The sequence below is a fragment of the Rummeliibacillus stabekisii genome (genome assembly GCF_007988965.1).
GTDB classification, from domain to species: Bacteria; Bacillota; Bacilli; order Bacillales_A; family Planococcaceae; genus Rummeliibacillus; species Rummeliibacillus stabekisii.
In genome coordinates this window covers 115,343-173,013 of sequence record NZ_BJVD01000004.1, presented here as the reverse complement: position 1 = coordinate 173,013, position 57,671 = coordinate 115,343, and the positions used below count along the sequence as shown (strand labels likewise).

Sequence of the window (57,671 nt, the reverse complement as noted above, 5' to 3'; positions counted from 1 at the left end):
TGCCTTCACCATCCTGCCGCTTTCTTCAAAAATCCGCAGCCATGGACGTTCTGGATTGTCCTTATATTGCTTGCAGACAATGCCTCTTCTGCCGTCTGACAAAAGTAGAACTGTGCCGTTTGGATAATAGGAGACCGACCGCCGAAAAGCCTCGACCACCTGTTCATCATACAATGTGCCACTGCCTTTTTTAATAATCTCTACACCATGCGATGGCATCATCTTTTCTCGATAAACCCGGTTGGAGGTCACTGCATCAAAGACATCTGCTACAGCTATTATTTTTGCGTAGGGATGGATTTCAAAATTTAATAAGCCACGAGGATAGCCACTACCATCCAATCTCTCGTGATGCTGAAATGCACAATGCGCTGATAATAGGGAAATCGTATGTAAGTTTCGAAGCAAGTCAAACCCAAATTGGGCATGCTGCTTCATTGTTTCATATTCTTGATCTGACAGCCTGTCCGGTTTTGAAAGTATGGCCTGTGGAATCATCATCTTTCCAACGTCATGCAAAATGGCCCCAATGCCAATTTGGCGTAATTCTGTTGCACTGTAATTCATCTCTTTTGCAATAGCGATTGAATAGATCGCAACTTGCATAGAGTGCTGATAAATATAATGATCATAGAGGAAAGCATCACTTAATACAGTAAGAACCTCGCGGCTTTTCATGATATTATCAAGCAAATCATCAATAATGCCCGCAAAGTGCTTCGATTCCTGGTCTAAGCAATAGGTCATTTCCTTCCCTTTTACATTTTTCAATTTATTAAATGAGGAGGAGATTTGGGTGACTGCTTTTAAACGCATATCAATAGGAATAGCTTCTTCTATTTCAATATTGGAGGAAATCTCATCATCAATATAGACATAGTGAATATTCAACTGTTGCAGCCGCTTAATCATAGGTTCAGAAACCTTTGCTCCTTTTTGCAATAGTGGTCTATTCGCCTCATTCCAAATTGTTCTGCCAATAATCATACCTGCTTTTAAAACTGTAGTTGTTATCAACCGCATGGCTTTTTCCCCATTCTTTCAAAGTCAATCTAATTAAAATAATACTTATTTGACTACTTTTTTTCCATATAAAATCAGAATATCACGTAAGAATTGTGGTAACAAGTATGTTTTAGGCAACTTTTTGAACTCTGGAAAGAAAAATCCAAATGTAAACATATCCAACGTTGCCAGCTTGTATACCTTATGATCAGCGGCTTTTTCTCCATTTATATATAATTGGCCATTTTGCAGGGAACATCCGTATGTTAACATTTTGCCAAGAACTACTCCTCGAAACCCTAGGCCTTTTAACTCATTATAGGGCCATTGGATAGATTGATCTATCAGCTCTAAGGATTGTTTTAATTCATTCCCGCTAATTTCAATCACACAAGCGTTGATGGGATGTGGCAAACATTGATGTACTTCAAATGCAGTTACCTCACCCTTAGGCAAATCACGTAGAAAAATCCCAGCGTTAAACAAAGCACAATCTGCTTGTGAGAATTCTAATAAAGCTTCTGCAAAATAACGGGATAGCGCAGAATGATGGAACCATTCCTTGTTTAAATATTTTTCTGCTATAAAGACAGGATAATTCAACAAGCTCTTTCCTTCTTCTATCAGCTTTGTATTAAATGATTTCTCATCTTTTACAGCTGGCATCTCGGTTGTAGGCTGAAGTTCAGTTTCTTTTCTCTCCACTTTTTGATGGCTTTGATTATAAGTAATTACTGTATGACCTACATAAGTTCCATACTTTCCGCCGCCCGTTAACAATGTTTTGCCCACTACTTTTCCTTGTTGAAGAACATGGTGGGTGTGTGAGCCAAAAATAACATCGATTTTAGGGCATAGCACTGCAAGCTGTTCATCCATATGAATGCCTAAGTGAGACATGCAAAGAACGAGATCCACTTCTGAATGAATCGCCTCAACCGTATCTTGCAAGGATTTCAATGGCTCATCTATTGACCATCCAAGCGGCTCATAATACGTTTTAAATTCAGCTGTAGCAGCTACTACTCCTATTTTTGTACCCTGTGCTGTTTGATAGATGGTATATGGCTTTGCCCAGCTAGGTGTCTGACCATCAAGTTTCAAATTGCCCACAATAACATCGAATTGAGCATTTTTATATAAACTATTTAATCCATCCTTTGAGAGAGTTATGCCTTCATTATTTCCAATTGTTACTGCATCATAATGAGCATTATTTAACAGTTTGACATTCCCTTGGCCCAATGTAGCTTCAGTATAAATATGCGAACGATCAATAAAATCGCCGATATCTAAGATAAAGCAGCTCTCCCCTTTTTCCTCATGTAGCTTCTTTTGTTTTGTTAAAAATGCTTCCGTTCTTGGCCAATAATCCAGATGGCTATGCACATCATTTGTATGGTATATATGAATAGTCTCTAACATGCAAGCACCTCTCTAATTCCCGACAATTCCTTCATAAATTGAATGAACTCCGAGAAGTAATAATATAATTCTTAATAATACAACAAGCATTTTTGAATTAATTTTTTTATTTAATGCTGCTCCTATTTTCGCCCCTATATAGGCACCCGGAACGACTGGCAGCACGTAAAGCCAAGGTACATGACCAAGGTAAATATGGCTGGCAGAGTTAATGATTGATGAAAGAAATACCATAAACATGGAAGTCGCAATCGCAACATGTGGCGGGAACAAAAATAAAATAATCATTGCTGGAACAATCATCGAACCGCCTCCGATGCCAAATAGCCCAGAAGCAAAGCCAATAAGAAACGTTAAGGAAACAGCAAACCATAATGGATAGCCATACTCATAGCTTTTACCATCAACCTCATCTACAAAAATCCGCTTCTCGCCATGTTGTACAAACCATTGAACAGGCTTCATATAGTCTCGAAAAAGAAGAATAGCTGCTAAAACAATTAACAATATACCAAAGTAGAAATTAAAAGACGGCAGATTGATTCCTTTATTGACATACGCTCCTAGTATAGTACCGGGCGCACTTCCTATAAAAAATATTAACCCACTTTTATAATCCACCGTTTTTGATTTCATATACGACAAAGTAGAAGATAATCCAGTCGCAATCATCATTACCACAGAAAGACCAACCACTTTTTGCGGTGTCAAATCGGAAAGCATTCCAGTTGCGGAACTGATGAATAAGGCAGCTGGCACCAAAATAGCACCACCGCCAAGTCCTACAAGCGCACCAATGATTCCTGAACAAACACCAATGACTGCCAATAATACATATGCCATTCGTTACTCTCCTTCAAAAAGATCCAATTGTTTTGGAGATAGATCTTCAAATTCGATGCCTAGCATCTCTTTTAATGTATGCGCATTTTTCGCTGCATGATGGCCTGAGTTGTTATTAAATAATACATACACTTCTTTGCATTGCTGCTGCAAATCTTCCACAGCTTCTTTCAATTGAAGCAATTCCTCTTGATTGTAATCATAAAGAAAGCGCACTTTTCTCCACTGCTCACTATTGCCAGGATTTCTCCAGCCATAAATGTTCCTGCCGTGTATGCGCAGCAATACCTTATCGGCTGTTGCGACAGGAACGAGAGGAACAGAGCCTACGCCTGCTTGCGGCTCATCACACACTGTATGGCAAAGATCTTCCAGTTTTAAAAATTGAAGCGTATTATCCCGCCATTTTTCGCTATACCATGTCTGATTTCGAAATTCGATGGCTATGGGAAAGTCCTTCAGCTGCTGTTTCACATAGCGGATATAGTCAACATTGCTCTTTTTACAATCAAACCATGGTGGAAATTGAACTAAAACTAGCGCCAATTTTCCTGCCTCTTGAAAGGTTTGCGCTGCCTCTTTAAAAGCACTGAACATCTCTTCCTTGCTTTCAAAAGGTATGTCGTCACGCAAATGCCCCGTCATCCCTTGATATGCCTTCACCACAAATTGAAAATGCTCCGGTGTCTCCGCAATCCATTTTTCGATATTATGTTTAGAAGGAATCGCATAAAAAGAAGTGTCTACTTCAACAATGGGAAAATGGCTGCTATAATCATATAATTTATCCTTGGAAGAACCTTTAGAACGATACAAACTTGGGTGGTCTCCCCAACCAGTTAAACCAATTTTAATCATATTTCCCCTCCTAAACTTTCTTTATCTATCATATCATAGGGCTGTTTACGAATTATATTAATTCAACCAGTAACCCCAATTTCTCTTCGAAGTAATCTAGCATACTCCATCTTGCTCCTCACCTCTTCGTAGTTTTTAAGAATTTACCCTTTTCTCCAAAGTGATAAAATGATCAGCATTAAATAACTTCAATTTTGTTTACATTTTATTATTTAAGGTATGTAAGAAGTAGAGGTTTTCCGTCCGAAAAAAATAAGAGGAGCGATTCATCTAATGAACAATTGGTACACAGCATTAAAAGATTATTTTCCTGAAAGTGAATTAAAGTCGAAAGAACACTTTGATAAGCTTTTAGCTGATAAAGGAAAGTTTTACAAAGTTGAAGAAGGTCCTAATTTCGTTCTCGTATACTTTGAAAAAGAGGATTTCGTATTTGTCGATTTCATCTTGGTATACAGTGGAGGTAGAAGCAAGGGAACCGGAAGTAAGGTACTAAATCACCTAAAGCAGAAAAAGAAACCTATTATCCTCGAAGTAGAACCAGTTTCAGCCGACTCCCCCGATACTAGGAAACGTGTCCGCTTTTACGAGAAATCTGGATTTAGAAGAATGAATGATGTTGAATATACACGGATCCATCCAGTCACAAAAGAGGTAATTGATTTGGACCTATTCTACTGGTCTCCAACAATAAAATCACCGCGTTGGGCTATCGACACAATGGAAACTGTTTACAAAGAGATTCACAGCTATGATTCTGAGGAAATATACGATGCACCCCCTCAAGCTGTTGAAGATATTCTCTCATTAAAAGAAGATAACTATCGTCAAGCGAAATAACATATTTCATATTTAAAAGAAATAGAGTCACCTAGCATAACTTTTAATGAAGTAGAGCAGCCCTAGAAATTAATTCCAATTATAAAATTTTCGTCTTAATTTTTGTTTAAAAGTGTTTTAAAGATTTCGGGAGTAAAAAATTCGACTTGTGCGAATATACACTGAGTCCGAGGTGGAAGAAAAACATTTCAGTCACTGCAGGATGGAATTGGAATCTAAAAATTATTATAAAAAGAACACCTTGTATGCTGTTAAAAACTAGGTGTTCTTTTTGATTATATTTTATTTTTAATAGATAGTCCCGAATTCTATTTTATCATTATGATTTTTAAATAGTTCTCCAATTGTCATTCCGTCGACTTGTGCTATTTTAATAAATTTATTGATATCATGTGTGTAATCACATAATTCTTCTGAATCTAATATTAATGATCGACCGTCCTGAAAGTTTGAAATAAAGTATTCCTTATTTTTATAAGTAAATTCAATTTCATGTCCAATTTCTAGGAGTTGCATAAGTGTTTCGAATGTAGCGTTTTCTAAATCGTATTTTTGTTCTTCTTTCATTTGATCGCCTCCTATTAGCCTGAATGTATTCCATTTTGTTTTAGGTTTTGACCTAGGCTTTAGAGTAGTAGGTTTAGGTTTGAATTAACCACCTAGCCTTTATATTTGCTTTTCAAAAGCAAAGTGAGATGTATTACGTAAAATAATAAAAAATAAACTAAGTGCTAACATAATACCTATACTTGAAAAAATTAAAGCCACTGCCTGTACTGACCACCATTCGGCAAACAAGCCTATACAAAAGGTAAATGTGATCTGAAGTATACTTTGGCCAAGGCTTAACGTGCTGCTAAAGCGCCCCATCAGATTTGTCGGTATAGTTTTTTGAAAGAATGTATCATACCCTGTATTGCTGAATGCCATACAAAAGCCAAGTAGCATAAGGCTAATCACAGCAAAACGGATGGAGTGTGATGCGTAAAAAGAAAAATAACTAAAGAGAGTCAGGGTCAGGCCGCAACCAATATACAAGCTGTAAGAAAAGCATTTTGCAGCAGCTGTTGCCATCACTCCTCCTAAAATAGCTCCGACGCCCGCCATCGTTACTGTGATGCCATACAGGCTATCAGATGCTAACAAGTACTGTTTAATAAATGTCATTTCCTGCGAATCTAAAGCGAAAGCTATCATCAATGCAAGAGAATAAAATATAAAAAGTAGAAGATAGGGCAACTTTTCTTTACAATATTCCCCTACGTGCTTAAAATCTTCCCGTATCAAATGCACTGTTATTCTTTCGTATTTTTCATCTGTCACTAGTACATTGATAGGTAATAAAAAGATAAGCCATGCACAAGCAAAAAATGATAAGCCATTTACCCACATGGCAACTGATGTATTTGTCGCACCTATGATGAAACCTGCGAGCGCTGGTCCCAGCATAAAAGAGCCAGAACCGATAGTACTATTAATCGCATTGAAGCGTTGTTTATCCTGATCATTGACTAATTTTGCAATGAGGACTGTACTGCTAGGAGCAAAAAAACAACTTGCAATATTAGCAATCCCAATGAACAGATAGATCAACCAAACGGATTGTGCAAAAGGCATTAGACAAACAATGATACCTCGCACAATATCACTCCAGATGATGATACGTCTTTTATTATGACGGTCAATAAATGTCCCAGCGAAAAAATTACACAAGATACGGGCTACAGGACCTACAATAAAGAGTCCTGACACAGCTGCTGGTGAATGAGTTAGATGCCATACTGATAAGTTTAAAGCAATTAAATAAATCCAGTTGCCTAAATTAGAAATCCCAAATCCGGTTAAGAGTAGTAAATAGTTTCTGTTTAACACCATTGCCTCTCCCCCTTAATGACTCAATAAACTTCGAGACTTTTCACTTGCTTTAAAAGCTCTACGATAACAAGCACTTGCAGGTTTATACTTGCAGACGCTCATAAAATGTTGCCCAAAGGGGGACATAAAACAGTATTAGCTCTAAATGATTCTGTTCATCAAAATAAATGAAGGCACGTCGTTCGATATCTTGCAGTTGTTCCAAAGTATGATCTTCTGGATGCAATGCCATAGATAGTAACTCCCATTGATAGAGATGATGGCCAATTGAAAAACGCTCTTGTGGATAGCAATCGAATAGCAAGCTAAGCGTCTCAAAATCATTTGCTCTATAACTCGCTCGCATCCAATTGATAACAGTATGTAAATCTTCTAGATAGTCATTGGCTTTCTGGTAATGTTGCTGGGCACGCTCATAATCTCCCTGACTTTCAAAACTAAATGCAATATTATTCATTAATGAGCTGTATTGTCGTGCTGTCTGAATTTCTTGTACATGGCTCAACAAATTCATACCAGCCTCAAATTCTCTCATTGCTTCGCCATATCGGCCAAGTGCATTCAAGATTACACCTTTCATGGAATACAGCTTTAATTGAAAGAGTGGCTTGTAAAAATGAGTAAATGATTGATTTGCTCTTTCAATATACGTTAAAGCTTGTTGAAAGGCATAAGCTCGGTGTGCGGCGAATGCTAAATGGTAATCATAATTAGCTAATTCAAATTGGTTTGTGGTAAGCAATAAATGACGTAAATGCAGCTTATCTTCTCGTTCTAAAATCGCGGTATAGTTCATAGTCGATAAATAAAAGTATGTAGAAGTTCCAATATACATTTGGGTTTCCCTATCCTGTTGCCAGGAAATAAATATTTCGATCTTTTGCAATTGGTCCTTAGCTTCTTTTAAATAATCTATTGAAAGGAGATAACGAATATAGACAAGTTTAGCGCGTAATTGCAACGTTCGATGCAATTCATTCGACTGCCAGGATACTAAGTCATTCAACTCTTGGTCGTTTAATGTTTGATTTGAAAGAAGCTGTTCATAAAAATTCTCTAGTTGCATATTCACCTGTTTTACTTGTTTTTGCTCTGTTATAAAATTAATGCCAAGACGCTCAAATAACATGGTATAAACATTCTCGTCAGCCATCACAACTTCATTTTCTATTCGGCTCAAATAAGAAGCTGTACAAATCCCAATTGCTAAATCATCTTGCTTTAGCCCTTGCATTTGCCTGTGATATTTAATGAGTTTCCCCCAATATTTCTCTTTCTCCATTCGTTGTCACCCCTTATAATATAGTGTAACAAAAAGAGATGTTTAAATATTGTGTAAATGAAGATTACAATCGATACTTAAGCATAAAAGCTGGGCCCACTTACACAATCGTAATAGAAAATAAAAAAGGCCACATATTGATGTGGTCCCTGATCGTTTAATATTCTGTAAGGCTTTGATCCTCCCAAAAGAACTCGCCTGTTTTTTTAATCACATTTTCTATAAAAGAAACAAATGATTCTTCTGTTTCTTCTGGCAGGATATGGCCCACATAGATTGCACCTTGTGAAGAATATTTCGTAACTAATGCGTCACTTATCATAATATAGCCAACATCCGGGTACTCCCCAATAGGATAATCCTTAGTAGGTTCAAGATCTTCTTCTTTAAAATCCTTTTGTACAATCAAAAAATTTGTGCGGATTTCATCTAAACTAAAAAAAGTATAACTAGTAAGGTAAGAACTAAACAATGTCATGCCATTATGAAGTAGTAAAAAATCTCGATAGTCAATAGGCATTGTAATACCCAATTCCTTTTCTACTAAATTAATCTCATCTTCTGTTGCAGCCTCATTAAATGTACATACCTCACGCAGAATTTCTTTGTCATCTATGTCCAATATTCCAGTAGGTTCAAGTCTTGTAAAATTCTCGTCTAACTGACTTTTTAGTTCATCTAAAACGTCTTTAATTTTAGTAATGTTAAACCCTCCTTTTCTTTTAAATGTTGGTAATGCAAGTGTCTTATCTGTAGTTGAACTTTATATTATAGCAAACGACTCATAAGTACAATTTTACGTTTTGCATGGAACATTCTACAATGATAAGAAAAGACCATTTGAAAGGAAGAGAAAAATGATCAGAGAAGCCACTGAAAAAGATTTAGTCGACATTTTGCATATTTATAATGACGCCATACTCCATACAACAGCTGTTTACTCCTATACCCCCCAAACACTTGAAAGCAGGGAAGCTTGGTTTGAACAAAAGAGAGCAGAAGGTTATCCAATAGTCGTATGTGAAGAAGACGATAAAGTAGTTGGTTTTGCGACATTCGGCCCTTTTAGAGCCTGGCCCGCCTATAAATATTCTATTGAACATTCTGTTTATGTAGATACACAGTACAGGAAAAAAGGAATTGGATCCTCTTTATTGAAGGAAATTATTGCAATTGCTAAAGAACAGGAGTATATGACCCTCATCGCTGGTATTGATGCAACGAATGAAAAAAGTATTGCGATGCATAAAAACTTTGGCTTTGTGTATTCAGGTACCATACAAAAAGCGGGTTTTAAATTCAACAAGTGGCTTGATTTAGCCTTTTATCAATTAGAACTGAATGGACCCAGCAATCCTACAGAGGAATAAATTCGAATTTGGATTAAAAAAGGAGACGAACTATCATGGTTCGTCTCCTTGTTGAAATTCAAATCTTCCGATGTTCCAGTTTTACATTCTTGATTTAATCATTAGATAAATTTCAGGCCAGCTTCACGCGCTGCCTCAAAACTTCTTTTAGCAAACTCAAATGGATCCATTCCAACGTTTTCCCAATGCATATACATTAACCTTGGCTCTTCAAACAGCCAATGGTTATGAAATGCAGTTACTTTCAGCCCTCTTTTTCGTAATGCATCAAGCATCGGATTAACTTCTCTTTCAAGAAGTACACTTTCACCTAGATTAAGACCATTTTTTTCAAAGGATAACATAAATGGCAATGCTAATGGTGAAAGAGTGCGACGACCTAAAATCGTTGCCCGAATATCTCGAAGATGCATAACTACACAAGGGTTTGATTGTACGACTTCACCACCGATAATATCTGCTAGTTTTTGGCAAGTAGACAAATTCAGCCCTCCTTTCTATCTTGTCTACTACAGCATATGAAGCTTGTTTAAGTTTTGCATAGGCAACGCTACTATAGATATTAATAAGTTCGGTTTTTAGGTGAAATACTCTCTAAAATAAAAGAAGAATCCGTATAAAAATATACAGATTCAATGATGTTCTTCATATGTTTGGTGGTATATCGCAAAAAAGGAGACGAACTTTTATAGTTCGTCTCCTTTAGTATTGGCTAATATAAATTAACCGATAGAACCTTCCATTTCGAATTTGATTAGACGGTTCATTTCAACCGCATATTCCATCGGAAGTTCTTTTGTGAATGGTTCGATGAAGCCCATTACGATCATTTCTGTTGCTTCTTGTTCAGAAACACCACGGCTCATCAAGTAGAATAATTGTTCTTCTGATACTTTTGATACTTTCGCTTCGTGTTCTAGAGCGATTTGATCATTCATCACTTCATTGTAAGGAATTGTATCTGAAGTTGATTCGTTGTCCATAATTAATGTATCACATTCGATATTGGCACGAGCATTTGTTGCGCGTTTACCGAATTTTACTTGTCCACGGTATGTTACGTTACCACCGTGTTTTGAGATGGATTTAGAAACAATTGTTGATGATGTGTTTGGTGCTAAGTGAATCATTTTAGCGCCTGTATCTTGGTTTTGGCCGCGTCCAGCAATCGCAATAGATAAAGTCATACCACGTGCGCCTTCGCCTTTTAGGATACATGCTGGGTATTTCATTGTAAGTTTAGAACCGATATTACCATCGATCCATTCCATTGTTGCATTTTCTTCACATGTTGCACGTTTTGTTACCAAGTTGTACACGTTGTTTGCCCAGTTTTGGATTGTTGTATAACGGCAGTATGCATCTTTTTTGATGAAGATTTCTACAACCGCACTGTGCAATGAACTTGTTGTATAAACAGGTGCTGTACATCCTTCTACATAGTGCACGCTTGCGCCTTCATCCACGATGATTAAAGTACGCTCGAATTGACCCATGTTTTCAGAGTTGATACGGAAATAAGCTTGAAGTGGTGTTTCAAGTTCAACGCCTTTTGGTACATAGATGAATGAACCACCTGACCATACAGCTGAATTCAATGCTGCAAACTTGTTGTCATTTGGCGGGATTGCTTTACCGAAGTATTCTTTGAAAAGATCTTCGTTTTCACGAAGAGCTGAGTCTGTATCTTTGAAGACAACGCCTAAATTTTCAAGCTCTTCTTTCATGTTGTGGTATACCACTTCTGATTCGTATTGTGCAGATACACCGGCAAGATATTTTTGCTCTGCTTCAGGGATACCTAGTTTATCAAATGTTGCTTTGATTTCAGCAGGTACTTCATCCCATGATTTCTGAGTTGCTTCAGATGGTTTTACGTAGTACGTAATTTCATCGAAGTTTAAACCGGATAAGTCGCCGCCCCATTGAGGCATTGGTTTTGAATAGAAAATGTCTAATGATTTCAAGCGGAAGTCAAGCATCCACTCTGGCTCATCTTTCATTTTTGAGATCTCTTTTACGATTTCAGGAGTTAGCCCACGTTCTGTACGGAAAATGGATACGTCTTTGTCATGGAAGCCGTACTCGTAATCGCCAATTTCAGGCATTTGTTTAGCCATTATTTCTCCTCCTCTTATTATCCCTAACTTGCACTGCAAGTTACTTTAGATGTAGTGTAAATGTTCCGCTTCAGACGACGCTTTCCACGGGCTTGACTTCAATCTCCTCATCACTACGTTCCTGCGGGGCTTTCAGTTCAAGCATTTTCCGTTGGAGTCGTCATCTTCCGCTTCCCAAATGGAATTATGATTCTAATTCTTTAATACCCTTTTCCATCGCTTTCCAAGAAAGTGTTGCGCATTTGATTCGAGCTGGGAATTGAGAGACACCGGATAGTGCTTCTACATCGCCAAGGTCCAATGATTCGTCATGCTCATGGCCAAGCATCATTTCAGAGAAGACATGTGCTAGTTCTACTGCTTCTTCCGTTGTTTTCCCGATGATAGTTTGAGTCATCATGGAAGCGGAAGACATTGAAATTGAACAGCCTTCTCCGTCAAATTTCGCATCTTTTACGATGTTATCTTCAACTTGTAGTGACAAATGGATACGGTCACCACATGTAGGGTTATTCATATCGATAGAAATGTTTGAGTCATCGATCACGCCTTTGTTGCGTGGCTTTTTATAGTGATCCATAATGACAGAACGATAAAGTTGATCAAGTTTATTCATTGACATCAGCAAAATACTCCTTTGCATTACGCAACCCTTCAACAAGTCGGTCAATATCCTCTTCATTATTATAAATATAGAAGCTTGCACGGGCTGTTGCTGCACAGGAGAGCCATCTCATCAATGGTTGTGCACAGTGATGGCCAGCACGTACTGCAATGCCTTCCATATCTAGCGCTGTCGCTAAATCATGTGGGTGTACGCCTTCTAGGTTGAATGTTATCAGCCCTGAACGTTTTGCAGGATCTGTTGGGCCATAAATTGAAATGCCCTCAATCTTTGCCATTTGTTCAAATGCATATTGAGTTAATCTACGTTCATGTTCCACGATTCTGTCCATGCCGATTTCTTCAAGGAAATCAATCGCAGCACCAAGTCCAATCGCACCGGCGATGTTTGGTGTGCCGCCTTCAAATTTCCAAGGAAGGTCTGCCCATGTAGATTCATACAAATCAACTGTGCTGATCATTTCGCCCCCGAAGGATATTGGCGTCATGTTTTCTAGGTGCTCTTTTTTACCATATAATACACCAATACCAGTTGGGCCGCACATTTTATGGCCGGAGAATGCTAGAAAATCACAATCTAAGTCTTGTACATCTGTTTTAAAATGAGGTACACCTTGTGCCCCATCTACCACCATAACTGCGCCATGTGAATGAGCAACAGCTGTGATTTCTTTGATCGGGTTGATTGTGCCCAGTACATTAGATGCTGAAGACATCGCAACGATTTTAGTACGATCTGTAATTGCTTCTTTGACTGTATCCATTGAAATGGTACCATCAGGATTCAACTCGACGTATTTAAGTGTTGCATTTTTTTCTTTAGCAAGCTGTTGCCAAGGAATCAAGTTGGAGTGGTGCTCCATGTAGGTGATGACAATTTCATCGCCCTCACCTACATTTTCGCGGCCATAACTTGCTGCAATCATATTTAAGCTTTCAGTAGTACCACGCGTAAAGATGATTTCTTCCGTTGACTTAGCATTGATAAATTTGCGGACTTTCTCGCGCGCTCCTTCATAGGAGTCTGTTGCACGATTGCCCAATGTATGAACGCCACGGTGGACGTTTGAGTTTTCGTATTCATAGTAGCGCTTCACAGCCTCAAGCACTTGAATAGGCTTTTGAGTTGTAGCAGCACTATCTAAATAGACTAGAGGATGACCATTTACTTCTTGGTTTAATACTGGAAAATAGCTTCGAATATCTTCATTAATCATTAGCGAACTTTCCTTTCAATGACCTCCGTCAATTGTTTTTTAACGCCTTCGATTGGCAATTTGTTAACGACAGGGGCTAAGAATCCATGAATTACTAAACGTTCTGCTTCTGTTTTTGAAATGCCTCGGCTCATTAGGTAGTACAACTGAACTGGGTCAACGCGGCCAACTGAAGCTGCGTGTCCAGCAGTTACATCATCTTCCTCAATCAATAGGATTGGATTAGCGTCGCCTCGAGCATCTTTGCTTAACATAAGAACGCGTGATTCTTGTTCTGCATCCGCTTTTGTTGCGCCATGCTCGATTTTGCCGATACCGTTAAAAATAGCGCGAGCCGCATCTTTCATTACAGCATGAGTCAAAATATAACCGTTAGATGCTTTGCCCCAATGTCTTACTTCTGTAGTAAAGTTTTGGCTTTGTTCGCCGCGACCTACAACCACTGATTTAGCATCTGCATGTGAACCATCACCTTTTAGGTATGTGATGTTTTCAGAAATCGTATCGCTGTCATTCATCAAGCCAAGTGCCCAATCAATTGTCGCGTCACGATGTAAAATGCCTCGGCGGTTCACGTAAGTTGTCAAACCTTTTGCAAGCACATCTACAGCGCCATACGTAACTTTTGCATTATCGTTTACGATTACTTCTGAGATAATGTTAGCTTGTCCTTTTGCTTCTTCCATAGTAGAAAGATAGTTTTCCACATAAGTGACAGAGCTGTTTGCTTCTGCTACAACCAATACATGGTTGAATAATGAAGCATCTTCATTGTCATGAAGGAAAATGGCTTGGATTGGTTCTTCTACTACCACATTCTTTGGTACATAGACAAACACACCACCATTAACTAAAGCTGCGTGCAAAGATGTCAGTTTGTGCTGATTCACTTCTACGCCTTCAGTCATGAAGTACTTTTGTACAAGCTCGCTATGTTCGCGTGCTGCTGTATGGATATCTGTAAGAATAACGCCTTGAGCTGCTAGATCTTCTGATAATTGCAAGAAAGCTGGCGTGTTATTGCGTTGAATATAAATGTTTTGTTGACCTTCAATGTCTACGATTGCCTTTACTTCTGCTGGCAAATCTTCCAAAGAAGCAAATGGAGCGCTCTCCACTAAAAGTGATGGGAATTCAGTGAAGTTCCATTTTTCGATATTTGTTTTATCTGGTTTTGCCATTGGCAAGTTCTCTACATCCGCTAGTGCACGTTCACGAAGCTCAGTCAACCAGCTAGGTTCGCTTTGGGCTTCAGAGAAAGAGCGTACATCTTCGGCGGTTACTGTTAATTTTGTTTCAACCGTCATGTTGGCTCATCCTCCCTCTTATGCTTCTTGTCCTGTAGTTTCTTCTTCGTCTTCGATTCCTAATTCTTGTTTAACCCAGTCATAGCCTTCAGCTTCTAGTCTTTGAGCTAACTCTTCGCCACCAGATTTAACTACGCGACCTTGCATCATTACGTGTACATGATCAGGTGTGATGTAGTTTAATAGGCGTTGATAGTGGGTAATCATTAAGCAACCAAAACCTTCGCCGCGCATTGCATTGATTCCTTTAGATACAACTTTTAATGCATCGATATCTAAACCAGAGTCGATTTCATCTAAGATACCGAATTTAGGTTTTAACATCATTAACTGAAGAATTTCATTACGTTTTTTCTCCCCGCCAGAGAATCCTTCATTTAAATAACGTTGACCCATTTCTTCAGGCATTTCTAGGTAGTCCATTTTTTCATCTAATTCGCGGATGAATTTCATAAGTGAAATTTCGTTGCCTTCGCCGCGTTTTGCGTTGATTGCAGAACGCATAAAGTCTGCGTTAGTAACACCGCTGATTTCTGAAGGATATTGCATTGCTAGGAATAGACCTGCTTTTGCGCGTTCGTCTACTTCCATAGCTAGTACATCTTCGCCATCTAAAGTAATAGAACCAGATGTTACTTCATATTTTGGATGGCCCATAATAGCAGAAGCTAACGTAGATTTACCTGTACCGTTTGGACCCATGATTGCATGTACTTCGTTTGTATTGAGTGATAAATTAACACCCTTTAAAATCTCTTTGCCTTCAATTTCGACGTGAAGATCTTTAATGACTAAAGTTGACATTGTATTACCCCCATTTATTTTCAATGAAATGTTTGCTGTCATTTCTAATTTAATATCATTCTAATTTTATCTCAAAAAAAAGCCCTTTGCAAATCATTTGAAAATGTTTCTCATCCTAATCAAAGATAGTTGGTATACATTATTTCAAAACATTTTGGGCTCACTATCTATCAGCTTAAATGAAAATCAAATGATTTTCAATAGAAGGATTCTAATTGAGAATTGATTTCACTATGAAAACTGTGTTAACCCCTTTACTATTCTAGTTTCATCCACATCTCCTCTCCCATTCTGACACGCATTTCTTTTAAAACAATCAAAATAAGATCTTTCGCTTTCATAGAATCACCTCGCCCTATTCTACCCAGATTCATGATTCACTATTAAGGCAATGTGTTCTTTTTTTATGGGAAACTGGCTTTCCATTTTAAAAAACATCCAAAACATATATAATTCAATTAGAATTAATCGAAAAATTAGATAGAAAGGAGTGAGTGTCGGTTTGGAATTACGCCAATTACGATATTTTGTCGCTGTAGCAGAAAGAGAGCATATTTCGATTGCTGCTGAAAGACTGCAAGTGGCACAATCAGCAGTCAGCAGGCAAATCGCCAATTTAGAGGATGAACTAGGTGTTAAACTATTTGAACGCATTGGTCGAAATGTGAAGCTTACGCCTATAGGCAAAGTATTTTATGAACACACACTGGAATCATTGAAAGCCATCGACTTTGCACAAAAACAGATTGAAGAATACTTGAACCCTGAAGAAGGAACGATTAAAATCGGCTTCCCTACAAGCCTGGCTAGTTTTTTGCTGCCCACCATCATATCAGCCTTCAAGAAAGAACATCCGACGGTTTCCTTTCAATTACGCCAAGGGTCTTATCGCTATCTGATCCAGGCTGTAAAGGATCGTGAATTAAACTTAGCTTTCTTAGGGCCTGTTCCAGCAAATGAAGAATCGATTGATACAAAAATACTTTTTACTGAAAACATCGCTGCTTTGGTCCCTGAAAACCATCGCCTGGCAAATAAAAAAGAAATCCAATTGGCCGACCTTCATAAAGATCCTTTTGTTGTGTTTCCGAGAGATTACATATTACATCAGGTTGCTGTAGAAGCTTGCAAATCCGTCGGGTTTACTCCACATATCACAACGATGGGTGAAGATTTAGATGCTTTAAAGGGCTTGGTTGCCGCAGGAATCGGCGTAAGCCTACTACCGGAAAGTGCATTTTACGATGCTACACCTCGTCGTACAGCTAAGTTGACGCTCACCAATCCTCCATTCACACGAAATGTTGGGGTTATCTATCCACGCAATCGTGACCTGGCCCCTTCTGAAAAAATCTTTTTAGACTTTGTATGCCAACTATTCTCACGGCTGTCGCAATTTAAATTATAAAAAAGGTGTAAGCATTAAATGCTTACACCTTTTTGTTTTATTTAGAAACCGGTACAACTGACCCTTTCCATTCTTTCGTAATGAAGTCTTGGATTTCTTTTGAATGAAGGGCATCTACTAGTTTTTTCACTGCTTTGTTGTCTTTATTTTTCTTCTTCACTGCTACTACGTTTACATATGGTGAATCAGAGCTTTCAATAGCAATAGCATCTTTTGTTGGGACTAAACCAGCATCAATGGCGAAATTAGAGTTGATGACAACTGCATCGCCTTCCCCGTTTTTGTACATTTGCACTAACATTTCAGGTGCAGTGCCGCCATCGATTTTTAAGTGTTTCGGATTTTCATCAATATCTTTAATGACTGCTTTAGTAGGATCTACACCTTTTTTAAGCGTAATCAACTTGTTTGCTTGAAGCAATTGAAGTGTACGACCTTGGTCAGTCACAGAGTTGGAGATTAGAATAGTCGCTCCATCTGGCAACTTATCAAGTGATTTATATTTTTGTGAATAGACGCCGATTGGTTCGATGTGAATCTTGCCGGCAATCGCAAAATCATAGTTATTGTCTTTCATTTGTTCTTCAAGATACGGAATGTGCTGGAAGTAGTTGGCATCAATTTCATCGGAATCTAAATCTTTGTTTGGTAATACATAGTCTTGATATTTTTCAATCTTCAAATCAATGCCTTCTTTTTTAAGAATAGGCTTCGCTTTTTCCAAAATGATAGCATGTGGTGTATTAGATGCACCCACTACCAATTCTTTGTCTGATCCTGCTTTGTCTTTGTTTCCGCATGCTGCTAGGCTAAGTGCCAACGATGCGGTAAGAATTCCTGCTACAAGTTTCTTCATTTTTCATAACTCCCTTTCGTTTTATGTGAACGTCTGAACGGTTCAACCAAATTATCGTTTATCAAGCCTTGCTGTAATAAAGTCACCCACTATTTGGATAACAAACACGATGACTAATATAAACACAGTGGCAACAAATACGACGTCGGTACGGCTACGCTGGAATCCATCTAAAAAGGCTAAGTCGCCTAGGCCTCCTGCTCCAATGATGCCCGCCATTGCTGTATAGCCGACTAATGCTACAGCTGTCACTGTAATGCCAGAGATTAAAGCTGGCCATGATTCTGGGATTAAGACTTTCCAAATCAATGTGCTTGTTTTAGCGCCCATAGATCTGACTGCCTCGATCACCCCTTTATCAATCTCCCGGAAAGAAATCAATACTAGTCTCGCGTAGAAAGGTGCAGCGCCGATAATTAATGCCGGCAATGCTGCGTTCGCTCCTCGAATCGTTCCCAATAGCATGTTAGTAAATGGGATAAGGAGGATGACCAGGATAATAAATGGAATAGAGCGGAAAATATTCACGACTGATCCTGTCAGCCAATTGACTAGCTTATTTGCCCATAATTGATTGGGACTGCTCAAAAATAGGATAATCCCTAATAAAAGTCCAATGACAAAGGTGAACACAGTTGAGACTACTGTCATATAAATAGTTTCCTGTGTTGCTTCCCACATTGCTAGCCAATCCACATTTGGAAATAACTTAGTTAGCATGTTGGATCACCTCCGATTTAACATCTTCCCCATCTAAGTATTGAATGGCTCTATTTATATTTTCTTCATTGCCCGCAATGCGAACGATCAGTGTGCCGTATGGGCCGCTTTTGGTAGCGGAAATATTTCCGTGCACAATATTTACATCCACATCGAATGTGCGAATCAAATGCGAAATCACTGGCTGCTCAGCTTTCTTGCCGACAAATGTCAGCTGAATTAATTGGCTGTTTGGATCATCCAGCATTTGCGAAATCGATTCTTTATGTTCTGCTGATTCTGTTACCTGAGAAACGAATTTTTTTGTAATTTCTGCTTTTGGTGATTGGAACACCTCTAGAACATTGCCTTGCTCAACGATTTGCCCAGCCTCCATCACTGCCACTCGATGACAGATTTTGCGGATAACATGCATTTCGTGTGTGATAAGCACAACTGTAATACCCAGCTTTTCATTAATGTCTAAAAGCAAATCTAGGATAGCATCTGTTGTTTCCGGATCGAGCGCTGAGGTTGCTTCGTCACAAAGCAACACTTCTGGATTATTGGCTAATGCTCTTGCAATACCTACGCGCTGTTTTTGCCCACCTGACAATTGGGATGGATAGGCTTTCTCTCTTCCCTTTAAGCCAACCATTTCAACTAATTCGCTTACTCGCTTTTGGCTTGCCTCTTTTCCAACGCCCGCTATTTCAAGAGGAAAGGCGATATTTTCTTCCACAGTCCGCGACCATAGCAGGTTGAAATGCTGGAATATCATGCTGATCTTCTGTCTTGCCTGTCTCAGCTCTTTTCCCTTAATGGTGGATATATCGTACCCGCTCACTTGTACGGTGCCTGAAGTCGGTTTTTCCAACCCGTTTAACAAACGAATCATTGTACTCTTACCAGCACCGCTGTAACCGATAATTCCAAATATTTCACCTTTTCTGATCGTCAAATTGGCATCTTGGACAGCTGTAAGGGATCCACTTGCTGTTTTATATTTTTTTAGTACATTCTTTAAGAGAATCATAGCCAAACCCCTTTCATCAAAAAAAATAAGGCCTTTCTGTTAAAGATAAACAGAAAGGCCTTACGTATTGTATTTATACGAAAACCGTTCTCTCATCTTCCAAAGTTTACACTTTGCGTGAATTGGCACCATATCACAAACTGTGACGGTTGCCGGGCTTCATAGGGCACTTCCCTCCACCTCTCTTAATAAGAGCAACGCAATATTTAATTAGGTTATGCTAGTTACTTTACCATGCTGAATTTTGTTCGTCAATCCTTTTTTTGAAACTTTTCAAACAAATATGACACAGACTGAAAAGCGTATATTTTGTCATGCACTTCGCCATCTTCAGCGATTAACAGGCAAGGAACACTTTCCACCTGATATTCATATGCCAGTTCTTCAGCATAATTCAAATTGATTTTACCCATTGGGATTTGTGGGAATGTTTGTTGGATGACCTCCATCATTTTAGAGGCAACCATGCATGTACCACACATGGGCGTATAGAGATAAAAAGCGCACAATTGGCCGCTTTTTTTCGTGTTTTCCCATTCTTCAATTGACCATTCTTGCATCGATTGGATCATCCCTATTCTATAAAATAAGCAGGGTCAATTTCGAAATCTGCTGCTAACAAGACCCTTGCCAAATATTTTCTTGGAGTCGTTTCTACCTGTCTATATAAGGAGAGTGTACGCAAATGATATGCCTCTGGATACTCTTTTTTCATCAGTGCCCGCAAGCGGTCGCCTGAGTAATCTTCATCGAATAATGTGTATAAATCGTATTGTTCGTAAGGGGTTAGCAACTCTTCTAGCTTGCTTGCGCTAATCGTTCCATTGGTGCATATAATTGGAATGCTTTCTGTCAATAGAGGTGCTATTTGAAGCTTATCCTGCCTTCCCTCTACTATAAGCACTTTATCAGGCAATGCCCGCACCTCCTCATTGGATAGTCAGACGATACTCTCATTTGATATAAAAAGCGCCAACACAGAATAGTGAGGCGCTTGAATAAGATTATTCTTCGATTAATTCGCCGTATTGTTCAGCAGATAATAGCGCATCGATTTGAGATGAATCTGAAGGTTCTACAACAACCATCCATGCTTTTTCATATGGTGATTCGTTAACGAATTCAGGGCTGTCTTCTAACTCTCCATTGATTTCAACTACTTTACCTGAGATTGGCGCGTATAATTCTGAAACTGTTTTAACAGATTCAACACTACCGAATGGTTCGTCTGCTACGATTTCGTCGCCTACTTCTGGAAGTTCTACGAATACGATATCGCCAAGTTCAGATTGTGCGAACTCTGTAATGCCGATGCGTACTTTACCGTCTTCTGTTTTCACCCATTCATGCTCTTCTGAATAACGCAAACTTGCTGGAATATTACTCATTTCTACCCCTCCAAATATGTATTTATATTCATATTAATTTTGACATAATCCTTATCTAAAAACAAGCAATTCTATAAGCTACTTCCATGTATTTTCAAAATCTTCTTCTTTAAAACCTAAGGTGATTTTTTGACCATCTGTAACGATAGGTCTCTTTAGAAGCATACCGTCTGACGCAAGCAATGCAAGCTGATCTTCCTCGCTCATATCCTTTAGACGATCTTTCAGCTCAAGTTCACGATATTTCTTCCCAGAGGTGTTAAAGAACTTTTTCAGCGGCAAGCCACTAAGCTTCCAAAACGATTTAATTTCTTCCGCAGAAGGCGTACTTTCAACAATGTGACGCTCCGTAAATGGAATATTGTGATTCAGCAGCCAAGCTTTCGCTTTTTTGCAGGTTGTACAGTTAGGATATTGTATTAAATTGATTGGCATAAACATTCCTTCTTTCCTCTACAAATACTCCTACTATTGTAGAGCGACACTTATTTATACGCAAGGAATCCGGCCACATGATTAGTATGACCGGATTTCAAAGGTTTATTTACTTACGATTAGACTGTATATTTTTCAGCTGAGATTAATTTAACAGATGCATGGCGTTTTTTAGAAATCAGGTTGTAAGGTGTATAGCGAGTCAATTTGCGCAATGCAGATAATAGCATGCGTGATTCATCACCTTCCACTGATGCCAAAATAGTTTCTTTTGCTTCTTTTTCAATTTCAGCAAATGCTTCTTGGCAGAAGATTTCTGTATACAAAACTTTTTGTGCCGCTTTATCAAACCCATCACGGTTAAGCGCTTTTTCAGAACGTAATACAACAGATTCCATTGCAAATAGCTGGTTCGCGATATTGGCAATATTCACAAGGACTTCTTGTTCTTGCTCTAATTTTGCACCAAAGCGTTGTACTGCTGTACCTGCAGCCAATAGTGCAATCTTCTTCGCCATTTTTACAAGGTGTTTTTCTTGTGCTAATGGCTCATCACCGATTTCTTCTGGCATCATTGACAACAATTCAGCTTGCAGGCTTTGTGCTTGTTGCAATAAAGGTAGTTCGCCTTTCATTGCTTTTTTCACAAATGTGCCTGGTACAATCAATCTGTTAATCTCATTCGTACCTTCAAAGATACGGTTGATACGTGAGTCACGGTAGATGCGTTCTACTTCGTATTCTTGCATATAACCATAACCTCCATGCAATTGTACAGCTTCATCCGCGATATAATCTAATGTTTCAGAACCAAATACTTTATTGATTGAACATTCGATTGCATATTCTGCGATTGCTGCAGCTACTTTTTTGCCGTCTTTTTGTTCTTCGGGGCTTAAGTGGCTCATGCGTTCTTCAAAGTAACCAACTGTACGGTAAATTAGCGATTCTGATGCATACAATCTTGAAGCCATTGTCGATAATTTTTCTTTTGTTAAGTTAAAGGAAGAGATTGGTGTGCCGAATTGTTGGCGTTGATTTAAAGCATTATAAGGATTTCGCCCATTACTTGAACTATGTGTATATTATTAATGATGAAAAACAGCTCATTGGCGTTATCTCCTACCGTGATCTCCTTTTAGCGCAGCCAGACGAATGTATTGCAGATGTGATGGAGACATCCATCGCCAAGGTGCTTGATACAACAACTCAAGCGGAGGTTGCTAGAATGATCGGCCGCTATGATTTCGTCTCACTGCCAGTGGTAAATGAGGACAATATATTAGTAGGCATCATTCGTGCAGATGAAGTGTTTGATATTGTAGTGAGTGAAGCTAATCGAGATATTGAAATGCTGTTTGCTTCTGGGAAAGAAATTGACTTTCGCACGAAACCATTTGTCGCTACTTACCGACGACTTCCATGGCTCATATTGCTATTATTCATTGGTTTAGTTTCAGGAAGTATCATTTCTCGTTTCGAAGCAACACTTGAAGCAGTTGTAGCTCTCGCTTTTTTCATGCCACTTATCGCGGGCATGACGGGCAATACGGGGACACAGTCGCTCGCCGTAGTAGTTCGCGGACTTGCTTCTGAGGATATAACATTTAGGGCCGCATTAAAGCTTATTCTCCGAGAATTAATTGTTGGGGTGAGCCTTGGCATTATTTGCGGAGTAGTCATATCTGTCATCGCGTTTATTTGGCAAGGAAGTATGATCCTTGGACTTGTTGTCGGCTCCTCACTCTTATGTACTTTAATCATCGGCACAATAGCGGGTACAGTAATTCCACTTATCTTGAATAAATTTAAGGTAGATCCCGCAGTGGCATCAGGACCTCTGATTACGACAATCAACGATATCTTGTCGCTGCTTATTTATTTTGGCATTGCTACAATGTTTCTTTCCAAGTTAACGTAAAAATAGGCTGTCATTCGTTTAGTAAGCCTCCAGCGTTTATCACTTTGCTATAACGGGAATTTAGCCATCAGGAGGTGTTTTATATGCCATGGACCAAAAAGGATTATCCCGCTTCCATGAAAAATTTAGAAACAGATGTCCGAAACAAAGCGATTGAGATCGCCAATGCCCTGCTGGATGAAGGTTATGAAGAAGGACGTGCGATTGCCATTGCAACTGCAAAAGCACATGAATATGTGGAAGGAAGCAGCAATGAGCGCCCTCGCTTCGAAGCAAAGCCCAGCGACCATGATTGGGTCTTGAAAAAATCAGACAGTGCGCATGCCATTTTTACAGAAAGCTCCAAAGAAGATTTGCTTGCTAAAGGGAAGCCTTATGTAAATAAACATGACGGTATACTTGATGTCTATTATGCTGATGGGAAACTTGAACATACGTTATACGAATAAGACTAGCCGCCTTTATTTAAGATAATGGCGGCTTTTTTTATTGAAGGAAAACCCTGCACCTCACGCAATTCTTTTGCGAAACAGGTAATTACCTGTATACGAGCATTTTGTGATAACATACTAGATATAAATGAGACTTTTCCTTTTGGCTTACTCAAATGGCAAAGAGTTTATATAATAAAGACTATGAGGTGTAAATAATGCAACCAATTACAACAGCAGAACAATTTAACGAAATCATTTCATCCGCTCAACCCGTTGTGGTGAAATTCTTTGCAGGCTGGTGCCCAGATTGCACACGCATGAATATGTTTATTGATCCAATAATCTCAGACTACAACCAATATACATGGTATGAAATCAATCGTGATGATTTCCCTGAGCTTGCTGAAAAATATCAAGTAATGGGCATTCCAAGCCTATTGATTTTCAAAGACGGCGAAAAATTAGCTCACTTGCACTCAGCAAATGCAAAAACGCCAACTGATGTAATGGCATTCTTAGACGCACAACAAGCTTAAGACACAAAAAAGGCCTACTTCTAACAGTAGGCCTTTTTTTCAATCGTTCTCTAATTATTTTAATGGAGGTAAAAAAATGCGAATACAGTTGCCCCTAGTTGGCCAATCACAATATGCACCATCCATCCTTGAGAAGTACCGGAACTCCGCATACGGACCTACTACCGTATTTGTGATTCTTCGCTACCTTTCACTTCAAGAAGAACAAAAAAGCATCAACGAACTCTACCAATTGCTAGGATGCACACCGATTGGCTTGTTCTCCCATCGCTTGACCCGAAACTTACGGAAGTTGCTGAGCCCATCCTATGACGTGCGCAAATGTAGTGTTGATGATGCTTTAAATGAAATAAATGAAGGACGTCCTGTAATTCTGAAATTTGATCGCTACTTTACCCTTCATTTTTATACGAAGGGCGATTTTGATTATCATTATGTGCCAATGATAGGTTTTGAAAAGAAAAGGGATGATTTAATTTTAATCATCCATGATAATGGCAGCCCTCATCGTGATAGCCAAATCCGTGAGATCTCTTATCATAAGAACCACGCTATTCTTCGTTTCTTTAAGCTAATTCCACTAAAACATGAGGGAGCGAGCATGACGGGAAATGAGTGAGTACCCTTCCATTGTAAGCTGCTCTAATTTTGAGTGATCCCAGATCGGCAGTTCACAATCATCAAGTGTTCCCTCAATCGGTACATTTTTATTAATTCGTGCTAGTTGTAGCGATAGTTTTAGTATTTCTTCATGTTCCTGAATTTTCGAGCGTTGCGCTGGTTTCAAGTCATCAATTGACGCTAATACACCATCAACAGAACCGTATGTTTGAATCAGCTTCAATGCAGTTTTTGGACCAATTCCTTTCACACCTGGATACCCATCGCTCGTATCTCCCATGAATGCTTTAACATCCGCAAAAAGTGGTGGATCAATAGCATACTCTTCCATAAATCGTTCTTCATTATAAATGTTATATTCTGTATAGCCCTTTTTAGTTAATGCAATAGTAGTAGAAGGATTCAATAATTGAAGTAAATCCTTATCCCCGCTTATGACTGTGATTCTCGCTTTGTCGCTCCATTGGTCGATAATCGACCCTATCGTATCATCCGCTTCCATGCCGACAATACCGAAGTTTTGCCAACCGATCATCTCGGATACATCCTTTGCCATATCAAACTGCGGCTTAAGTTCATCCGGAGGAGCTGGGCGATTCGCTTTATATCCATCAAACAATTCATTACGGAATGTATGAACCCCCATGTCCCAGCAAACAGCAATATGTGTTGGCCGCATAATTGACTGTGCACTTAGCACATGCCTAGCAAATCCTTGGACACCATTAGTCGGCGTGCCATCACTTTTTCTAAAAAATTGATGCATGGGTGCTGTCGCAAAGAACGAACGAAACAATAGCGCCATTCCATCAATGAGCAATAAATGTGGTTGCTTATCCAAAATAAAAATCTCCATTCTAAATACAAGTATACTATGATTATAACAAAAATCGTTTTGAACGTTTGTCTTTTAGTCCCCCGATAATCAGAGCGAACACAACTATTCTATTGAGGAAATAACAGCATAACAAGGATTTTGGAAATATTTGTAGAATAAAGATAGAAAGAAAGTAGAGTTGATAATTACAGTTTTTGGGGGAGCTTTATGTTTAATAGTTTTAGGGCAATTTGGTTAAGTAGTGCGACCTCTGAATTAGGAGGAGCTTTTTTTACTTTTTGTAATTCAATTTTAATTTATAATTTGACAGGCTCTGCGAGTGCATTAGGTTTAGTATGGCTTATCTATTATGTACCATCGTTTTTTATGCAATTATTTATTGGTCCCTATATTGACAGATGGAGCAGAAAAAACACAATGATAAGATGCCAAGGTATTCGTGCAATATTGGTACTATTATTAGTCATACTACTCTTTTCAAATGCATTAAGTACCATTGTCATTTATATTATTCAAATTATTTTTGGTTTAATAATGCCTATATTTACGCCTGCTAATCAAGCTATTTTACCGACAATTATAAAGAAGGATAAATTAGCAAAAGCAAATGCTTCATTAGATAGTATCCGTCAAATCATGGCTGTTATGGGACCTATTTTGGCAGGTATTTTTGTAGATTTATTTAAGATACATTGGATATTAATGATTGTTGCCATAGCATTTATTTTTAGTTCAATCACCCTTGTCTTTGTAAAAGAACCCAAAATAAATGGTAACGAACGTAGACAATGGATAGCGGAATTTAAAGAAGGCTTTCAAACCTACATTTCGAATTCTTTAATTGTTTGGTTAGGCGTTTTCTTTGGCTTTGTTCAATTTGGCGTTGGCGTAACAATCGTCACAACTCTTCCATATATTACGACAATCTTAAATCAACCTTATTCTGCATATGGGATATTTATGGCTGGCTTTCCTATTGGATATACAGTTGGGGCACTGTTGACTTCCAAAATAAAAATAATTAATGAAATTGCGATTCTGTTCGGAGCTTTGTTTATTGGTGGATGTACATATGTAAGTTTAGCATTTACTCCTTGGTACTCTTTAGCTTTAGTTACAGAATGTATAGCGGGAATTGTAATAGCTATATTTAACATATATAATATTACGCTTATCCAACAAGTTATCCCCAATCATTTAATGGGCAAAGTAACTTCTATTCGCTTGTTAATTATGCGATCAATGCTTCCTACAGGTATTTTGATTGCTACGATTGGGGTAAATTTTGTATCTATTCGAAACTTGTATTTAATGATAGGCCTTATTATATGTATGACATCAACATGTGGGTTTTTTATTTTAAAAGTAAAAAGAAAAATCATTAGGATTTAACCTAATTAATTTGAAGAGCATAAATTGTTTATAAACAATTTACGCTCTCGTTGGTTTATCTAAATTGTTAATAACACTACTACCCTTTATTTTTTAAACCTATTTCCCGTATTAGCGTAAATGAGCATAAATGCTACAACACCAATGAATAAAACGATTCCTACGGTGAATAGCCAATCTGATGCATACACCTCGCTGAGAAGCCAGAACAACATACAGAATGATAATACAAACATCATTTTCCCCATAAACTTGCAAAGTGCAACCGTATCGTAATTTTCTTTTTCTTCAGGTGACATTGTATTGAAGCCTGCAATCAAAGAGGAACCTTTGCCATTGATGAATATAATACCGATCCCTATGAATAATGCGATGACAATTATCATTACAATCATATTTATCCCTCACTTTAAAAGTAAGCTTTTATTACCTTTAAAACCTTTTATTATTATTGAGAAACAAGCATAAGTTAATTTCCATCAGCTTTTTTACGTCTTCTAATACTAATTATTATGTATACGATAAGGAATAGAACAATGTAAGAAGTTAAAATAATGCCTATCCCCATCCAGATACCATCTTCAAAGAGCATTGTAAACCCATCCCAGGGCGGAATCAGTCTGAAAACTAACTTAATAATAATTAACCCTAAAGCTATACTTAAAGCATCCTTAATATTCTTCATTGCTACACCGCCTTGCTGTACCGCCATAAAACTAAGAAACTTTCTGTACACATCAATTCATTAATTCACTTTATTAATACAATTTGTACAAAAAATCATACTTTCTTTTTTTAAATAAGATTTAATTTCGACCATAATCGAATGCTTCGGAGCTTTCATCTTCGCGTAAATTTCTTCTCCATCACGAACTTCTCGGTTGCAAATAGAGCAATATAGCGTACGTTTAAACATTTACAAAACCTCCTCATTCAGGATATTTCTTCATTTGTCATCGCTATGTAATTTATTATTTTTCATTTTCTATATTATTGCACTTTAACCAAAGGACAATTGGATATAATTAGTTTCTTCTACCATACTTTTACTCTATCCTACATACTTTTGATGGATAACGTCAAGATTATCACTCAATATAGGTGATATTTCAATTCAATTGGGTATTTCAATAAACATAAACAAAGAGACGGCTTGCATAACACATATGCAAAATCGTCTCTTCTCTAAAACTAACACCTTATATTATTGTACAGTAATACGTCCCAAATAACTCGCAACACTTTCAATGTCTACGCTGAAGTTACGGTCTCTATTAAAACTAGACACAACATTTCGCACGTCTTGCCATTTGCCACCCAATTTTGGTGACATCATTTCAACGCCTCTATATTCAACTGCTTGCGCTGCACAGATGGCTTCGATTGCTAGTACGCGACGGCTGTTTTGAATAATTTGGTATGCGTGTCTTGATCCAATTGTTCCCATACTTACATGATCTTCTTGGTTGCCTGATGATGGAATAGAGTCCACTGAAGCCGGATGTGCCAATGTTTTATTTTCAGAAACAAGGCTGGCTGCTGCATATTGCATAATCATCGCACCTGATTGCATACCTGGCTGTGGGCTTAAGAAAGGTGGTAAACCATCATTTAGATGCGGATTTACAAGTCTTTCGATTCTTCTTTCTGATACATTCGCTAATTCAGCAATGCCTATTTTCAAGAAATCCATCGCAAACGCAACTGGTTGTCCATGGAAGTTACCACCTGAGATAACTGTTTCTCCATCATCAAAGATAAGCGGGTTATCTGTCGCTGCATTCATTTCAATTTCTAATTTTTCTTTAACATAGTTTAGTACTTGCCAGCTTGCACCATGGATCTGCGGGATGCAGCGTAGTGAATATGCATCTTGTACGCGCATTTCACCTTGCACGGTTGTTAGCTTGCTGTCTTTTAACCACTCTAGCATTCTTTCTGCTACTTCGATCTGCTCTTTATAGCCTCTTGCTTCATGGATCGCTGGATGGAAAGCATCAGTAATACCGCGCAAAGCTTCGACAGTCATAGCAGCAATCCACTCTGCATCGTAAGCAAGCTTTTCTGCCTCAATATAACCGACTACCCCTTGAGCTGTCATTGCTTGCGTACCATTGATTAACGCCAAGCCTTCTTTTGCTTCTAGCTCTATTGGCAATAGAAGCTCATCGCGCCATACTTCTGCAGACGGCACATGTCTTCCGCTTTGGAATACTAGGCCTTCTCCTACTAGCACAAGCGCAAGGTGTGACAATGGCGCCAAATCGCCAGATGCCCCAAGAGAACCTTGCTGTGGGATGACTGGGTGGATGCGATGGTTAACCATGTAAGCTAAGCGCTCTAGTACTTCTAAACGAATACCTGAGAACCCTTTTAATAATGCGTTCAATCGAAGCACGACCATAGCACGCGATACTACTTCGCTGAATGGTTCACCAACACCACATGCATGCGAACGGATTAAGTGAAGCTGTAAAAGTCTCGTATCCTCTTCTGCTATACTCACATCGCTGAACTTACCAAACCCTGTGTTAATGCCATAAACCGTTTTATTTTGTTGTACAATTTGATCTACAGCCGTTCTACTTTTGATTACGGCTTCTCGAGCAGATTCAGCGATTTCAACGCCTTCATTCTCAAAAAGAATAGCTTTCATTTGTTCAATTGTTAATTGGCTGCCGTTTAATACTACCATTGCTCCTTGCTCCCTTCATGTCTACCTCTGATGATCTATGAATCTTGTATCAGCCAATGAGAATTGCTTTAAAACTGCAAAGTGTTGCGAGATTATAGCAGTGATTCTAGGTCTGATTCAGAATCAGAGGAGATGCTCTACATCTCCTCCTGAAATAATTATCCTACTACCTGTATGCCTTTTTTCCATACTTGTTCTACGTGGTTTACACCAAATAGGTATTGTAATTTTTGATAATTTTCTACGTCCCAAAGTACGATATCCGCTTGTTTGCCTACTTCAATCGAACCGACTTTATCTTCCATGCCAATAGCGCAGGCTGCGTTATAAGTAGCAGCACAAAGACTTTCTGCAGGCGTCATGCGCATTGATATACAAGCTAGGTTCATGACTAAAGGCATTGAAGTCGTTGGAGAAGAGCCTGGATTACAATCTGTTGAAATGGCCACAGGCACTCCACGGTCTACCATTACTCTGCCACGAGCGGCTTCTTCTCGTAAATAAAGAGCTGTTGCAGGTAGCAAGCATGCGATGACTCCTGCTTCAGCCATCTTTTCGATTCCTTCGTCAGATGCTTTTAACAAGTGTTCTGCTGAAATTGCGCCCACTTCTGCTGCCAATTCAGCGCCACCATATGGTTTAATTTCATCTGCATGAATTTTCGGAGTAAGTCCAAGCTCCTTGCCAGCTTCTAAGATTCTTTTTGATTGTTCTGGTGTAAATACATCTACTTCACAGAACACATCGTTGAATACAGCCAACTTTTCCTCCGCTACTTTTGGTAGCATCATTTCAATGATGAGGTTGACATACTCTTCCTCTTTGCCCTTATATTCTGCCGGGACTGCGTGTGCACCCATGAATGTAGGAACCAAGTCGATAGCATGATGCTCTTGCAAATATTTCATAACGCGCAATTGCTTCATTTCTGTTTCTAAATCCAGGCCATAGCCGCTTTTCCCTTCGACTGTTGTGACACCGTGCGCTAGGAATGAATCAAGACGTTTTGAAGTTTGCTCAATCAATTCTTCTTCACTTGCTTCTCTTGTCATTCTTGTTGTGGCATGAATACCGCCGCCAGCATTCATAATATCCATGTACGTAGCGCCTTCTAAACGCATTTCAAATTCACGTTCACGGCTGCCGCCAAATGCCACATGTGTATGCGGGTCCACAAGTCCTGGTGTAATAAGGTGTCCTGTTGCATCTACAATCTCTGCTTCTTGTGCTCTAGATTCATAGAATTCTTTCAATTCTGATGTCGTACCGACTGCTTGAATAACTCCATCTTCAAGCCATACGGAGCCATCTTCTATCAAGCCCAACTCAGACATATCCCCTTTAGTCCGTGGTCCGACATGCTCCGGCAAATGCATCGTCACTAGCTGTGCTGCGTGTTGAATCCAAACTGCTTTAGACATTTAAACCCTTCCTATTCATCATTGGTATTTTGATATTTTTTTCTTTCGCTGTTTTTTCTGCTAATTCATAGCCAGCATCCACATGTCTTACAACACCCATACCCGGGTCTGTTGTTAATACACGTTGGATACGTTCTTCAGCTTCTTTTGTTCCATCTGCTACGATTACCATGCCCGCATGCAATGAATAGCCCATGCCGACACCGCCGCCATGATGGACAGATACCCAAGTCGCACCGCCAACGGCATTGATTAGTGCATTTAGAATTGGCCAGTCTGCTACCACATCAGAGCCGTCTTTCATTGCTTCTGTTTCGCGGTTCGGTGAAGCAACAGATCCAGAGTCTAAATGATCGCGGCCAATAACGATTGGCGCTGAGATTTCTCCTGATGCCACCATATCATTGATAATGCGACCAAATTTCGCGCGGTCTCCGTATCCTAACCAGCAGATACGTGATGGTAGGCCTTGGAATTCGATTTTTTCGCGTGCCATACGAATCCAATTGCACAAATGCTCGTTATCGCTGAATTCACGTAATAAGACTTCATCTAATTTGTAAATATCTTCTGGGTCTCCTGATAAGGCAGCCCAGCGGAATGGCCCTTTTCCTTCGCAGAACTGCGGACGGATATACGCCGGTACAAAGCCTGGGAAGTCGAATGCTCTTTCAAATCCTTCATCAAAAGCAACCTGACGAATGTTGTTACCATAGTCAAATGTGATAGAACCAAGGTCCATCATGTTAACCATAGCTTCTACATGTTTTTTCATTGAGTCTTTTGACTTCTTCACGTATTCATCTGGATTTTCTTTACGCAATTTACTTGCTTCTTCCTGTGTATAGCCTACAGGTGTATAGCCATTTAATGGGTCATGCGCAGAAGTTTGGTCTGTTAACACGTCCGGTTTGAAGCCGCGTGCAATCATTTCTGGCAGAATTTCAGCAGCATTTCCTAGCAAACCAATTGAAAGCGCTTTACCTTCTGCTTTTGCTTTTTCAGCCATTTCAATAGCTTCATCTAATGTTTTGACTTTCACATCTGTGTAACGTGTTTCGATACGACGGTCAATTCTTGTTTCGTCGACATCAATTGCGATACATACCCCGCCATTCATTGTGACTGCAAGTGGTTGTGCTCCACCCATTCCGCCAAGGCCTGCTGTTACTGTAATCGTATGTGCAAGCGAGCCGTTGAAGTGTTGTTTTGCCAGCTCTGCGAATGTTTCGTATGTGCCTTGTACAATTCCTTGTGAGCCGATGTAAATCCAGCTTCCCGCAGTCATTTGGCCATACATCATCAAGCCTTTTTTGTCTAGCTCGTGGAATGTTTCCCAGTTCGCATAAGCTGGCACGATGTTTGAATTGGCGATTAAAACGCGCGGTGCATTTTCGTGTGATTTGAAAATGGCTACTGGCTTGCCTGATTGTACAAGTAGTGTTTCATCGTTTTCTAGTTCTTTCAGTGATTTGACGATAGCGTCGAATGCTTCCCAGTTACGAGCGGCTTTCCCAATGCCCCCGTAGACAACTAGCTCGTCTGGATGCTCTGCTACTTCATGATCTAGGTTGTTCATGAGCATGCGAAGTGCTGCTTCTTGTAGCCATCCTTTTGTATGTAGTTCTTTCCCTCTGTAACGAATTACTTTTTCATCTGATATTCCCATAACAGTACCCCCTTTGTATTGTTAACCCTATCATTACACAAATTTTCTGCTTTTTCTATGGAAATAGGCAAAATTTGTCGCATGCTAGCAGACTGCTTTTTTAATGTGTTAAAGGGGTGAAATGGAGAATTTTGAAGGGTTTGTTGGTTATGTCATGTTGATTTCCGCTACAGGCGGTCGCTTTCCGCGGGCGAGCGTTAAGCCTCCTCGCTATCCCGCAGGAGTCTTCGTTGTTTCCACTTCAATTCATTTCCAAATGATAAATGCTAATTCGCGGCTTTCAATCACAAAAATAGCATGGCTCATCACGAAGAATGGCCATGCTATATTTTCGTTTTATTTAATTGCTGTTATTGTTCTACCTCTATCGTAACTTCCAATGCCAATTCTACGTTTCCTTGGATGGCTTTGCTGATCATGCAGGTTTTTTCTGCTTTTTCTGCTAGTTTTACGATATGGCGCTCTTCTTTTGCTGTGTAGGAGCTTGGGATGATGATTTTGGGTTTGTGGGTGATTCTTTTATAGGTGAATACGCCATTTGTGACGTCCACCACACCATCTGATTCCATGGTGAGCGAGATGGTTTTGAGGTTTGCTCGTTCAATCATGGCTGCTAGTGAGATGATATAACATGTAGCAGCAGCACCCAGTAGCATTTCGTCTGGATTGGTACCAATGCCAGGCCCATCCATTTCTGGCGGGATTGAGATTTGGGTTTTCAGTTGTCCCGCTTCAATCTCGCCTACCTCGTTTCGTCCTCCTGGCCAGTTTGCCTTTAATTTAAATAGATGTTCTGCCATTAGATGTTCCCCTCTCTAATCTAATCCGTAATGGAAAAGTACTTTTCTGTTGTCGGGTTAAAGGCAAAGCGTTTCAATTTGCCGTCTTTCTTCAATGCAATAATGTATACTTCTTCGCCTGCGTAATTCAACATGGTTTGTCCCAGCTCTCGGTCTTTCACTACGCGTCCACCTTCTGTACGTAGAATGATTTGCTCAGCATCCTCCACTTTGAAGTGCGGGAGATGATTTTTATAGACAAACGGAGCGATCACTAATAATACATAGGCAATCCCGATCAATATATACTTTTTACGGAAGTTGCTCACTTCCACTAATAAAAAGTAACTCACCGCAAAGAATATACCGCCTGCCACCACATAGGCAATCATATTATCTAAACCATTGATAAACAGATAGTCTCTGCCAATAAAATAAAAACTTAAAATCTCTATAATTGCTATCACTAAAATACCTTGTAATAATCGTTTTCTTTTTTCCACATTTCCACCTCTTACAACTAGTTAACTTTATTATGCCATAAGGAGTACCTTGGGGCTATTCAGACAGAAGTTTAGCTATTTCTATAAGACGCTGTGATCTCCCCATTGTTCCAACTAAATGACTTACCCTATGTGAATATGGGCATACTGAAAGAAAAGAGGAGGGATCACCTTGCAAGAAAACAAAAGGAATTATTATCACCTTTTTTTAGCTATTATTGTTCTTGGCTTTATGGTTTGGTCCTTAATTAATCCAAAATCCTATGGCGGCTGGGCTGCGGATGCTGGTCCTTTTGCGCTTATTGTAATCGTTGCTCTTTTTACATATAAAAAATTTACCTTTACTTCTCTTTCCTATACCTTTCTGGCTATTCTTTCCATCCTAGAATTCATCGGCGGACATTACACCTTTCAAGACGAGCCGTTCTTTCATTGGCTAAAAGAGAAGTACGATTTAAAGCGCAACTATTATGACCGCTTAGGCCACTTGATGATGGGATTATCAGCCATCATCTTTCGTGAAGTCTTAATCCGTATTGGACATATTCGAAAAGGGTTTTGGCTCACTTTTTATTGCTTTAGTATTCTGATGATGATTTCTGCACTATATGAAATCGCGGAAATGCTAACCTATAAGATGGTTCAAGGAAAATCATTTGCCAAAGGCTTCCTTGGCTTGCAGGGTGACAAGTGGGATTCGGAATGGGATATGACCATGGCACTTATCGGCACTATTTTAGCACTCCTTATTTTCACCAAATGGCATAATAAATTTCTCCAAAAGAAAAAGGGATCCTCATAAGATCCCTTTTTTTTCGTTTTATGGTTTTAGGATAACTTTAATACATTCATCTTCATGATCATTGAAAATCTTGTATGCTTTATCTGCTTCATCCAATGCAATTTTATGTGTGATGATTTCAGTCGGATCAAACTCACCTTTCGTAATCATATCAAACAGCATTGGCATCATATGAATGACAGGTGCTTGGCCCATTTTCATAATGATGTTTCGTTCAAATAAATTGCCGAGTGGGAATTGATTGTACTTCGCGCCGTACACGCCAGTTACTTGCAGTGTACCAAATTTACGGATAGCTTCCTTCGCAATCTTCAATGCGCTCGTCGTACCACCTTGGATTTTCAGCTTTTGACCAACTGCTTCAAGAGCGTTTTTCTTTCCATCCATGCCGACACAGTCGATGACTACATCTGCTCCACCTTTTGTAATTTCACGAATATATAATCCAGCTTCGTCTTGTTCATCAAAATTGACGATTTCTACATTGTTCATTTTTTTCGCGTGCTGCAGGCGGTACGGTACATGATCGACTGCAATTACTCGCTTAGCACCTTTCATCCATGCAAACTTTTGCGTCATTAAGCCCACAGGTCCGCAGCCTAATACCACGACAGTGTCACCTTTTTTTACGCCACCTGATTCAACACTCCACCAAGCTGTTGGAATGACATCAGATAAAAATAGCAATGCTTCATCTGGAAGCTCACATGATTCAGGAATGACAAACGGCATGAAGTTCCCGTATGGTACATGTAAATATTCCGCTTGTCCGCCCGGATAGTTACCATACCTCTCTGTATAGCCGAAGTAAGCACCCGCATCTACTTCTGGATTTTCGTTGGCATGGTCGCATTGGCTCTCCATTTCATTTTTACAATAGTAGCACTCCCCGCATGATACGTTGAAAGGCAAGATAATACGGTCGCCTTTTTTCACGCGTGTCACGTCAGGTCCCACTTCTTCCACGATCCCCATTGGCTCATGTCCAATCACCATATCTTTTTGAGCTGGCATTGACCCTTTGTAGATATGTAGGTCAGAGCCGCAAATTGCCGTGGAAGTAATGCGAACAATAATATCATCTTTTTTGTGGATAGTTGGATCCTGAACTTCTTTTACTTTCACATCTTCTATTCCTTGAAACGTTACAGCCTTCAAAAAATCATCTCCTCACAATTTGTATAAAGTGAAACCTCACCCTCTATGGAGTGTTAGTTGAACCAATCGGGCTTACGGGAAGTTTATCTCTTCGATTCACTGTCCGTTAATGCAGCATAAAGAATACATTATCCCTATTGTTCCTTCTATAGCCTTTTTGTATGCAGAGATAAACATCTGATTTTTATATAAGCGATGCAACTTTCAATAAAAAAGCCTTCCGCTAAAGCGGAAAGGCTTATGACTTTTCACTATTCTTTTCTTATAAAAGTTTAATCAATTCGTTATTTTGTTTCTTTATATCCTTCAAATGCCTTTCAATAATACTACTTGAAAAGAAAATGAGGATGATGAGTGCTATCCCTACAATCCAGTCCATAGTCTTCTCCTTTTGCCCTTAAGATTTGGTAGACGAGCCTGCCTCTCGAACGAATTCCTCAAACAATACCATCATGGTCTTATCTTTACGCACCATGGATTCAGGATGCCACTGAATGCCCATCACAAATGGATTTCCCTCAAGTTCTACCGCTTCAATCATGCCATCTCGGGCAGTCGCTGTAGTAATCAATCCTTCGGCTAGCTGATTGATCGCCTGATGGTGCAGACTATTGACCATTACAGTTTCCCTGTTTAACAGCTGATGCAGCTTACTGTCTTTATTGATCTGAACCACATGGCTCGTTTTATCACGTTGGATTGTTTGAGAATGCTGCATGGCGCTTTTTCTTTGTGATGGAATGTCTTGAATGACAGTCCCGCCCAATGCTACATTCAAGAGCTGAATTCCGCGGCAAATCGCAAATACAGGCTTCTTCTTTTCTAACACCTTTTTGATCAAATAAAGCTCCGACTCATCGCGTTCTGTATAAAAGAAGCCCAGTTTAGGATGAGGATCTTCATTATAAAAACGTGGATCCACGTCTTCCCCGCCACTAAAAATAAAGCCGTCGCACATATACACATAACGATCCAGTACATCAGAAGGCGCAACAGGCAAAACGATCGGCACGCCTCCCGCTTCCACTATGGCCTTTTGATAATCGTGATGTACATAAGTACCTTCCATATACATCCCCTGTTTTATGTATGAGCTAGTAATACCGATAATTGGTTTTGTCATGGTGAACCTCCTCGAAAGCTGATGAAATTTGTTTCAGTGTATTGCTGAAAACATTAGTACTATATATTCTCTAAGAAAATGGAGAATTCCTTTTTTATTTTGTGCAAAGTCTAATTATTTACTCATTAACTAAATGGAAAATCAACCCAAAGAATGAAAGGTATTTTAAAAATCGTATCGAATACCCTTTATAGAAGGAGGTAGATACTTTGAAACCGACATTTTTAGTTATTGGAACAGATCATTTTTCAAATCAGGATAACGGTAATATGTTTACGTCTAAGACTGAAGGAATATTAACAGATAAAAGGCAGAATGAGATTTCTTATATAGTAGACTGTCTAGAAATATTTAAGCCTACAAAAATAGCATTGGAAGTTTTAATAGAAGCTGAAGAAGAATTAAATCAAGATTACATTGCATATCAGACAGGACATTTTTCTTTATCATCAAATGAAATTCACCAAATTGGGTTTCGATTAGCTAAAAAATGCAATCTTGGAAAAGTGAATGCCGTAGATTGGAATGATGACCAAGACGGGATTCCTGATTTCAGAAAGTTAGCTGAGGATAACAACCAATTAAATATTTTTAATGACATTGAAAAAATAGGGCAAGAATTTATTATGCAGTCAAAACAGCATTATCAAGTCTCCTTAAAAGAATTTTTACTTTGGCATAATGAAGAGGAAAACATCGCAAAAGGGCATGAAGTATATATGAAACTTGCTTTAATCGGTAGTGGGAGTAATTCAGTAGGCGCAGCATGGACAGCAAACTATTGGTATTACCGAAATATGTTAATATTCAAGAATTTAGTGAACTTAATAAACTCCCCAGAAGAACGAATTCTTGTTTTGTACGGTTCGGGACACCTTCACTTGCTCCTACAGTTTTTAAAGGAAAGCAGACTTTTTAACGTTGAAGTAGCTAGTGATTATCTAAGGTAATTCTTTTATTATGTAATGCAGTCACATCATTAAACAACTCGCGTTCCTCAAAATGGCATGTCCATTTTTGATTTAGAAAACTGTTTAACATTAGCTAAGTTTCTTTTCTTATTCATTTATAGAATGAGGGTTTATAATGGCGTTCTTCAAAGAAGAAGTTTATGCTACATATTCTCTAGAAGATTTAGCGAAGGTAAGAGGTGCATTAGCAACAGGAGGCATCAAATATACGTATAAGATAAAAGACTTGCCCTCTGGCTGGTTTGGCCTTGGATCGAGTCGAGGAAGCTTTGGAAATTTCGGGATTGACTCGAAATATCAAACGCAGTATGCCATCTTCGTCAATAAAAAAATGTGGAAGAAGCCAAATATGTCATTCACAAAGCATTATATACATAGGGTACACCCCCACTAAAAAATATGCATGAATTTACAGCACTCAAATTGATTTCCTGTTTAAGCCTAAGACTAAGTTTTAGGATATGACTATATGGGCAATCAATAAGAGTGCTTCTTTTTTTGTGAAAAATAAGAAACATTAAACATATCTGTATTGTTTCTTTGCATGCATCAAATAATACAAAAGTAGAGGCTGATTCCTGAAAATATGTCTCGCACGTTAAAGAATTTAAAAACCAGATACATAACGGTGTCTATTCTAGGAAAAGATAATAATTCGTTTGGGAAAGGAGGTTATCAAATGGATATCTTTTTAGCCATACTTCCCGCTATTTTCTGGGGAAGCATCGTTTTGTTCAATGTTAAGTTAGGTGGAGGTCCATACACGCAAACGTTAGGGACTACATTAGGAGCACTGATTTTTTCAGCTGTGATTTATTTAGTAGTACGACCCGAATTGACGCCGCTTATTTTTATTGTAGGAGTTGTTTCCGGATTATTTTGGGCACTGGGTCAAAGTAATCAGCTAAAATCGATTGACTATATCGGCGTTTCCAAAACAATGCCTATTTCGACTGGTATGCAGCTAGTATCCACAGCTTTGTTTGGCGTCATCGTTTTTCATGAATGGTCAACGGCAAAAACGATTATCTTAGGTGTTTTAGCCCTTATCTTCATTGTGATTGGTATCGTGTTAACGTCACTAGAATCAGGAAAAAATGAAGAACAATCAGGACAATTTAAAAAAGGTGTTTTGACACTGATTGTTTCAACCATCGGATATCTGGTTTATGTAGTAGTTGCTCGCTTGTTTGATGTCAGCGGGTGGTCGGCCTTATTCCCACAAGCCATCGGTATGGTTATTGGAGGATTAATCCTGACATACAAGCATAAACCCTTTAATAAATATGCCATTCGCAATATTATCCCTGGTCTAATCTGGGCGGCAGGAAATATGTTCTTATTCATTTCACAACCTAAAGTGGGTGTTGCCACAAGTTTTTCATTGTCCCAAATGGGAATAGTAATATCAACGCTTGGCGGTATTTTCTTACTAGGAGAAAAAAAGACAAGAACCCAGCTGATTGCTATTTATATCGGGATTGTACTCATCGTTTTAGGTGGAGTCTTCCTTGGATTGGCGAAAAGTTAAGGATGGAATATGAATCAAATTAACACGAGGAGGAATTATTTTGTATACTGATTTAAAAGGTAAAGTAGTTGTCATCACAGGTGGATCAACAGGTTTAGGACGCGCTATGGCCGTTCGTTTTGGACAAGAGCAATCAAAAGTTGTAATTAACTATTACAAAAGTAAAGATGAAGCATTAGAGGTCAAAAAAGAAATAGAAGCAGCAGGCGGACAAGCCATTACTGTTCAAGGTGACGTCACAAAAGAAGAAGACGTCGTAAATCTTGTGCAAACGGCTATTAAAGAATTTGGCACCTTAGACGTTATGATTAATAACGCAGGTGTTGAAAATCCATCACCTTCGCACGAGTTATCCTTAGATAACTGGAACAAAGTATTAGATACAAATTTAACAGGCGCTTTCTTAGGAAGCCGTGAAGCCATCAAGTATTTTGTTGAAAATGATATTAAAGGGAACGTTATTAACATGTCTAGTGTGCATGAAATGATTCCTTGGCCATTATTTGTTCACTATGCAGCAAGTAAAGGCGGTATTAAATTAATGTCTGAAACATTAGCTCTTGAATACGCGCCAAAAGGAATCCGCGTTAATAACATTGGACCAGGTGCCATGAATACGCCAATCAACGCAGAAAAATTTGCTGATCCTGTACAACGTGCTGACGTTGAAAGCATGATTCCAATGGGTTACATCGGTAAGCCAGAGGAAGTAGCATCTGTAGCTGCATTCTTAGCATCCTCAGAAGCAAGCTATGTAACAGGGATTACCCTATTTGTGGATGGCGGTATGACGAAATATCCTTCATTCCAAGCTGGACGAGGCTAAACTATATGTATGTAGGACATGGTATTAAGCCATGTCCTTTTTTCTATCTCACATTCTTTGGCTGATCAACAAAAAGGGACACTATATATCCGCAGTCATTGCAGTATTCCGCTGATATAGGTGATGAGGCTCCTCTTCTTTGTTCGGGAAACATGCGGACCATTTGAACACCTGCACCAAGAAATCCCTTTTTTATATTGATTCCCTTACACTTGGGACATAGTTGTTTTTCTATTTTGCTAACCTCCTCAGAATACATTCATAGGCCAAAATAAGAGAAAAAACAATTAAGACATAAATAACATGGCATAAAGTGTGAACAAGCTAAACGAAAGACCAATTACTACAATTATTCCTATTAGAATGTTCCAGAGAAGATGATATTTTGAACGTTTCTTAATCGCACACCATCCAACCAGAACAGACCAAATCAAAATTGTTAGGGCTCCTGCATATGATAATACGTTCGGATCGCCTGATAATCCGCTGATAGTAAATATAACTCCAAACCATAAAAGGAAAAAACTACCGTATAATTTAAAACTAACCAATCTATTATGACGACGATCCAGTTTCCCAGCATGCGTATATTCAATTACTGATTGTTCGAGAGAAAAATAGCGTTCAATAATACTGGCTGCTTTATTGTATTCTTCTTCCGACACGTGCAATGTACAATACGCCAGTATATCTTTTCCCGTGTTAAAAAGGGTAATCCCTACTTCGTAATTAACCTTTTCTCTTTCTAGAGCTTCATCAATTTCCTTATTCGTATCCTCAGTGCAGGGATAAATTAATTCTCGCACCATTCGTATGCTCCTTAAGATGTAATTTCATTTATCGCTTCATTCTATCACATGCTATGGTGAATTTTAGGGTACTTTTTATGGGTAGGTGTGATATATAATAAAAGGGGATGATTTACCAATATATTTAAATAATACATAATTTCCAACTAACCTAAAGGAGAACAGAAGAAACCATGAAAAAGATCCAAAATATCTGTGCTTTATTAGGAATTGTTTTTATCTTTCTCTATGTATTCTATGTAGGAGGATATTCTACTGGGAACTTCTTTAAATACTATACATTGATCTTAGGATTATCATTTTTAACAATAGATCTTATTCTTTATATGTATTTATACATAACTTCCAAAAACAAAAAATGATGATTTGGCCTTTAGTTATTCTTAAATAAATTTGTCTTATTCTAGAAAAATAAAAACCCAACTATTAAGGAACACTCCAACGAAGAGTTTTGTTATAGTTCGGTTTCTTTTAGTTAAAGATTTTTTTATACTGTTTGATTCATCCGAATCTCAGTACATACATCTATTTATTTATTTACTTATTCAACTCTTCTATAACCACTTGTTTGAAGTTAAATTGTAAATTAGGTTCCAAGTAAATCCTGTTTGAGCAATTGAGCTTCCTTTATAGAAACTTCAAAATAAACTTCGTCTACAAGACTTGCAAGTTCATAAATTACCTCACTTTCCCTGTTAATAAATATACTAGTATAAATATTATTATCAGACTAATATTAATAATAATAAAAATACAACTAAGTGCTACTACCACAAATAAAAGTTTTAAATTATCATTAACCAAGATACCTAATACAAAAATAACAATCGCTACAATTATTGATATATATGAAGTTAAATCATACTTTTTATATTTTTTCTCGCTTCTCTGTTTTAAAATAATTGATAACTCTTTAAATTGACTAGAAAGAGTAAACCCATTCTCCTTTAAATAACAAGATATATAACCTTTTAATTTAGCTTTATCTTTCAACCAATTTAAGTTAATTAAATTATCAACTCTTTTATCAATTTTAAACAATATAATAACTGAGGCTATTTCGAGAAAAATAAACCAATTGCTAATTAGAGGCAATAAAAAGAAGCCTAAAACCATAAAACCAAAGGTTAGAATAAAAATTATGATTGATGGTATTCCTACTACCTTATAACCCTTTCTGTGTATCTTTTTTCTATGTTTTTTATAATCATCTATAAAATTATCAATCATCTATAATTTCCTTCCCTTTCAACCGTTTGCTAATCAGTTTTCTATTTTATATTAAAAATAACCTCTACAAAAAACAGCCTAACTTAAAGAAGATTAAGCTGCTTAAAAAGAAATAGCATTTTTAGTATGAAATGATTTTTACCAGTGTAGTTTATTCCTCAAAATAGTCTCCATCTATCTTAAATACTGTATATTGGTGAGCTACCTCTACCCCCACTCGATATTTCAGCATTAAATCAGTTAACTGGATGCCATCAATTAACACGATACCTTGGTTCTTGGCAAACTCTTTTGCATTTTTAGTATAACGGGAAGTTGTAATAAACACCCCTCTATCTGCATTTACTCCTGCAAGAGCTCCATAAAACGCTTGGATGGCTGATCTTCCAACTACATTATCTTCTTTATATCTCTTTACCTGTATGTATACAGTGCTTGTTCCTAGGGGGTCTTGATTGATAATACCGTCTATCCCTCCATCATTTGATTGGCTGGTTACTTTAGCTTCGCCATTTTCTCCGCTATACCCCATGGCTACTAGTAAATCCACTACTAGCTTTTCAAAAAATATAGGATCGCTCCCACGAACAATATCCAGAAGTTCAATCGCGATTTCATTGTTTATAGTCTGAACTAGGCTCCCAATTTCAATTTTCGGCTTATCATTTTCCTCCACATTTTCAATTGTGGCTCCACCCGTTCTTTCATTACGCAATTTCAATTCATTCATATATTGCATGTATTCAGGACGTTCTTCTAAGACTTTTTTAGTTAATTGATCTCCATAGTTATCTAATAAAAATTCCCCATTTTCATTTATTTTATAAACACCTCTTCTAACACGGTCAACTACATTTGCTTTAGATAGATCACTAAAGGCAAAGCTAAATCGGTTATGTAATATACTTTCGCTATCTGGGTAATTAGGGTATTTCTCTTCCACAATGTGTTGAGGTACATTTAAATAATCACATACCCTCTCTTTAATAACGACGTTGGTCGCCTCTTCCCCATTTTTTATAACTTCTAAAATATAAGGAATTAATGAATCATACGTAGGAATTCCATTTGAAGAGCGTTTTAATTTAGACCAATCATTATTCATAGTTGCCTCCTTGATTAATAGCCCATTTCTCTTTTCTATAAGTAAGTTCTAGTCAAGCTAATTACATGTATTATTTTACCACTCTAAGTCTGGAACTCTATCAATAAACTTATTCCCATCAATCATACCATTTGAGAATAGATCTTCTGCCGTTGCGTATGAAAAAACTGATAATCTTTAAATACCATATCAAAAAGAAGTAACTAGAATTTTCTAGTTACTCCTTTTGTTTCACAATATTTACTCCCATTATTCCGTAAGTTGCATGAATTCATTGATATCCTCAATACATAAATGAATTGCCTTTTCCCAGAAGTCTGGCTTTGTTAGATCAACATTCAAATGCTTTTTCGCCAAATCTTCCACCGTCATACGACCAGTGTCTTGCAAAAGCGCGATATATTCATTTTCAAAATCATTGCCCTGTTCCAAGGCATGTGCATAGATGCCAAGGCTGAACAAATAACCGAATGTATACGGGAAGTTATAAAATGGTGTTCCTGTCTTATGGAAATGTAACTTGGAAGCCCAGAACATTGGATCATATTCATCAAGCGCATCACAATATGCTTCTTTCTGTGCGGTAACCATTAATTCATTGAGCCTTTCTACCGGGACCATGCCATTTTTACGTTCCTCATAAAAGTTTGTTTCAAATAAGAAACGAGCATGAATATTCATAAAGAATGTGATGCCTCGGCGTATTTTATCTTCCAACAATGCTACTTTTTCTTCTTTTGATGTTGCTTGTCGAACTGCTGCATCTGCCAAAATCATTTCGGCAAAAGTCGAGGCAGTTTCTGCCACATTCATAGCGTACCGTTGATTTTGGATTGGCAAATCATTCATCACATGTTGATGGAAACCATGTCCGAGTTCATGGGCCAGTGTCGCGATATTAGATTCTGTTCCTGAATATGTCATAAAGATACGTGTCTGCTTTTTATTTGGAAAGCTTGTACAAAATCCTCCTGGGCGTTTCCCAGCTCGGTCTTCTGCTTCAATCCAGCGATTTTCAAATGCCATTTTTGCAAAATCGGCCATTTGAGGGCTAAACTTCTGGAATTGCTCGATGATCCGATTAGCTCCTTGGGTGTAAGATACTTTTGTTTCACTTTTTCCGAGAGGGGCGCCAATATCATACATACTCAGTTTTTCCACACCAAGTAACTTTGCTTTTCTATTTAAAAATGCTACAAATGGTTCTTTATTCTGCTCAATCGCTGTCCACATGGCATCAAGCGTTTCTTTTTGCATTCGATTATTTTCCAGTGGTTCTCTTAATACATCATTCCATCCACGATGTTTATATATTTGTAGTCGGAATCCAGCCAGATGATTTAATGATTGCCCAAACAATGGAGCATTTCTCTGCCACTCCTGTTGGATTAAATCAAATGTCTTCTTCCGTACATGGTGGTCAGAATTGGACATCATATTGGATGCTTGTCCCATTGAATACTGTTTACTTTCACCCTTCTCCTCCACAGTGACAAACATACTGCCAACAATCGTATCGTACATCTGGTTCCATGCATGATAGCCATCAACAGCCAAATCATTGATTAATACTTCTTGATCTATCGGCAACATTTCTTTTGCCTTACGTCTTGCTTCGCTGAGTGAAAAAGCAATCTCTTTTAATTCTTGAGACTGCATCGTTTGTGCCCAAGCCTCTTCTTTAATATCTTTTAGCTTTTGATTTAGTTTAGAGCTTACTGTCCCCATTTTTGCAGCTAAATCCCCGGACTTGGCTACTAATACTGCTGCATCTGAATCATTTACATCTTGTGCGCTAAGGCAGCCAATATAAGCAAAGACATCGCGCAATTGTTTCTGTAATGGTCCCAACTGATTGAGGATTACTACCAAATCATTTGCCGAAGCTTTTGCAGGATTAAACAGTTCGATACTTTCATCTACCTTCGATATTTCTTTCGTTAATTTTGATATGGTCTCTTTTAAGCTCAGAGATTGACTTCCCCCAGTAAAAATCTGATCCAAATCCCAAGTTTGTATGTATTCTTTTGTTTGCTCCATTTCATTCTCCTCCTTTGAATGTATATTCTAATTATACAGAAATTTCTGGAAAACTACTAAAAGTAAGCTTATTTCAGAATGCTAGAATATGCTTTCAGCCGAATTCGGGATATTTACCACCGCTCAGCACATATTTACAACCGTTCTCACAAGTTTTACAACTCTCCCCCTCTATTTACAATCGCAAAATGAAGTTGTGCCCCCGCTACGCTAGCTTCAGTATGTGCAGCAATACTTGTTAGGGAAAAGGAATCCTGGAAATCCTTCCATTCTCCAACACACCTTGAAAACAACTGCGAAATTTGTTGTAATAAGGAGAAATGACCGCTTGGAGGGGTTACAATGGAAAATGAAATTAAAGCACCAGAAATGCGGTTAATAAAAGAAGCCGTGCCCGCCCTGCGCTGGGGATCGGCGATTTCACATACGATTTCGCTTGGTGTAGTTGCCTTTTTGTATGGTATAGCAACCTATTTCTCGTGGTGGAATTGGGTGAGTTGGGTACTGTTTGTATTAGCAGAATTGATTCTGTTGTCTGCGATTTGGTCTGTGGGGCTACGTCCTGTTTTCTTAGTACGCCATTTCCGCTATGGCATCGACGAGGACTTTTTACAGCTAAAAACAGGAGCATTTTACGAGAGCCATGAATTGGTGCCGATGGCAAAGATTCAAGCTGTTTCAATGAATCAGGGACCAATTTTACGTAAATTTGGCCTGTATTCACTTGCTATTGAGACGATGGGATCGGGCCATGAAATTCCGGCTCTGCCAAAGGATACAGCAGTTGAAGTTCGAAACCAGATTGCACGGATGGCAAAAATCAAGGAAGTGGATGATTAATGGATATGAAACACTACCACCCACTGACAGTACTTTTTGATATCATTGGTTTTTTTAAGAACTTTGGAATTCTTGCTGTGATTCTCTTTTTAAATAAAGGCTCAGATTCTACCTTTTTCCATATTATGGGCTGGGTTTTGCTTGTCTCTTTTGTCTACACAGTAGTCGCAAGCATATGGAAACTGTTTACGAATCGATACGGCACAGATGAACGGGCGTTTCATCTGAAATCGGGCATATTTGAAAAGACAGAACGCACGATCAATTATGAAAAAATCCAGAACGTACAACGATATACATCCTTTTTGCATAAACTATTGCGTATGACTTCCATCACTTTTGAAACAGGCACATCAGGTGTGAATGCGAATGTTCCCTTTCCCGTGCTGACCCGGTCAGAAGCAGATCGATTAGAAAGTTTGGTGAAAAGGACTAGCCATCCGGTGTCCCAAAATATGAATGATGAACCACAACCCGATGGTGGCCGCTGGAACGAAACAGAGCGAGTAATTCATTTTACGCCGACACACCAAGATCTTGTGAAGGCATCATTTACCTCACTCAGTTTCCTATTCTTCCTCGCCATTGCTTCTTCATTATTAGCAAAAATCGGTGCACTTTTTCATCTTGAAGACACGGCAGAAGGTTGGGTCGAGTCAATTCTATCATCTGGATGGATGATTGCAGGATTCCTAGCGATCGTAATTATGCTATCTATCAGTGTGGGCATTCTTATCACGTTCGTGAAGTATGGAAAGTATGAAATTGCTTCTGATGACAAACGGATTTATATTTCAAAAGGGGTATTGGATGAAACAGCTTTTTCGATTGCGAAAGACCGTGTGCAAGCTGTGGAAATTACACAATCGTTTATGAAACGGTTGCTCGGACTAGCAGAAGTGAAGTTGATTAGCATAGGAGACCTCGGGGATGATGACAACGAAGTCAGCACACTCTATCCATTTTTGCCTATGCAACGAACATATTCGATCATTTCCGAATTGCTGCCAGACTATGAAGTGTGCCAACACATGAAGAAGCTGCCGCGCAAATCATTGGCCACCCGACTCCTAAAACCATATTGGTTCTGGCTGATTGCAACTATCCTTCTTGTGTATTTCAAACCTGCATTGTTGGACTTTACATATGGTTGGGCAATCGCATCTGCCGTTTTGCTAGCCTTCATAATAGCCAGGCGGTTGATTGTTTATCACAACACACGTTATGCGCTTACGGGCAGTCAAATTCAACTAAGCCAAGGAATGTTCGAAAAAACAACGTTCATCACACGGCGCGACAAAATTGCTGAAGTGTCAGTGAAACGATCAAAATTGCAGCAATGGATGGGTCTTGCCACAATCGGCTTTATCAACCGAGCAAAACCCGTGCGATACGAATCCCTATCAGACATACCAATCCAAGATGCAAAACGATTTTACCAATGGTATGCGAAAAGAGTTACAGAAGTTCTCTTAAAATAAACGTTTAATCACACGAGATATCGCGAGGACACCTGGGATTATAGCTATTGAAAAGCTACGATTGTTTTCCAACTATGCAAAAAAAGGATAGCCACTTAAGCGGCTATCCTTCTTTATTATTTCGCTTTTCCATAAGGAATCGCTGCTTCCTCAGAGGTAAAGTAACCATTCCTTCCATACTTAATATTGAGTGTGCCGCCATTATCGTCTAGGCTTGTTGTAATTTTAAAAGAGCCATCTTTGCGGATTTGCTCTCTTCTCACCTCTGCCCTGCCATACCCAGCGTAAACGACATCTCCGCGTGTCACATTCTTTACAAGAATATAATCGCTTTGATTTTTTCTGTTATAGAATACAACGTCTTTACTTGTTAGTTTTGGCGTGACCTGGGTTTCTTTTGGATCGACTTTGTAGTGAATTCGGTTACTAGTATGTCCCAATTTATTTGTAAATTCGACATATAGGTCTTTCGATTTGATCGCTAGCGGAAATCGAGTGGACCCCAAATAATATTTATCTTTTGGTTTTTGAGTAAATGTTTGGAATGGCTCGGTACCCTCTTTTGAGTCATATAATTTTAACGTAATAGGGAAGTATTGGTCTTCCGGTATTTGGAATCCAAGGAAATTTGTCTTATCAAGGTAATACAACATGTTCTTTGTTAAGGTTAGATTTTCCTTTGTTGAAGAGTAGTTATCTGTTACTTTATAGCGCCGGATTCTTTGATTATAATATTTATTCGTTTCATGGATATCCACATCTAGTGCTGATATATATTGTCCTTTAATCTCGGGAAGAATCACCAGTTTTAAATAAGGCTTTTTTGTTAGAGGCAATGTAAACTGATAACGTTTTTTCCCCGTTGCTTTCACTTCTCCTAATTTGACTAGGTTATTAGCGGCAGCCCTCCAAAGATTAGTAGTTACACGTGGTGGCTCAAATGAATAAATGGTGTACTTTGAGAATTTGTCTTCATTGCCCATGCCATCCCATTTGAGTTTTCCCGCATAGATACCAGCTTCTTTATTGATATCTTTGAAGGAACGGTTCTTCGGATAATTCTCCATTATTTTGGCTGTATTAGAAAGTGGTACAACGATTGGATCTTTCGAAATCCTGTTTCCTTCAATCGCAAAGATTTTTAATGATTTGGCTTTTGCCGGAAGTTTTGGCATTCGAATCACTTTGTTTTTGAATGTAACTGACATGACGCCTAGTTTTTCAATCGTTTTTCCGTTTTTATCGGCATAAGATATGAACACTTTAAAGGAGCGATCATGTGAAATCATCGAAATCGTTTTTCGCGGATTAATTCTGACATTGAACCCCTCTGGAAATTTTACGGAAGCGCTGCGTGTTAACTTCTCATTGTTGATATTGTCAATAACCGGGTATTTATAAGGGTCATAACTAGTTTCGTAGTATTTCCCTGAGTTATCACGAGCGTAATAAGTCCTAAAATATAATGTTTCATTTTTTGGGAGCTTTGTATTTTTAGGAATGGTATAGACAAAACGGTAATCATTGTGGCGGTAGCCAGTATACGTTTTGAATGGTTTTGTTGACCCATTATTTAAGAAGAGCTTAAATTGCATGGGATCGTTTCCTGGATTATCTTCCTCATCATACCAGTCCGACTTGCTCCAATTAAAAATAAAGTTTCCTGATATTTCACCCATATCGCCGTCTGTATCGGCAATTAATCCTTGGGTAGGGAATGTTGTTGCGGAAGCTGGTAGCTGTGCTTCGATGAAAAGTATTACTAGGAGACTGGTTAAACCTAATACATATTTAATATACTTCAACTTTTTACACCCTCTCTCATTTATTACCATTCATTATAAAGAAAAATCCTTTCTATGTAATTGAAAAATACAAAAATATTGCTAAATATATACTAGATTGTGGTATTTTTCGACAACTTTAGCGTTTTATATTTAGCAAAAAAACACGATATAAAGGCATTATGACGCTAACACGGGAGCCTATTGCCGAAGTTCAAGTGACCCTGCTCCGAATCCCTCTAGCGAAAGGTTCTTTAACCATGAACGATCTATCAAATGGGTGGTGTAACTCTTTTGATCCCAAACTATACTATTTCAAAAAAATCAGAAAAGATGGATTCATAAAATATTTTATCCATCTTTTTTTGTTATTTACTATACACCTTTGAGTATGTTTCTTTTCTCATCTATTTCGATTCAAGATATTTAAATTGTACTGATTGTTAATACAAACATGCATGTTATAACATTCACGTTTATTTTGATGCCTGGCACTGAAGAATTAGACATACAATAGCTGTTTTGCAATGGGTTAAGAACTTATAGTGCGTTATAATCAGTAGAAATATTAAATGGAAGGTGATTCATATGTTGAATAAAGATTTTTATAGAGGTGAGAATTTTTGGAGTGAAAAACCGAAAAATAATCGTATCGACTATCCGATTAACGACGAAATAATAAGAAGAGCTGAAAATAGTTTGGATGTTCACTTCCCATCATCCTTTATTCAACTGATGAAAGAGCAAAATGGCGGTGAATTAAACTTTCCTTATTACACAGAATCCAAAGACGCACTTCCTAGCATAGAGCCAATTCATTTTGAAAAAGATGATATAAGTATATTATCTTCTAAAGAGCTTCTAGAAGAAGCAGAACTTCCACAAGGATTAATTGTTCTTTGGACAGACTTTCATGAATGGCTCGTTCTAGACTATCGAAAGGAAAAGGAACACCCAACTGTTGTATGTATAGTGGAGAACTATTTTTCAGATGAAGAAGAATGGGAATTTCATAAAATTGCGGACACTTTTGATGACTTTTTACATCAACTATTTCGGATAAGTTCTAAAAGAGTAAAGAACAAAAAGTAGATGGATAATAAGACTATTCATTAAAATCAACCATATAATTTCCCCCCCAAAAAAGTAAAGCATAAACATTCCAAAAGGAAAATTTATGCTTTACATCACATAATATACCACAAATGCCGGTATTTTAAGTATGGAGACGGTGGGAGTCGAACCCACGTCCAAAGACACTGTAACTCAAGCTACTACGCGTGTAGTTTGTCTATTTGCAGATTCGCGCAAGCATTATGCCGACAAACAGGCGTCCTGTGCGCTAACTTGGAAGTCTCTTGCTGCTAGCTCAAGTGGCACTAGCAACCGTATCCCACTAAAGTTGAGCCCGGCTACGCTACATGGGCGATAGAGCAGTCAGGCAGTTTCGAGCTTACGCTGCGAAAGCTAAGTTGTTGTTTGTTTTGCCAGTTATTATATAACTTCCGTTGTTGACGAAGCCGAGACCTCCGACGCGCAACTCAAGTCCAAGTCATCCCTGTCGAATCCGTAACGTCCCCTTAATATAGGTTCCGTCTATTCTCCCAAGTAGAACTTGCAGAGGCGGAAAACCATTAAGGTGCTGAATAAACAGCTGTTTCGGAATAGTATGAGGACATACTATGAACTGGCATTGCTATAGTGATAGTATATGATAAATCGTGCTGAAATTCAAGTCATACGCTTTTAGCATCGGCTCTTGAAATGTTTCTCATCAAGGCCGGAATTAGAGTATAGTACAGCTTCTACTCACCTTCAAGCGGTAAATTTTAGAATTGATTTTTCGCTTTGACGGCACGAGCCATTTCGCGGTTTGCTTCTTTTTTCTTCAAGTCTGCACGTTTATCGTAGTTTTTCTTACCTTTACCTAGACCTATCAAGATTTTGGCGTATCCATCCTTTATGTACATTTTTAGCGGTACAATGGTATAGCCATCACGTTTAACATCGACTCGCAGCTGGTTGATTTGTTTCTTGTGCAACAGCAATTTGCGGACGCGCAACGGGTCATGGTTGAAGATGTTCCCTTGTTCATATGTGTTGATATGCATGTTGGAAATCCATGCTTCGCCGTTACGGATCAGGATAAAGGAATCCTTCAATTGCACTTTCCCCTGGCGGATGGACTTGATTTCTGTGCCGTTTAAGACAAGGCCTGCTTCGATGGTTTCTTCAATAAAGTAATCGAATCCGGCTTTTTTATTTTGTGCTAATACTTTTCCAGAACCTTTTGGCATAGTAACTCACCTCTATAAAATATGGATGCGAGAAGAGCGAAACGCTCTTCTCTTATTTTTTCTTCTTGCTACGGCGTTTTTGTTGTTTCTTGGCAATGCCTTCATAGTACGCTTTTTTGCCGCCAGATTTTCCTGAGGCTTTGCGCTCTTGCTTGCGGGTTTTGCCATTCACTTTTGCGCCGCTTGGCTGATATTTGTCTTTCTTGTTTCTGCCTTTTTCTCTGCCATGCTCTCCGCTTTTTGATTTCGCGCGAATCACTACAGGAGCTTGTTTTCTCGTACGGCGTTTTGCCTCTGGCATGCCGACGATTTCAAAGTCGATCGCTGATTCTTCAACGTTTACTTCTAAAACGCTGATTTCGACTTCATCCCCGATATGGAAGATGCGGCCAGTTCGTTCGCCGACCATGATCATTTGGCGATCATCAAAGTTATAATAATCATCCGTCATATTGCTGATATGCACAAGGCCTTCGACAGTATTTTCAAGTTCGATAAACATACCGAAGTTTGTAATCGAGCTGACGATACCTGTAAACTTCTCGCCAATCTTATCTGCCATGTATTGTGCTTTTTTGAGCGATTCTGTATCGCGTTCTGCATCAACTGCACGGCGTTCTCGGCTAGATGTATGCTCTGCTATTTCATCCATCTGTCCGCCCCAGTAGCTGACTGTTTCACGGCTTCTATCATTATTGATCAGATAAGTACGCAGCAATCTGTGGACGATTAAGTCAGGATAACGTCTGATTGGTGACGTGAAGTGCGTGTAGTATTCCGTTGATAAACCAAAGTGGCCTAGACATTCAGGGCTGTATTTGGCTTGTTGCATGGAACGAAGCATCATCGTTGAAATCACTGGATATTCCGGCATATCTTTCACAGACTCAAGGATTTCCTGTAGTGCTCTTGGCTCTACTGTATTCCCTGTACCGCGAACGATTAAGCCAAAGTTCGTGATAAATTCGAAGAAGCGTTGTAATTTCTCTGGTTTAGGGTCTTCGTGAATTCGGTAGATGAACGGCAAATTCATGCGGTCAATATGCTCTGCTACTGTTTCATTGGCAACAAGCATGAACTCTTCAATCAAGCGCTCAGCGACTGTACGTTCACGTAACAGAATATCCGTTGGCCAGCCTTCTTCATCCACTGTGACATATGATTCTTTGAAGTCAAAGTCCACTGCTCCGCGATTCATACGACGGTTATTAAGGATTTTGGCTAAGTCTCTCATATCTTCAAACATTGGGACAAGATCTGCATAGCGTTCTTTTAATTCTTCATCATTTTCTTCCAGAATCTTATACACATTCGTGTATGTCATACGTTCTCTCGTTTTGATGACACTTTGGAAGATCTCATGGTCAATCACTTCACCTTTTTTATTGATCGTCATTTCGCATGAAAGCGCTAGTCGATCCACTTGCGGGTTCAGTGAACAAATCCCATTAGACAAACGGTGTGGAATCATTGGAATCACGCGGTCTGTTAAATAAACACTTGTTGCGCGGTCATATGCTTCCCGGTCTAAAGCTGAGCCATCCTGCACATAATAACTGACGTCGGCAATATGAACGCCTAAGCGGTATGTGCCATCATCGTTTTTCGTTACAGTTACGGCGTCATCCAAGTCCTTCGCTGTTTCACCATCAATCGTAACAATCATTTGATCGCGCAAATCGCGGCGGCCTTCACGGTCTTTGTCTGAGATTTCCTCCGGTACAGCCTTCGCTGCATCTAATACTTCCTGCGGGAAATCCACTGTAATGTCATGCTTGTGGATAATCGATAGGATATCAACGCCTGGGTCGTTTTTATGGCCTAATATTTTAGTAATCATCCCTGTGGCAGAACGATTATCTTCTGGCCATTCGATGATTTCAGCCACTACTTTATGGCCATCCATCGCACCTAGCGTATGGTTCTTCGAAATAAACAGGTCCATTGGCAATTTTTTCTCATCTGGTACGACAAAGCCAAATCCTTTATTCGCTTGGAATGTACCAACTACCTTCGTGATACCACGCTCCAAAATTTTCACAATCGAACCCTCGCGGCGATCACCTGACGAATTTGAAGAAATGCGTATTAGCACGGTATCTCCATTGACAGCACCGTTGATGTCGCTTGGCGGGATAAACACATCATCCATGCCTTCTTCAACTGGTGCGACAAACCCAAATCCTTTTGCATGGCCGATAAACTTCCCTTGCAGGTAGTTCATGCGTTCAGGCATGCCGTAACGATTGGTTCTTGTACGTACAATCATTCCTTGCTGTTCTAGTTGAACGAGCGTTTTGACAAGTTCTTTGAAGTCCACTGCATCCTGCAAGCCGAGTTGTTCCTCTAGCTCTGAGACAGTCAGCGGCTTATAATCCTCGTCTTTCATTAATTCTAATAATTTTTTTTCAAATACTGATTCTGTATTCATCGTTCTTCCCTCCTTTAAGTAGCATTTGCAAAGTCACTTTTTTTACTCATACCAATCAAGCGTTTCTAAGAAATCTAGAATATCTTCTTGCAATTGTTTACGTTCTTTATCTAATGTAATGATATGCCCTGACTCTTCGTACCAATTGATTTTTTTATCATTTGATTCTACAGTCTCAAAAATATACGGTGCAGATTGGACATCAATCACGTTATCTTTCCTACCTTGCACCACTAAAATTGGCGCATATACTTCATCTACGTGTTCGCGCACATCATATACGAGTTCACGCAATTCCTTTAAGGAAGGCATTCCTTGTTCTTTTAGATAGTCTATTCTTTTTTGTGCCGCTTCATCATTTTTTTCAAAATAACGATTGAATCGTTCCGCGTATTGAAGCACACCTTTAAACATCAAATCGGTCGTCTTCATACTCATCGGGGCACACATAGTCACAATTCCCTTAACCGGAAAAGAATAACCTAATTTTAACGAAAAAACGCCTCCAAGAGACAATCCTGCCACAGCAATTTCCTTGTAGCCTGCATCCAACAATGTGTGATAGGCATCCAGTACACTTTGCCACCACTCATCTGGATTGGTATGTATTAGTTCTTCCGGCGGTACGCCATGTCCTTTGTATTGAGGCGCAAGTGATGTGTAGCCGTTCTCTTCCAAGTATCGGCCAAGCATCCGTACATCCGCTGAATTCCCTGTAAAGCCATGCAATAGTAATACGGCGCGTGGGCCTGCTTCGAAAAAGAATGGTTCTGGTAATACGATTTTCATTAAGCGTCCACTCCTTCTAATCATTCATCTGCTAGCGCAAATCGCACTCTATTCCACTAATTATAAGCTAAATATGTAAAAACGCCTAACCATAAAGCGGCTAGGCGAATTTATGCATTAAATTTTCGCAATGGCGATGGCTAAAATAAAGAATAAAACAGCTAACACGACTGTTATACGTGCAAGGATTAGATCCATTCCGCGTGCTTTTTGTTTACCGAAAAGCTGCTCTGCGCCACCAGAAAGTGCTGAAAGCCCTTCGCTTTTGCTTGATTGTAGCAACACGAGAATAATCAAACCTAAAGATACAATTAGAAGAAGCGTCATTATGACTGTATGCATAGAAAGTTCCACCTCCAGATAAAACATCACGACAGTTTTGGCTGTATGTAATGCAAACTAAGTTTTTGAAGACTATGTTTTGATAATTTAGGATCAACACCAAAAGCTATGCCTACTGGAAAACGAAACACTATTCCGGTCATGTTGTATGAATCATCGGTGAGAACCTATAGTTATCTTTTATTTTAACATTCTTCTATAGCTTTTACGACAAAAAAGTAAAAATTTGAAGTGCCATTGCTAGATTTTTTGATTGAAAATTTAAAAATTAGAAGTTTGCCCTAATTATTGATCCGAGAATAGAGAACTCATAAGCTCACTAAAGTTTCCAAGCTGATTATATACAGAGTGAATTTGGAAGCCAATAAACAGGAGTGCTAAAAAAATCAGGAATAATAAGATGTTCGTTATGACATGTTGTTTGGTCATAGTTTATCTCCCTTCACAAAAGGTTATGCTGTGGCTGATTGATTGACATGAATTGAGTGATACTTACCTAATGCTGCCGTTCGCTCACCCATGCTAAATTCAGTACATACCTTTCAACAAACATGCGCTTATCCTTGTATTAGGATAGCGCATGTTTGGAGAGATTAATATATTAGCTATGCTTACTACTATCACTGTTTGGCTGCCCCAATACTTCTTTCGCAATTAGTCGATAGGATTGAATTCGCTCCTCTGGAGAATATACAATGGTATTGATCATGAATTCGTCTGCTCCATACATTGTTTGCAATTCATCTAATTTCTGTTTCACTTCATGCGGATTACCAATGATCATGTTTTGTCTCGTACTATTTAGCGATTCCGTTTCTTTTTCCGTCAGCTGATATTGCTTCGCTTCTTGAATGGAAGGAACACCCTGCAGCCCTTCTCCTTTGTCTTTTTGCAAAGACCAGATGAGAGAGCTTAGTGCCATTTCTTCTGCCTTTTCAGTACTCTCAGCGCAAATCGCAGAGACGGTGACGATGACTTGTGGCGTTTGCCCTTCTTTGCGTGGTATAAAGGCTTCCCTATATTCTTTGACGATTGGTGCACCCTCATTGTCACTCATAAAATGGCCGAATGTATAGGCCATGCCATTCTCTGCTGCGAGCAATGCGCTTTTTTTACTTGTACCAAGAAGCCAAGGTACTGGCGGATGTTCAGGTAAAGGAGATGCAGAGATTTTGGAGTATTCCGCTTCCGCTGGGAAGTCGTCGTCTAAGAAATGAAGTAACTCCTTCACCGCGGTAGGAAATTTATAAACACTTTGCAAATAGTTATCGGACAATGCATTCGTCGCTTCTGCTGATCCTCCTGGAGCACGTCCTAACCCGAGGTCAATGCGATTTGGAAATAATGTGGCTAGCATATGAAAGGTTTCTGCCACCTTAAAAGGCCGATAGAAAGGCAATAAGATTGCTCCAGCACCAATGCGAATATGTTGTGTGTGAGCGCCAATGTAGCTTAGCATCACTTCGGGCGAAGAGCATGCAAGCCCAGGCAGATCGTGATGTTCGGAAATCCAGTATCGCGTATAACCTAGCTTTTCTCCTGCTTTTGCTAAATTCATTGATTCATTCAATGCGTTGTGTGGAGTTTGATTTGAAGAAATAGGTGATTGGTCTAGTATGCTTAACCTCATTTCAGCTCAATCCTTTACTTCTAACAGAGTCAATTTATACTGTCCTACTTCCCCTTTGTTATACAGGTTTGTAATAGAAGTGGAATAGTTATGGATAGTCCCCCGAAAAGCTAAATCTTTCTCCGGTATCTTTACATCAAACGTTCCTTTATATAGCAGTGTTGCTACATCATGATATTCTTCACTTGTCACATCAAACTCAACTGCCACTTTATATAATCCATTTACTTTTTCTTCTTCATAATTAGTTAATTGTATCGTTCTATCGTCTAAAATCATTT

General features: G+C 38.8%; 58 protein-coding genes, 1 other RNA gene, 3 pseudogenes and 1 riboswitch (2 of these 63 running past the window's edge). Of the genes and pseudogenes, 17 read left to right on the top strand and 45 right to left on the bottom strand.

Annotated elements, in window-relative coordinates:
- The 4 genes in view from RST01_RS09995 to RST01_RS09980 are tightly spaced (at most 45 nt apart) and all read right to left on the bottom strand, a layout consistent with a single transcriptional unit that may run on beyond the window.
- Positions 1-1,023 carry the 5' portion of an HD-GYP domain-containing protein gene (locus tag RST01_RS09995; RefSeq protein WP_147196414.1) on the bottom strand. 81 nt of this gene lie to the left of the window's left edge, so only the first 1,023 of its 1,104 coding nucleotides appear in the window; the start codon lies at positions 1,021-1,023; its stop codon lies beyond the left edge, outside the window.
- Positions 1,024-1,068: 45 nt separating this feature from the next.
- Positions 1,069-2,430, bottom strand: a complete 1,362-nt coding sequence (locus RST01_RS09990) for a bifunctional metallophosphatase/5'-nucleotidase (RefSeq protein WP_147196412.1) — start codon at positions 2,428-2,430, stop codon at positions 1,069-1,071.
- Positions 2,431-2,442: 12 nt separating this feature from the next.
- Positions 2,443-3,273, bottom strand: coding sequence for a sulfite exporter TauE/SafE family protein (locus RST01_RS09985; protein ID WP_147196410.1), 831 nt, complete (start codon positions 3,271-3,273; stop codon positions 2,443-2,445).
- Positions 3,274-3,276: 3 nt separating this feature from the next.
- On the bottom strand, positions 3,277-4,131 hold the full coding sequence (locus tag RST01_RS09980) for a DUF72 domain-containing protein (protein WP_147196408.1): 855 nt from the start codon (positions 4,129-4,131) through the stop codon (positions 3,277-3,279).
- A gap of 273 nt (positions 4,132-4,404) precedes the next feature.
- On the opposite strand from RST01_RS09980, the gene RST01_RS09975 reads away from it, so the two are divergent.
- Positions 4,405-4,971 (top strand): GNAT family N-acetyltransferase, encoded by a 567-nt coding sequence (locus RST01_RS09975; RefSeq protein ID WP_147196406.1) that lies wholly within the window; start codon positions 4,405-4,407, stop codon positions 4,969-4,971.
- 288 nt (positions 4,972-5,259) lie between these two features.
- Here RST01_RS09975 and RST01_RS09970 read toward each other — a convergent pair whose 3' ends face one another.
- From RST01_RS09970 to RST01_RS09955, 4 genes are all read right to left on the bottom strand, one after another.
- Complete coding sequence (locus tag RST01_RS09970; protein WP_147196404.1) at positions 5,260-5,538, bottom strand: hypothetical protein; 279 nt, start codon at positions 5,536-5,538, stop codon at positions 5,260-5,262.
- A 99-nt stretch (positions 5,539-5,637) separates the two neighbouring features.
- Positions 5,638-6,846, bottom strand: a complete 1,209-nt coding sequence (locus RST01_RS09965) for an MFS transporter (protein WP_147196402.1) — start codon at positions 6,844-6,846, stop codon at positions 5,638-5,640.
- Positions 6,847-6,928: 82 nt separating this feature from the next.
- A complete protein-coding gene (locus RST01_RS09960) occupies positions 6,929-8,128 on the bottom strand; it encodes a helix-turn-helix domain-containing protein (protein ID WP_147196400.1) in 1,200 nt (399 codons plus the stop codon).
- A gap of 157 nt (positions 8,129-8,285) precedes the next feature.
- On the bottom strand, positions 8,286-8,750 hold the full coding sequence (locus RST01_RS09955; RefSeq protein ID WP_184117583.1) for an SMI1/KNR4 family protein: 465 nt from the start codon (positions 8,748-8,750) through the stop codon (positions 8,286-8,288).
- A gap of 235 nt (positions 8,751-8,985) precedes the next feature.
- Between RST01_RS09955 and RST01_RS09950 the strand changes: the two genes are divergently transcribed.
- A complete protein-coding gene (locus RST01_RS09950; RefSeq protein ID WP_147196396.1) occupies positions 8,986-9,498 on the top strand; it encodes a GNAT family N-acetyltransferase in 513 nt (170 codons plus the stop codon).
- Between the two features lie 101 nt (positions 9,499-9,599).
- On the opposite strand, the gene RST01_RS09945 is transcribed toward RST01_RS09950, so the two are convergent.
- From RST01_RS09945 to sufC, 6 genes are all read right to left on the bottom strand, one after another.
- Positions 9,600-9,980, bottom strand: a complete 381-nt coding sequence (locus tag RST01_RS09945) for a DUF1259 domain-containing protein (protein ID WP_147196393.1) — start codon at positions 9,978-9,980, stop codon at positions 9,600-9,602.
- A gap of 240 nt (positions 9,981-10,220) precedes the next feature.
- Positions 10,221-11,618: a Fe-S cluster assembly protein SufB gene (gene sufB, locus RST01_RS09940; protein ID WP_147196391.1), complete on the bottom strand. Its 1,398-nt coding sequence runs from the start codon at positions 11,616-11,618 to the stop codon at positions 10,221-10,223.
- A gap of 184 nt (positions 11,619-11,802) precedes the next feature.
- Positions 11,803-12,240: a Fe-S cluster assembly sulfur transfer protein SufU gene (gene sufU / locus RST01_RS09935; RefSeq protein WP_173668481.1), complete on the bottom strand. Its 438-nt coding sequence runs from the start codon at positions 12,238-12,240 to the stop codon at positions 11,803-11,805.
- Positions 12,227-13,459, bottom strand: coding sequence for an aminotransferase class V-fold PLP-dependent enzyme (locus RST01_RS09930; RefSeq protein WP_147196389.1), 1,233 nt, complete (start codon positions 13,457-13,459; stop codon positions 12,227-12,229). The genes sufU and RST01_RS09930 overlap by 14 nt, the downstream gene beginning before the upstream one ends.
- The gene (gene sufD / locus RST01_RS09925) at positions 13,459-14,766 is read right to left on the bottom strand and encodes a Fe-S cluster assembly protein SufD (protein WP_147196387.1); all 1,308 of its coding nucleotides are present in this window, start codon (positions 14,764-14,766) and stop codon (positions 13,459-13,461) included. Before sufD ends, RST01_RS09930 begins: the two co-directional genes overlap by 1 nt.
- Before the next feature lie 18 nt (positions 14,767-14,784).
- Positions 14,785-15,570: a Fe-S cluster assembly ATPase SufC gene (gene sufC, locus RST01_RS09920; protein ID WP_147196385.1), complete on the bottom strand. Its 786-nt coding sequence runs from the start codon at positions 15,568-15,570 to the stop codon at positions 14,785-14,787.
- Positions 15,571-16,072: 502 nt separating this feature from the next.
- On the opposite strand from sufC, the gene gltC reads away from it, so the two are divergent.
- Positions 16,073-16,978 carry a glutamate biosynthesis transcriptional regulator GltC gene (gene gltC / locus RST01_RS09915; RefSeq protein WP_147196383.1) on the top strand — a complete coding sequence of 302 codons (906 nt, stop codon included), beginning with the start codon at positions 16,073-16,075 and terminating at the stop codon, positions 16,976-16,978.
- 37 nt (positions 16,979-17,015) lie between these two features.
- Here gltC and RST01_RS09910 read toward each other — a convergent pair whose 3' ends face one another.
- From RST01_RS09910 to RST01_RS09875, 8 genes and pseudogenes are all read right to left on the bottom strand, one after another.
- Positions 17,016-17,834, bottom strand: coding sequence for a MetQ/NlpA family ABC transporter substrate-binding protein (locus RST01_RS09910; RefSeq protein WP_147196381.1), 819 nt, complete (start codon positions 17,832-17,834; stop codon positions 17,016-17,018).
- Positions 17,835-17,885: 51 nt separating this feature from the next.
- Positions 17,886-18,554: a methionine ABC transporter permease gene (locus RST01_RS09905; protein ID WP_147196379.1), complete on the bottom strand. Its 669-nt coding sequence runs from the start codon at positions 18,552-18,554 to the stop codon at positions 17,886-17,888.
- Complete coding sequence (locus RST01_RS09900; RefSeq protein WP_147196377.1) at positions 18,544-19,569, bottom strand: methionine ABC transporter ATP-binding protein; 1,026 nt, start codon at positions 19,567-19,569, stop codon at positions 18,544-18,546. The genes RST01_RS09905 and RST01_RS09900 overlap by 11 nt, the downstream gene beginning before the upstream one ends.
- An 89-nt stretch (positions 19,570-19,658) precedes the next feature.
- A riboswitch (SAM riboswitch) is annotated at positions 19,659-19,764 on the bottom strand.
- 56 nt (positions 19,765-19,820) lie between these two features.
- A complete protein-coding gene (locus RST01_RS09895) occupies positions 19,821-20,129 on the bottom strand; it encodes a thioredoxin family protein (RefSeq protein WP_147196375.1) in 309 nt (102 codons plus the stop codon).
- Between the two features lie 14 nt (positions 20,130-20,143).
- Entirely contained in the window at positions 20,144-20,485 is a 342-nt protein-coding gene (locus RST01_RS09890; RefSeq protein WP_066789282.1) for a toprim domain-containing protein, read from the bottom strand.
- 88 nt (positions 20,486-20,573) lie between these two features.
- Positions 20,574-20,957 (bottom strand): glycine cleavage system protein GcvH, encoded by a 384-nt coding sequence (gene gcvH, locus RST01_RS09885; protein ID WP_066789285.1) that lies wholly within the window; start codon positions 20,955-20,957, stop codon positions 20,574-20,576.
- Between the two features lie 78 nt (positions 20,958-21,035).
- On the bottom strand, positions 21,036-21,392 hold the full coding sequence (locus RST01_RS09880) for an arsenate reductase family protein (protein ID WP_066789288.1): 357 nt from the start codon (positions 21,390-21,392) through the stop codon (positions 21,036-21,038).
- 119 nt (positions 21,393-21,511) lie between these two features.
- Positions 21,512-22,432: pseudogene (locus RST01_RS09875) on the bottom strand (acyl-CoA dehydrogenase family protein); the annotation flags it as partial.
- Here RST01_RS09875 and mgtE point away from each other — a divergent pair.
- The 4 genes and pseudogenes from mgtE to RST01_RS09855 all read left to right on the top strand — a co-directional run.
- Positions 22,426-23,313, top strand: a pseudogene (gene mgtE / locus RST01_RS09870) (magnesium transporter); the annotation flags it as partial. The pseudogenes RST01_RS09875 and mgtE sit on opposite strands and share 7 nt — an antisense overlap.
- A gap of 83 nt (positions 23,314-23,396) precedes the next feature.
- Positions 23,397-23,762, top strand: coding sequence for a DUF2188 domain-containing protein (locus RST01_RS09865; protein WP_147196373.1), 366 nt, complete (start codon positions 23,397-23,399; stop codon positions 23,760-23,762).
- Positions 23,763-23,962: 200 nt separating this feature from the next.
- A complete protein-coding gene (locus tag RST01_RS09860) occupies positions 23,963-24,283 on the top strand; it encodes a thioredoxin family protein (protein WP_147196371.1) in 321 nt (106 codons plus the stop codon).
- Positions 24,284-24,359: 76 nt separating this feature from the next.
- Positions 24,360-24,902, top strand: a complete 543-nt coding sequence (locus RST01_RS09855) for a C39 family peptidase (RefSeq protein ID WP_147196368.1) — start codon at positions 24,360-24,362, stop codon at positions 24,900-24,902.
- On the opposite strand, the gene RST01_RS09850 is transcribed toward RST01_RS09855, so the two are convergent.
- The gene (locus RST01_RS09850; RefSeq protein ID WP_147196366.1) at positions 24,864-25,760 is read right to left on the bottom strand and encodes a 5'-3' exonuclease; all 897 of its coding nucleotides are present in this window, start codon (positions 25,758-25,760) and stop codon (positions 24,864-24,866) included. The two genes, RST01_RS09855 and RST01_RS09850, sit on opposite strands and share 39 nt — an antisense overlap.
- Before the next feature lie 186 nt (positions 25,761-25,946).
- On the opposite strand from RST01_RS09850, the pseudogene RST01_RS09845 reads away from it, so the two are divergent.
- Positions 25,947-27,134 (top strand): annotated as a pseudogene (locus RST01_RS09845) (MFS transporter); the annotation flags it as partial.
- Between the two features lie 86 nt (positions 27,135-27,220).
- On the opposite strand, the gene RST01_RS09840 reads toward RST01_RS09845, so the two are convergent.
- The 6 genes from RST01_RS09840 to hutU form a co-directional block, all read right to left on the bottom strand.
- Complete coding sequence (locus RST01_RS09840) at positions 27,221-27,529, bottom strand: DUF3784 domain-containing protein (RefSeq protein ID WP_066789320.1); 309 nt, start codon at positions 27,527-27,529, stop codon at positions 27,221-27,223.
- Between the two features lie 74 nt (positions 27,530-27,603).
- The gene (locus RST01_RS09835) at positions 27,604-27,819 is read right to left on the bottom strand and encodes a hypothetical protein (protein ID WP_066789322.1); all 216 of its coding nucleotides are present in this window, start codon (positions 27,817-27,819) and stop codon (positions 27,604-27,606) included.
- A gap of 60 nt (positions 27,820-27,879) precedes the next feature.
- Positions 27,880-28,050 (bottom strand): hypothetical protein, encoded by a 171-nt coding sequence (locus RST01_RS15995; protein WP_158512595.1) that lies wholly within the window; start codon positions 28,048-28,050, stop codon positions 27,880-27,882.
- A 288-nt stretch (positions 28,051-28,338) separates the two neighbouring features.
- Positions 28,339-29,829: a histidine ammonia-lyase gene (hutH, locus tag RST01_RS09830; protein WP_147196362.1), complete on the bottom strand. Its 1,491-nt coding sequence runs from the start codon at positions 29,827-29,829 to the stop codon at positions 28,339-28,341.
- A gap of 158 nt (positions 29,830-29,987) precedes the next feature.
- The gene (hutI, locus tag RST01_RS09825; RefSeq protein ID WP_147196360.1) at positions 29,988-31,250 is read right to left on the bottom strand and encodes an imidazolonepropionase; all 1,263 of its coding nucleotides are present in this window, start codon (positions 31,248-31,250) and stop codon (positions 29,988-29,990) included.
- The gene (gene hutU / locus RST01_RS09820) at positions 31,243-32,919 is read right to left on the bottom strand and encodes a urocanate hydratase (protein WP_066789333.1); all 1,677 of its coding nucleotides are present in this window, start codon (positions 32,917-32,919) and stop codon (positions 31,243-31,245) included. Before hutU ends, hutI begins: the two co-directional genes overlap by 8 nt.
- A gap of 121 nt (positions 32,920-33,040) precedes the next feature.
- On the opposite strand from hutU, the gene RST01_RS09815 reads away from it, so the two are divergent.
- Entirely contained in the window at positions 33,041-33,292 is a 252-nt protein-coding gene (locus RST01_RS09815; RefSeq protein WP_147196358.1) for a hypothetical protein, read from the top strand.
- On the opposite strand, the gene RST01_RS09810 is transcribed toward RST01_RS09815, so the two are convergent.
- A complete protein-coding gene (locus RST01_RS09810; RefSeq protein ID WP_147196356.1) occupies positions 33,270-33,719 on the bottom strand; it encodes an OsmC family protein in 450 nt (149 codons plus the stop codon). The two genes, RST01_RS09815 and RST01_RS09810, sit on opposite strands and share 23 nt — an antisense overlap.
- Positions 33,720-33,739: 20 nt before the next feature.
- Positions 33,740-34,201, bottom strand: a complete 462-nt coding sequence (locus tag RST01_RS09805; RefSeq protein ID WP_066789338.1) for a hypothetical protein — start codon at positions 34,199-34,201, stop codon at positions 33,740-33,742.
- Positions 34,202-34,373: 172 nt separating this feature from the next.
- Here RST01_RS09805 and RST01_RS09800 point away from each other — a divergent pair, with 172 nt between their 5' ends.
- Positions 34,374-35,003 (top strand): DUF2238 domain-containing protein, encoded by a 630-nt coding sequence (locus RST01_RS09800; protein ID WP_244946693.1) that lies wholly within the window; start codon positions 34,374-34,376, stop codon positions 35,001-35,003.
- Between the two features lie 18 nt (positions 35,004-35,021).
- On the opposite strand, the gene RST01_RS09795 is transcribed toward RST01_RS09800, so the two are convergent.
- Together RST01_RS09795 and RST01_RS09790 are read right to left on the bottom strand one after the other, a co-directional pair.
- A complete protein-coding gene (locus tag RST01_RS09795) occupies positions 35,022-36,161 on the bottom strand; it encodes a zinc-dependent alcohol dehydrogenase (protein ID WP_147196354.1) in 1,140 nt (379 codons plus the stop codon).
- Positions 36,162-36,558: 397 nt separating this feature from the next.
- Entirely contained in the window at positions 36,559-37,284 is a 726-nt protein-coding gene (locus RST01_RS09790) for a gamma-glutamyl-gamma-aminobutyrate hydrolase family protein (protein ID WP_147196352.1), read from the bottom strand.
- 209 nt (positions 37,285-37,493) lie between these two features.
- On the opposite strand from RST01_RS09790, the gene RST01_RS09785 reads away from it, so the two are divergent.
- From RST01_RS09785 to gdh, 4 genes are all read left to right on the top strand, one after another.
- Positions 37,494-38,234 carry a DUF5694 domain-containing protein gene (locus RST01_RS09785; protein WP_147196350.1) on the top strand — a complete coding sequence of 247 codons (741 nt, stop codon included), beginning with the start codon at positions 37,494-37,496 and terminating at the stop codon, positions 38,232-38,234.
- A gap of 136 nt (positions 38,235-38,370) precedes the next feature.
- A complete protein-coding gene (locus tag RST01_RS09780; protein ID WP_147196348.1) occupies positions 38,371-38,649 on the top strand; it encodes a hypothetical protein in 279 nt (92 codons plus the stop codon).
- Between the two features lie 285 nt (positions 38,650-38,934).
- On the top strand, positions 38,935-39,786 hold the full coding sequence (locus tag RST01_RS09775; RefSeq protein ID WP_147196346.1) for a GRP family sugar transporter: 852 nt from the start codon (positions 38,935-38,937) through the stop codon (positions 39,784-39,786).
- A gap of 40 nt (positions 39,787-39,826) precedes the next feature.
- Complete coding sequence (gene gdh / locus RST01_RS09770) at positions 39,827-40,612, top strand: glucose 1-dehydrogenase (protein ID WP_147196344.1); 786 nt, start codon at positions 39,827-39,829, stop codon at positions 40,610-40,612.
- Positions 40,613-40,899: 287 nt separating this feature from the next.
- On the opposite strand, the gene RST01_RS09765 is transcribed toward gdh, so the two are convergent.
- The 4 genes from RST01_RS09765 to RST01_RS09750 all read right to left on the bottom strand — a co-directional run bounded on the left by RST01_RS09765 (position 40,900) and on the right by RST01_RS09750 (position 45,796).
- Entirely contained in the window at positions 40,900-41,421 is a 522-nt protein-coding gene (locus RST01_RS09765; protein ID WP_147196342.1) for a hypothetical protein, read from the bottom strand.
- A 678-nt stretch (positions 41,422-42,099) separates the two neighbouring features.
- On the bottom strand, positions 42,100-42,651 hold the full coding sequence (locus tag RST01_RS09760; protein ID WP_147196340.1) for a hypothetical protein: 552 nt from the start codon (positions 42,649-42,651) through the stop codon (positions 42,100-42,102).
- 151 nt (positions 42,652-42,802) lie between these two features.
- A complete protein-coding gene (locus RST01_RS09755) occupies positions 42,803-43,756 on the bottom strand; it encodes a restriction endonuclease (protein WP_147196338.1) in 954 nt (317 codons plus the stop codon).
- 249 nt (positions 43,757-44,005) lie between these two features.
- Positions 44,006-45,796, bottom strand: coding sequence for a M3 family oligoendopeptidase (locus tag RST01_RS09750; protein WP_147196336.1), 1,791 nt, complete (start codon positions 45,794-45,796; stop codon positions 44,006-44,008).
- A gap of 342 nt (positions 45,797-46,138) precedes the next feature.
- Between RST01_RS09750 and RST01_RS09745 the strand changes: the two genes are divergently transcribed.
- Both RST01_RS09745 and RST01_RS09740 read left to right on the top strand, forming a co-directional pair.
- Positions 46,139-46,636: a PH domain-containing protein gene (locus tag RST01_RS09745; RefSeq protein ID WP_147196334.1), complete on the top strand. Its 498-nt coding sequence runs from the start codon at positions 46,139-46,141 to the stop codon at positions 46,634-46,636.
- Positions 46,636-48,117: a PH domain-containing protein gene (locus RST01_RS09740; protein WP_147196332.1), complete on the top strand. Its 1,482-nt coding sequence runs from the start codon at positions 46,636-46,638 to the stop codon at positions 48,115-48,117. The genes RST01_RS09745 and RST01_RS09740 overlap by 1 nt, the downstream gene beginning before the upstream one ends.
- A 116-nt stretch (positions 48,118-48,233) precedes the next feature.
- On the opposite strand, the gene RST01_RS09735 is transcribed toward RST01_RS09740, so the two are convergent.
- Complete coding sequence (locus RST01_RS09735) at positions 48,234-49,922, bottom strand: hypothetical protein (protein ID WP_147196330.1); 1,689 nt, start codon at positions 49,920-49,922, stop codon at positions 48,234-48,236.
- Positions 49,923-50,489: 567 nt separating this feature from the next.
- Between RST01_RS09735 and RST01_RS09730 the strand changes: the two genes are divergently transcribed.
- Positions 50,490-50,993: an SMI1/KNR4 family protein gene (locus RST01_RS09730; RefSeq protein WP_244946692.1), complete on the top strand. Its 504-nt coding sequence runs from the start codon at positions 50,490-50,492 to the stop codon at positions 50,991-50,993.
- A gap of 128 nt (positions 50,994-51,121) precedes the next feature.
- On the opposite strand, the gene ssrA is transcribed toward RST01_RS09730, so the two are convergent.
- The 7 genes from ssrA to RST01_RS09695 all read right to left on the bottom strand — a co-directional run.
- Positions 51,122-51,481, bottom strand: a transfer-messenger RNA (tmRNA) gene (gene ssrA, locus RST01_RS09725).
- 249 nt (positions 51,482-51,730) lie between these two features.
- Positions 51,731-52,198: an SsrA-binding protein SmpB gene (smpB, locus tag RST01_RS09720; protein WP_147196328.1), complete on the bottom strand. Its 468-nt coding sequence runs from the start codon at positions 52,196-52,198 to the stop codon at positions 51,731-51,733.
- 52 nt (positions 52,199-52,250) lie between these two features.
- A complete protein-coding gene (gene rnr, locus RST01_RS09715; protein ID WP_147196327.1) occupies positions 52,251-54,629 on the bottom strand; it encodes a ribonuclease R in 2,379 nt (792 codons plus the stop codon).
- A 42-nt stretch (positions 54,630-54,671) separates the two neighbouring features.
- Entirely contained in the window at positions 54,672-55,418 is a 747-nt protein-coding gene (locus tag RST01_RS09710) for an alpha/beta hydrolase (RefSeq protein WP_147196325.1), read from the bottom strand.
- A 117-nt stretch (positions 55,419-55,535) separates the two neighbouring features.
- Positions 55,536-55,760 carry a preprotein translocase subunit SecG gene (secG, locus tag RST01_RS09705; protein ID WP_147196323.1) on the bottom strand — a complete coding sequence of 75 codons (225 nt, stop codon included), beginning with the start codon at positions 55,758-55,760 and terminating at the stop codon, positions 55,536-55,538.
- A 601-nt stretch (positions 55,761-56,361) separates the two neighbouring features.
- Positions 56,362-57,390 (bottom strand): LLM class flavin-dependent oxidoreductase, encoded by a 1,029-nt coding sequence (locus tag RST01_RS09700; protein ID WP_147196321.1) that lies wholly within the window; start codon positions 57,388-57,390, stop codon positions 56,362-56,364.
- A gap of 6 nt (positions 57,391-57,396) precedes the next feature.
- Positions 57,397-57,671: the 3' portion of a DUF3219 family protein gene (locus RST01_RS09695; RefSeq protein ID WP_147196319.1), read on the bottom strand. Its footprint extends 10 nt past the window's final position; the window shows 275 of its 285 coding nt (coding positions 11-285); its start codon lies beyond the right edge, outside the window; it ends in the stop codon at positions 57,397-57,399.

Bases quoted from the DNA above. Each gene is read 5' to 3' on its own strand.
- RST01_RS09990 (WP_147196412.1), bottom strand. From the start codon at position 2,430: ATGTTAGAGACTATTCATATATACCATACAAATGATGTGCATAGCCAT.
- RST01_RS09985 (WP_147196410.1), bottom strand. From the start codon at position 3,273: ATGGCATATGTATTATTGGCAGTCATTGGTGTTTGTTCAGGAATCATT.
- RST01_RS09980 (WP_147196408.1), bottom strand. From the start codon at position 4,131: ATGATTAAAATTGGTTTAACTGGTTGGGGAGACCACCCAAGTTTGTAT.
- RST01_RS09975 (WP_147196406.1), top strand. From the start codon at position 4,405: ATGAACAATTGGTACACAGCATTAAAAGATTATTTTCCTGAAAGTGAA.
- RST01_RS09970 (WP_147196404.1), bottom strand. From the start codon at position 5,538: ATGAAAGAAGAACAAAAATACGATTTAGAAAACGCTACATTCGAAACA.
- RST01_RS09965 (WP_147196402.1), bottom strand. From the start codon at position 6,846: ATGGTGTTAAACAGAAACTATTTACTACTCTTAACCGGATTTGGGATT.
- RST01_RS09960 (WP_147196400.1), bottom strand. From the start codon at position 8,128: ATGGAGAAAGAGAAATATTGGGGGAAACTCATTAAATATCACAGGCAA.
- RST01_RS09950 (WP_147196396.1), top strand. From the start codon at position 8,986: ATGATCAGAGAAGCCACTGAAAAAGATTTAGTCGACATTTTGCATATT.
- sufB (WP_147196391.1), bottom strand. From the start codon at position 11,618: ATGGCTAAACAAATGCCTGAAATTGGCGATTACGAGTACGGCTTCCAT.
- sufU (WP_173668481.1), bottom strand. From the start codon at position 12,240: ATGTCAATGAATAAACTTGATCAACTTTATCGTTCTGTCATTATGGAT.
- RST01_RS09930 (WP_147196389.1), bottom strand. From the start codon at position 13,459: ATGATTAATGAAGATATTCGAAGCTATTTTCCAGTATTAAACCAAGAA.
- sufD (WP_147196387.1), bottom strand. From the start codon at position 14,766: ATGACGGTTGAAACAAAATTAACAGTAACCGCCGAAGATGTACGCTCT.
- sufC (WP_147196385.1), bottom strand. From the start codon at position 15,570: ATGTCAACTTTAGTCATTAAAGATCTTCACGTCGAAATTGAAGGCAAA.
- RST01_RS09910 (WP_147196381.1), bottom strand. From the start codon at position 17,834: ATGAAGAAACTTGTAGCAGGAATTCTTACCGCATCGTTGGCACTTAGC.
- RST01_RS09905 (WP_147196379.1), bottom strand. From the start codon at position 18,554: ATGCTAACTAAGTTATTTCCAAATGTGGATTGGCTAGCAATGTGGGAA.
- RST01_RS09900 (WP_147196377.1), bottom strand. From the start codon at position 19,569: ATGATTCTCTTAAAGAATGTACTAAAAAAATATAAAACAGCAAGTGGA.
- RST01_RS09895 (WP_147196375.1), bottom strand. From the start codon at position 20,129: ATGCAAGAATGGTCAATTGAAGAATGGGAAAACACGAAAAAAAGCGGC.
- gcvH (WP_066789285.1), bottom strand. From the start codon at position 20,957: ATGAGTAATATTCCAGCAAGTTTGCGTTATTCAGAAGAGCATGAATGG.
- RST01_RS09880 (WP_066789288.1), bottom strand. From the start codon at position 21,392: ATGCCAATCAATTTAATACAATATCCTAACTGTACAACCTGCAAAAAA.
- RST01_RS09865 (WP_147196373.1), top strand. From the start codon at position 23,397: ATGCCATGGACCAAAAAGGATTATCCCGCTTCCATGAAAAATTTAGAA.
- RST01_RS09860 (WP_147196371.1), top strand. From the start codon at position 23,963: ATGCAACCAATTACAACAGCAGAACAATTTAACGAAATCATTTCATCC.
- RST01_RS09855 (WP_147196368.1), top strand. From the start codon at position 24,360: ATGCGAATACAGTTGCCCCTAGTTGGCCAATCACAATATGCACCATCC.
- RST01_RS09850 (WP_147196366.1), bottom strand. From the start codon at position 25,760: ATGGAGATTTTTATTTTGGATAAGCAACCACATTTATTGCTCATTGAT.
- RST01_RS09840 (WP_066789320.1), bottom strand. From the start codon at position 27,529: ATGATTGTAATGATAATTGTCATCGCATTATTCATAGGGATCGGTATT.
- RST01_RS09835 (WP_066789322.1), bottom strand. From the start codon at position 27,819: ATGAAGAATATTAAGGATGCTTTAAGTATAGCTTTAGGGTTAATTATT.
- RST01_RS15995 (WP_158512595.1), bottom strand. From the start codon at position 28,050: ATGTTTAAACGTACGCTATATTGCTCTATTTGCAACCGAGAAGTTCGT.
- hutH (WP_147196362.1), bottom strand. From the start codon at position 29,829: ATGGTAGTATTAAACGGCAGCCAATTAACAATTGAACAAATGAAAGCT.
- hutI (WP_147196360.1), bottom strand. From the start codon at position 31,250: ATGTCTAAAGCAGTTTGGATTCAACACGCAGCACAGCTAGTGACGATG.
- hutU (WP_066789333.1), bottom strand. From the start codon at position 32,919: ATGGGAATATCAGATGAAAAAGTAATTCGTTACAGAGGGAAAGAACTA.
- RST01_RS09815 (WP_147196358.1), top strand. From the start codon at position 33,041: ATGGAGAATTTTGAAGGGTTTGTTGGTTATGTCATGTTGATTTCCGCT.
- RST01_RS09810 (WP_147196356.1), bottom strand. From the start codon at position 33,719: ATGGCAGAACATCTATTTAAATTAAAGGCAAACTGGCCAGGAGGACGA.
- RST01_RS09790 (WP_147196352.1), bottom strand. From the start codon at position 37,284: ATGACAAAACCAATTATCGGTATTACTAGCTCATACATAAAACAGGGG.
- RST01_RS09780 (WP_147196348.1), top strand. From the start codon at position 38,371: ATGGCGTTCTTCAAAGAAGAAGTTTATGCTACATATTCTCTAGAAGAT.
- RST01_RS09775 (WP_147196346.1), top strand. From the start codon at position 38,935: ATGGATATCTTTTTAGCCATACTTCCCGCTATTTTCTGGGGAAGCATC.
- RST01_RS09765 (WP_147196342.1), bottom strand. From the start codon at position 41,421: ATGGTGCGAGAATTAATTTATCCCTGCACTGAGGATACGAATAAGGAA.
- RST01_RS09760 (WP_147196340.1), bottom strand. From the start codon at position 42,651: ATGATTGATAATTTTATAGATGATTATAAAAAACATAGAAAAAAGATA.
- RST01_RS09755 (WP_147196338.1), bottom strand. From the start codon at position 43,756: ATGAATAATGATTGGTCTAAATTAAAACGCTCTTCAAATGGAATTCCT.
- RST01_RS09750 (WP_147196336.1), bottom strand. From the start codon at position 45,796: ATGGAGCAAACAAAAGAATACATACAAACTTGGGATTTGGATCAGATT.
- RST01_RS09745 (WP_147196334.1), top strand. From the start codon at position 46,139: ATGGAAAATGAAATTAAAGCACCAGAAATGCGGTTAATAAAAGAAGCC.
- RST01_RS09740 (WP_147196332.1), top strand. From the start codon at position 46,636: ATGGATATGAAACACTACCACCCACTGACAGTACTTTTTGATATCATT.
- RST01_RS09730 (WP_244946692.1), top strand. From the start codon at position 50,490: ATGTTGAATAAAGATTTTTATAGAGGTGAGAATTTTTGGAGTGAAAAA.
- smpB (WP_147196328.1), bottom strand. From the start codon at position 52,198: ATGCCAAAAGGTTCTGGAAAAGTATTAGCACAAAATAAAAAAGCCGGA.
- rnr (WP_147196327.1), bottom strand. From the start codon at position 54,629: ATGAATACAGAATCAGTATTTGAAAAAAAATTATTAGAATTAATGAAA.
- RST01_RS09710 (WP_147196325.1), bottom strand. From the start codon at position 55,418: ATGAAAATCGTATTACCAGAACCATTCTTTTTCGAAGCAGGCCCACGC.
- secG (WP_147196323.1), bottom strand. From the start codon at position 55,760: ATGCATACAGTCATAATGACGCTTCTTCTAATTGTATCTTTAGGTTTG.
- RST01_RS09700 (WP_147196321.1), bottom strand. From the start codon at position 57,390: ATGAGGTTAAGCATACTAGACCAATCACCTATTTCTTCAAATCAAACT.